At 73.5% G+C, this 57,671-nt stretch carries 46 protein-coding genes and 1 pseudogene (2 of these 47 running past the window's edge); 30 read left to right on the forward strand and 17 right to left on the reverse strand.

The annotated features are described in order from the left end of the window. Positions 1 to 459, reverse strand: the 5' portion of a protein-coding gene (locus tag M8316_RS03155) for a phospholipase D-like domain-containing protein (protein ID WP_272494643.1). The gene continues 768 nt to the left of window position 1, outside the view; 459 of the gene's 1,227 nt are visible here — the first part of the coding sequence; its start codon is at positions 457 to 459; its stop codon lies off the left edge, out of view. Between the two features lie 162 nt (positions 460 to 621). Between M8316_RS03155 and uvrB the strand changes: the two genes are divergently transcribed. Beyond that, positions 622 to 2,778: an excinuclease ABC subunit UvrB gene (gene uvrB / locus M8316_RS03160; protein ID WP_250051944.1), complete on the forward strand. Its 2,157-nt coding sequence runs from the start codon at positions 622 to 624 to the stop codon at positions 2,776 to 2,778. 163 nt (positions 2,779 to 2,941) lie between these two features. Here uvrB and opgC read toward each other — a convergent pair whose 3' ends face one another. The 5 genes from opgC to M8316_RS03185 are packed head-to-tail and all read right to left on the reverse strand — an operon-like array spanning position 2,942 to position 9,812. After that, positions 2,942 to 5,584 carry an OpgC domain-containing protein gene (gene opgC / locus M8316_RS20950; RefSeq protein WP_250051946.1) on the reverse strand — a complete coding sequence of 881 codons (2,643 nt, stop codon included), beginning with the start codon at positions 5,582 to 5,584 and terminating at the stop codon, positions 2,942 to 2,944. After that, positions 5,566 to 6,000, reverse strand: coding sequence for an ATP-binding protein (locus M8316_RS03170; protein WP_250051948.1), 435 nt, complete (start codon positions 5,998 to 6,000; stop codon positions 5,566 to 5,568). The genes opgC and M8316_RS03170 overlap by 19 nt, the downstream gene beginning before the upstream one ends. Further along, on the reverse strand, positions 5,993 to 6,328 hold the full coding sequence (locus tag M8316_RS03175) for an STAS domain-containing protein (protein WP_250051950.1): 336 nt from the start codon (positions 6,326 to 6,328) through the stop codon (positions 5,993 to 5,995). Before M8316_RS03175 ends, M8316_RS03170 begins: the two co-directional genes overlap by 8 nt. Beyond that, positions 6,325 to 8,559 (reverse strand): glycosyltransferase family 2 protein, encoded by a 2,235-nt coding sequence (locus M8316_RS03180; RefSeq protein ID WP_250051952.1) that lies wholly within the window; start codon positions 8,557 to 8,559, stop codon positions 6,325 to 6,327. The genes M8316_RS03175 and M8316_RS03180 overlap by 4 nt, the downstream gene beginning before the upstream one ends. After that, entirely contained in the window at positions 8,556 to 9,812 is a 1,257-nt protein-coding gene (locus tag M8316_RS03185) for a PP2C family protein-serine/threonine phosphatase (RefSeq protein ID WP_250051954.1), read from the reverse strand. Before M8316_RS03185 ends, M8316_RS03180 begins: the two co-directional genes overlap by 4 nt. A 303-nt stretch (positions 9,813 to 10,115) precedes the next feature. Here M8316_RS03185 and M8316_RS03190 point away from each other — a divergent pair, with 303 nt between their 5' ends. Then, complete coding sequence (locus tag M8316_RS03190) at positions 10,116 to 10,874, forward strand: response regulator transcription factor (RefSeq protein WP_250051956.1); 759 nt, start codon at positions 10,116 to 10,118, stop codon at positions 10,872 to 10,874. An 81-nt stretch (positions 10,875 to 10,955) separates the two neighbouring features. Next, the gene (locus tag M8316_RS03195; protein ID WP_250051958.1) at positions 10,956 to 12,305 is read left to right on the forward strand and encodes an MFS transporter; all 1,350 of its coding nucleotides are present in this window, start codon (positions 10,956 to 10,958) and stop codon (positions 12,303 to 12,305) included. On the opposite strand, the gene M8316_RS03200 is transcribed toward M8316_RS03195, so the two are convergent. Beyond that, a complete protein-coding gene (locus M8316_RS03200) occupies positions 12,302 to 13,003 on the reverse strand; it encodes a DUF1707 SHOCT-like domain-containing protein (RefSeq protein WP_250051960.1) in 702 nt (233 codons plus the stop codon). The genes M8316_RS03195 and M8316_RS03200 overlap by 4 nt on opposite strands. 133 nt (positions 13,004 to 13,136) lie before the next feature. Between M8316_RS03200 and M8316_RS03205 the strand changes: the two genes are divergently transcribed. The 4 genes from M8316_RS03205 (at position 13,137) to M8316_RS03220 (ending at position 17,540) form a co-directional block, all read left to right on the forward strand. Then, positions 13,137 to 14,189, forward strand: coding sequence for a PAS domain-containing sensor histidine kinase (locus tag M8316_RS03205; protein WP_250051962.1), 1,053 nt, complete (start codon positions 13,137 to 13,139; stop codon positions 14,187 to 14,189). Between the two features lie 108 nt (positions 14,190 to 14,297). Then, positions 14,298 to 15,746: a glycosyltransferase family 4 protein gene (locus M8316_RS03210; protein WP_250051964.1), complete on the forward strand. Its 1,449-nt coding sequence runs from the start codon at positions 14,298 to 14,300 to the stop codon at positions 15,744 to 15,746. Next, positions 15,733 to 16,452: a class I SAM-dependent methyltransferase gene (locus M8316_RS03215; RefSeq protein WP_250051966.1), complete on the forward strand. Its 720-nt coding sequence runs from the start codon at positions 15,733 to 15,735 to the stop codon at positions 16,450 to 16,452. The genes M8316_RS03210 and M8316_RS03215 overlap by 14 nt, the downstream gene beginning before the upstream one ends. After that, positions 16,449 to 17,540 (forward strand): prenyltransferase/squalene oxidase repeat-containing protein, encoded by a 1,092-nt coding sequence (locus M8316_RS03220; protein ID WP_250051968.1) that lies wholly within the window; start codon positions 16,449 to 16,451, stop codon positions 17,538 to 17,540. Before M8316_RS03215 ends, M8316_RS03220 begins: the two co-directional genes overlap by 4 nt. Positions 17,541 to 17,543: 3 nt before the next feature. Here M8316_RS03220 and M8316_RS03225 read toward each other — a convergent pair whose 3' ends face one another. After that, positions 17,544 to 18,314, reverse strand: a complete 771-nt coding sequence (locus tag M8316_RS03225) for a class I SAM-dependent methyltransferase (RefSeq protein ID WP_250051970.1) — start codon at positions 18,312 to 18,314, stop codon at positions 17,544 to 17,546. A 78-nt stretch (positions 18,315 to 18,392) separates the two neighbouring features. On the opposite strand from M8316_RS03225, the gene M8316_RS03230 reads away from it, so the two are divergent. After that, positions 18,393 to 18,758, forward strand: a complete 366-nt coding sequence (locus M8316_RS03230) for a response regulator transcription factor (protein ID WP_250051972.1) — start codon at positions 18,393 to 18,395, stop codon at positions 18,756 to 18,758. A gap of 82 nt (positions 18,759 to 18,840) precedes the next feature. On the opposite strand, the gene M8316_RS03235 is transcribed toward M8316_RS03230, so the two are convergent. Both M8316_RS03235 and M8316_RS20955 read right to left on the reverse strand, forming a co-directional pair. Continuing rightward, entirely contained in the window at positions 18,841 to 21,273 is a 2,433-nt protein-coding gene (locus tag M8316_RS03235; protein ID WP_250051974.1) for an ATP-binding protein, read from the reverse strand. Positions 21,274 to 21,349: 76 nt separating this feature from the next. Then, positions 21,350 to 21,784 carry a response regulator transcription factor gene (locus M8316_RS20955; protein ID WP_250051975.1) on the reverse strand — a complete coding sequence of 145 codons (435 nt, stop codon included), beginning with the start codon at positions 21,782 to 21,784 and terminating at the stop codon, positions 21,350 to 21,352. A 286-nt stretch (positions 21,785 to 22,070) separates the two neighbouring features. Between M8316_RS20955 and M8316_RS03245 the strand changes: the two genes are divergently transcribed. Then, a complete protein-coding gene (locus tag M8316_RS03245; RefSeq protein ID WP_250051977.1) occupies positions 22,071 to 23,162 on the forward strand; it encodes a response regulator transcription factor in 1,092 nt (363 codons plus the stop codon). Between the two features lie 6 nt (positions 23,163 to 23,168). Here the strand turns inward: M8316_RS03245 and M8316_RS03250 are convergent, their stop codons facing one another. Further along, positions 23,169 to 23,936 carry a dienelactone hydrolase family protein gene (locus tag M8316_RS03250; protein ID WP_250051979.1) on the reverse strand — a complete coding sequence of 256 codons (768 nt, stop codon included), beginning with the start codon at positions 23,934 to 23,936 and terminating at the stop codon, positions 23,169 to 23,171. Positions 23,937 to 24,001: 65 nt separating this feature from the next. Between M8316_RS03250 and M8316_RS03255 the strand changes: the two genes are divergently transcribed. The 3 genes from M8316_RS03255 to M8316_RS03265 all read left to right on the forward strand — a co-directional run bounded on the left by M8316_RS03255 (position 24,002) and on the right by M8316_RS03265 (position 27,441). Beyond that, a complete protein-coding gene (locus M8316_RS03255) occupies positions 24,002 to 25,537 on the forward strand; it encodes a cryptochrome/photolyase family protein (protein WP_250051981.1) in 1,536 nt (511 codons plus the stop codon). Between the two features lie 42 nt (positions 25,538 to 25,579). Continuing rightward, the gene (locus M8316_RS03260; RefSeq protein ID WP_250051983.1) at positions 25,580 to 26,116 is read left to right on the forward strand and encodes a 2'-5' RNA ligase family protein; all 537 of its coding nucleotides are present in this window, start codon (positions 25,580 to 25,582) and stop codon (positions 26,114 to 26,116) included. An 89-nt stretch (positions 26,117 to 26,205) separates the two neighbouring features. Beyond that, positions 26,206 to 27,441, forward strand: a complete 1,236-nt coding sequence (locus tag M8316_RS03265) for a DUF480 domain-containing protein (protein ID WP_250051985.1) — start codon at positions 26,206 to 26,208, stop codon at positions 27,439 to 27,441. Positions 27,442 to 27,755: 314 nt separating this feature from the next. Here the strand turns inward: M8316_RS03265 and map are convergent, their stop codons facing one another. Next, on the reverse strand, positions 27,756 to 28,523 hold the full coding sequence (gene map / locus M8316_RS03270; RefSeq protein WP_250051986.1) for a type I methionyl aminopeptidase: 768 nt from the start codon (positions 28,521 to 28,523) through the stop codon (positions 27,756 to 27,758). A 171-nt stretch (positions 28,524 to 28,694) separates the two neighbouring features. Between map and M8316_RS03275 the strand changes: the two genes are divergently transcribed. Continuing rightward, positions 28,695 to 29,108 carry a hypothetical protein gene (locus tag M8316_RS03275; RefSeq protein ID WP_250051988.1) on the forward strand — a complete coding sequence of 138 codons (414 nt, stop codon included), beginning with the start codon at positions 28,695 to 28,697 and terminating at the stop codon, positions 29,106 to 29,108. A 325-nt stretch (positions 29,109 to 29,433) separates the two neighbouring features. Next, positions 29,434 to 30,078 (forward strand): hypothetical protein, encoded by a 645-nt coding sequence (locus M8316_RS03280; RefSeq protein WP_250051990.1) that lies wholly within the window; start codon positions 29,434 to 29,436, stop codon positions 30,076 to 30,078. A 10-nt stretch (positions 30,079 to 30,088) separates the two neighbouring features. On the opposite strand, the gene M8316_RS03285 is transcribed toward M8316_RS03280, so the two are convergent. Further along, positions 30,089 to 30,763 (reverse strand): MBL fold metallo-hydrolase, encoded by a 675-nt coding sequence (locus tag M8316_RS03285; RefSeq protein WP_250051991.1) that lies wholly within the window; start codon positions 30,761 to 30,763, stop codon positions 30,089 to 30,091. Between the two features lie 224 nt (positions 30,764 to 30,987). Between M8316_RS03285 and uvrA the strand changes: the two genes are divergently transcribed. The 11 genes and pseudogenes from uvrA to M8316_RS03340 all read left to right on the forward strand — a co-directional run bounded on the left by uvrA (position 30,988) and on the right by M8316_RS03340 (position 43,700). Continuing rightward, on the forward strand, positions 30,988 to 33,999 hold the full coding sequence (gene uvrA, locus M8316_RS03290; protein WP_250051993.1) for an excinuclease ABC subunit UvrA: 3,012 nt from the start codon (positions 30,988 to 30,990) through the stop codon (positions 33,997 to 33,999). A gap of 119 nt (positions 34,000 to 34,118) precedes the next feature. Next, a complete protein-coding gene (locus tag M8316_RS03295) occupies positions 34,119 to 34,604 on the forward strand; it encodes a Rieske (2Fe-2S) protein (RefSeq protein ID WP_250051995.1) in 486 nt (161 codons plus the stop codon). 57 nt (positions 34,605 to 34,661) lie between these two features. Next, positions 34,662 to 36,734 carry an excinuclease ABC subunit UvrC gene (uvrC, locus tag M8316_RS03300; RefSeq protein ID WP_250051997.1) on the forward strand — a complete coding sequence of 691 codons (2,073 nt, stop codon included), beginning with the start codon at positions 34,662 to 34,664 and terminating at the stop codon, positions 36,732 to 36,734. Further along, a complete protein-coding gene (rapZ, locus tag M8316_RS03305) occupies positions 36,731 to 37,666 on the forward strand; it encodes an RNase adapter RapZ (protein ID WP_272494596.1) in 936 nt (311 codons plus the stop codon). Before uvrC ends, rapZ begins: the two co-directional genes overlap by 4 nt. Further along, positions 37,663 to 38,616, forward strand: a pseudogene (locus M8316_RS03310) (gluconeogenesis factor YvcK family protein); the annotation flags it as partial. The gene rapZ and the pseudogene M8316_RS03310, both read left to right, overlap by 4 nt. A gap of 104 nt (positions 38,617 to 38,720) precedes the next feature. After that, positions 38,721 to 39,707 carry a DNA-binding protein WhiA gene (gene whiA, locus M8316_RS03315; protein ID WP_250051999.1) on the forward strand — a complete coding sequence of 329 codons (987 nt, stop codon included), beginning with the start codon at positions 38,721 to 38,723 and terminating at the stop codon, positions 39,705 to 39,707. A gap of 262 nt (positions 39,708 to 39,969) precedes the next feature. Then, a complete protein-coding gene (gene gap / locus M8316_RS03320; protein ID WP_250052000.1) occupies positions 39,970 to 40,965 on the forward strand; it encodes a type I glyceraldehyde-3-phosphate dehydrogenase in 996 nt (331 codons plus the stop codon). Position 40,966: 1 nt separating this feature from the next. Beyond that, the gene (locus tag M8316_RS03325; RefSeq protein WP_250052001.1) at positions 40,967 to 42,166 is read left to right on the forward strand and encodes a phosphoglycerate kinase; all 1,200 of its coding nucleotides are present in this window, start codon (positions 40,967 to 40,969) and stop codon (positions 42,164 to 42,166) included. Positions 42,167 to 42,169: 3 nt separating this feature from the next. Further along, positions 42,170 to 42,958 (forward strand): triose-phosphate isomerase, encoded by a 789-nt coding sequence (gene tpiA / locus M8316_RS03330; RefSeq protein WP_250052002.1) that lies wholly within the window; start codon positions 42,170 to 42,172, stop codon positions 42,956 to 42,958. Between the two features lie 110 nt (positions 42,959 to 43,068). After that, positions 43,069 to 43,299 (forward strand): preprotein translocase subunit SecG, encoded by a 231-nt coding sequence (secG, locus tag M8316_RS03335; protein WP_250052003.1) that lies wholly within the window; start codon positions 43,069 to 43,071, stop codon positions 43,297 to 43,299. A gap of 41 nt (positions 43,300 to 43,340) precedes the next feature. Then, the gene (locus M8316_RS03340; RefSeq protein WP_250052004.1) at positions 43,341 to 43,700 is read left to right on the forward strand and encodes an RNA polymerase-binding protein RbpA; all 360 of its coding nucleotides are present in this window, start codon (positions 43,341 to 43,343) and stop codon (positions 43,698 to 43,700) included. 91 nt (positions 43,701 to 43,791) lie between these two features. Here the strand turns inward: M8316_RS03340 and pgl are convergent, their stop codons facing one another. The 4 genes from pgl to tkt all read right to left on the reverse strand — a co-directional run bounded on the left by pgl (position 43,792) and on the right by tkt (position 49,532). Continuing rightward, on the reverse strand, positions 43,792 to 44,538 hold the full coding sequence (pgl, locus tag M8316_RS03345; protein WP_250052006.1) for a 6-phosphogluconolactonase: 747 nt from the start codon (positions 44,536 to 44,538) through the stop codon (positions 43,792 to 43,794). Between the two features lie 94 nt (positions 44,539 to 44,632). Then, on the reverse strand, positions 44,633 to 46,288 hold the full coding sequence (pgi, locus tag M8316_RS03350; protein WP_250052008.1) for a glucose-6-phosphate isomerase: 1,656 nt from the start codon (positions 46,286 to 46,288) through the stop codon (positions 44,633 to 44,635). Continuing rightward, complete coding sequence (tal, locus tag M8316_RS03355) at positions 46,285 to 47,391, reverse strand: transaldolase (RefSeq protein ID WP_250052010.1); 1,107 nt, start codon at positions 47,389 to 47,391, stop codon at positions 46,285 to 46,287. Before tal ends, pgi begins: the two co-directional genes overlap by 4 nt. A gap of 41 nt (positions 47,392 to 47,432) precedes the next feature. Then, entirely contained in the window at positions 47,433 to 49,532 is a 2,100-nt protein-coding gene (tkt, locus tag M8316_RS03360) for a transketolase (RefSeq protein ID WP_308195950.1), read from the reverse strand. A 288-nt stretch (positions 49,533 to 49,820) separates the two neighbouring features. Here tkt and M8316_RS03365 point away from each other — a divergent pair, with 288 nt between their 5' ends. The 5 genes from M8316_RS03365 to M8316_RS03385 all read left to right on the forward strand — a co-directional run. Further along, positions 49,821 to 50,765, forward strand: a complete 945-nt coding sequence (locus M8316_RS03365) for a heme o synthase (RefSeq protein WP_250052360.1) — start codon at positions 49,821 to 49,823, stop codon at positions 50,763 to 50,765. Positions 50,766 to 51,016: 251 nt separating this feature from the next. Further along, positions 51,017 to 51,844: a glycosyltransferase family 2 protein gene (locus M8316_RS03370; protein ID WP_250052012.1), complete on the forward strand. Its 828-nt coding sequence runs from the start codon at positions 51,017 to 51,019 to the stop codon at positions 51,842 to 51,844. After that, positions 51,841 to 53,115 (forward strand): glycosyltransferase family 4 protein, encoded by a 1,275-nt coding sequence (locus M8316_RS03375; protein ID WP_250052014.1) that lies wholly within the window; start codon positions 51,841 to 51,843, stop codon positions 53,113 to 53,115. Before M8316_RS03370 ends, M8316_RS03375 begins: the two co-directional genes overlap by 4 nt. A gap of 17 nt (positions 53,116 to 53,132) precedes the next feature. Further along, positions 53,133 to 55,652 (forward strand): hypothetical protein, encoded by a 2,520-nt coding sequence (locus M8316_RS03380; protein WP_250052016.1) that lies wholly within the window; start codon positions 53,133 to 53,135, stop codon positions 55,650 to 55,652. Then, positions 55,649 to 57,671 carry the 5' portion of a hypothetical protein gene (locus tag M8316_RS03385; protein ID WP_250052017.1) on the forward strand. It continues 563 nt past the right edge of the window, so 2,023 of the gene's 2,586 nt are visible here — the first part of the coding sequence; the start codon lies at positions 55,649 to 55,651; its stop codon lies beyond the right edge, outside the window. The genes M8316_RS03380 and M8316_RS03385 overlap by 4 nt, the downstream gene beginning before the upstream one ends.

Below are 57,671 nucleotides of genomic sequence, written 5' to 3' on the forward strand. Positions count from 1 at the left end.
GTCGCGTCCGTAGCGGCGCAGGTCGAGGAAGCGCAGGCCGGCCGGGTACACGGGGTAGGGCAGCACGTGCACGTTGCTCGGGAAGCGCTTGAACCGGGGGTCGGAGACCAGGTTGGCGAAGCTGTCGTAGATGCAGTAGACCTCGACGCCGCGGTCGGCGGCCGCCACGAGGGCCTCCTTGATCCGCTCGCCCGTGCGATCGGACTTCCAGATGTAGGTCTCGAACAGGATCTGCCGCGTCGCCAACTGGATCGCCTCGACCATCGCGTCGAACACGTCGGCGCCGTAGGTGTAGGTCGTCACGCGGCTCTCCCCGACCTCCACCGACCTCGGGTCGGTCACCGGGAACGGTCGGGAGCGCTTGCCGCGGCGGCGGTAGGCGTCGACCAGCGACAGGGCGGCGGCCAGCGCGAGCTGGAAGCCGACGACGGCCAGCAGGGCGCGGCGCGCCGAGCGCAGGAGCCGCTCGAGGCGGGTGAGAGGGGAGCCCACGACACTCAACGTAGACGACCCGGCCGGGTGGTCACAGCGGTGGTGCGGACGACGGCGCGCCCGGCGTGTCCCTCGTCGCGCCCACCCGGGCGGGGGCGGGCTGTCGGACCTCCACCGTAGGCTCGCCGCATGCGTCCCACCACCGACCTCGAGCGCCGCGTCGCGCCGTTCCACGTCGAGTCCGACTACCAGCCGTCGGGCGACCAGCCGGCGGCCATCGCCGAGATCAGCAAGCGCATCGGCGGCGGCGAGCAGGACGTGGTGCTGCTGGGCGCGACCGGCACGGGCAAGACCGCGACGGTGGCCTGGGTGGCCGAGAAGCTCCAGCGCCCGCTGCTGGTGCTCCAGCCGAACAAGACGCTCGCCGCGCAGTTCGCCAACGAGCTGCGCCAGCTCTACCCGGAGAACGCGGTCGAGTACTTCGTCTCCTACTACGACTACTACCAGCCCGAGGCCTACGTGCCGCAGACGGACACCTACATCGAGAAGGACTCCTCGATCAACGAGGAGGTCGAGCGGCTGCGTCACTCGGCCACCAACTCGCTGCTGACCCGTCGCGACGTGATCGTGGTCAGCACGGTCTCGTGCATCTACGGCCTGGGCACGCCGCAGGAGTACGTCGACCGGATGCTCCGGCTGCGCGTGGGGGAGGAGCACGACCGGGACGCGATCCTGCGGCGCCTGGTGGAGATCCAGTACACCCGCAACGACCTGTCCTTCACCCGCGGCACCTTCCGGGTGCGCGGTGACACCCTCGAGATCTTCCCGGTCTACGAGGAGCACGCGGTGCGGATCGAGTTCTTCGGTGACGAGATCGAGCGGCTGATGACGCTGCACGCGGTCACCGGCGAGGTGATCACCGAGGACTCCGAGCTCTACGTCTTCCCCGCCACCCACTACGTCGCCGGCCCGGAGCGGATGGAGCGGGCGATCGGCGGGATCGAGGCCGAGCTGGCCGACCAGCTGGCCAAGTTCGAGCGCGAGGGCAAGCTGCTCGAGGCCCAGCGGCTGCGCATGCGCACCACCTACGACATCGAGATGATGCGTCAGGTCGGGTCCTGCTCGGGCATCGAGAACTACTCGATGCACATCGACGGCCGCGGACGCGGCTCCGCCCCCAACTGCCTCCTGGACTACTTCCCGGAGGACTTCGTGCTGGTCGTGGACGAGTCCCACGTGACCGTGCCGCAGATCGGCGGCATGTACGAGGGCGACATGTCCCGCAAGCGCAACCTCGTGGACCACGGGTTCCGGTTGCCGTCCGCGATGGACAACCGGCCCCTGCGCTGGGAGGAGTTCCTCGAGCGCATCGGCCAGACGATCTACCTCTCCGCCACCCCGGGCGACTACGAGCTCGACAAGGTCGGTGGCGACAAGCCCCCGCACGTGGTCGAGCAGATCATCCGCCCCACCGGCCTCATCGACCCCGAGGTCGTGGTCAAGCCGACCAAGGGCCAGATCGACGACCTGATCCACGAGATCAAGGTGCGCGCGGAGAAGGACGAACGGGTGCTGGTCACCACGCTGACCAAGAAGATGTCCGAGGACCTGACCGACTACCTGCTGGACGCCGGCATCCGCACCCGGTACCTGCACTCGGAGGTCGACACGCTCAAGCGGATCGAGCTGCTGCGGGACCTGCGGATGGGTGCCTACGACGTGCTCGTCGGCATCAACCTGCTGCGTGAGGGCCTCGACCTGCCCGAGGTGTCACTGGTGAGCATCCTGGACGCCGACAAGGAGGGCTTCCTCCGCTCGGACAAGTCGTTGATTCAGACGATCGGCCGCGCGGCCCGCAACGTCTCGGGCCAGGTGCACATGTACGCGGACAAGATCACCCCCTCGATGGAGCTGGCCATCGAGGAGACCAACCGGCGGCGCACGAAGCAGGTCGCCTACAACACGGAGCACGGGATCGACCCGCAGCCGTTGCGCAAGCGGATCGCCGACATCACCGACATGCTGGCCCGCGAGGACGAGAACACCCAGGCGCTGCTGGAGACCTGGGCGGGCACCGAGGCCAAGGGGCGCGCCGGCAAGGCCGGCCAGAAGGCGGGCGAGGGCAGGACGAAGCAGCCCGTGCCGGCGCTCGGCGAGGCCTCCGGCCAGCACGCCAAGGACCTCGCCGGCATGCCGAGCGCCGAGCTCGCGCAGCTCATCCAGGACCTCACGGACCAGATGAAGACCGCGGCGACCGAGCTGCAGTTCGAGGTCGCCGCCCGCCTGCGCGACGAGATCGGCGACCTCAAGAAGGAGCTCCGCCAGATGATGGAAGCGACGAAGTGAGGAGGAACGCCGACCGAGGAACGAGGTCGAGCGATCCCGACGAGCGAGGAGCATCGCGAGCGCAGCGAGCGTCGGCGACGTGAGCCCAGCCGCTGCAGGACGCGCCCGATCCGCGGCGTGACACGCGCCGCCGGCCGAGGAGGAGCCCCGGCCGGCGGCACGCTCAGTGCGCGGTGGCCCCGGCGGGCGTTCGCCGCCGCGCCAGCACCCAGACGAGGGCCAGCACGACGACGTGCACGAGCAGGCCCTGCCACCAGCTGTCCCGGTCGAGGCCGGGCACGTTGTCGACGGCGATCGCCAGGAACGCCTGCGCCACGACCACGGTGAGCGCGGCGCGCCCCAGCGGCAGGAGCACGGGGCCGAGGACACGCGCGACCGGCGTCCAGCAGGCGGTGAGCACGAGCAGCGCCGCGACCCCGACCAGGGCGAGGTCCACGAGCCGCCCCGGCTGCAGCAGCACGGGGTCGTAGAGGTGGTCGGCCACCCAGGCGTAGGTGCCGTCGGGGAAGGGCCCGGCCACACCGTGACGCTCCTGCAGCCACAGCCAACCGAGGCCGGCGCCGTACACGAGCGCGAGCGCCGCGGCGACGACGCGGATCGGCGCGCCGGCCAGACCGCGTGCCACGTCCTCGCGGTGGTGGGCCAGCACGAGGCCGTGGACGAACGGCAGCTGCCACACGAGCAGCGGGTAGGCGTCGGCGAACTGCGACCCGACCAGGGTGGCGCCGGAGAGGACCCCCAGCACGTAGGCGGTCCACGAGAGTCCGAGCAGCGCCCACCACAGGCGGCGGTGCAGCAGCCACACCAGCACCGGCGTCACGAGGCCGAGGACCACGAACAGGCCCAGCATGGAGACGACCCACGGGCCGAGCTGGAGCAGCAGCAGTCGGCGCACCTCGTCCCCGGGCGGGGGATAGGCGAGCAGGTCGGCTCCGCCGGTGTAGAGGTCGTGGACACGTCCGCCGTCGTCGGTCACGGTCGTGACCGCGTCCGTCCGGACGAACGGGATGCGGGCCAGCAGGTAGACGACGACGGTGGTCCCGAGCGCGGCCGCGTAGATGCGCGCCGCACGACGCCACGTGGTCACGGCGGCGGCCCACTCCCCGAGCCGGGCGATCGTCGGCGCGGTGACGAGGCCGAGCGCGAGGCCGGAGACGAGGACGAACAGCTCCGGGCCGCTGATGGCGAGCAGCGCGGTGTCGGTGACGGCGGTGAACGGGCCCGCCACCTCGACCTGCACGACGACCAGCGCCACGAGGAGGAGCCCGCGCAGCAGGTCCAGCCGGGCGTCGCGGACGATCCCGGCGGTCTTGGTGACGGGGCCGCCGGGGGATACCGGCTCGTCCTCTGCGCCGTCGACCCCGGTGGGCAGCCGGTAGGCCCACCCCGGCCGCACCCGCGCCACCCACGAGGCCACCAGGAGCAGCAGCGCGAGGACGAGGGCGCACAGCGCGATCCAGCCCAGCTCGTCGTCGGTGGTCTCCGGCTCGGGCAGGCGGGTGGTGGCCGCGGCCTCGTTGGCCCCGGCCTGGTCGAGCACCGTGGTGACGGGGCCGATGTCCGCACCGGAGCGGCGCAGCGACACGCGCAGGTCGTCGGCCAGCGCGGGGCGACGGGTGGCGCGCCAGTCGACGACGGCGTCGGCGACCTCGGCCTCGGTCCGGCGCTGCTCCAGCCAGCTGATCGCCTTGATCCGCGGGTGGTCGGTCAACGAGCCCAGCACCTGGTCCCACCAGGTGCTCTTGATGTCGTACTCGTTGTCGCCCTCGGCGTCGGGCTCCCAGAGAGCTCCGGTCTCCACGATCATCGGGAGCCGGCGGTCCACGGCGTAGCGCTGGTAGAAGGTCTGGCGGGTGCCGGCGTCGGCCGCGTAGCCGTACCGGTCGTCGAGACGCTGCTCGAACGCCTTGCGGGCGGGCTGCACGTTGGGCTCGAAGCCCTCGCCGAGCCCGGCCTGGGTGCCACCGGTGGCAGGGTCGAGGTCGTTGTCGACGCGCTGCTGGTCGACGCCGAAGTGGTAGAGGGTCAGCCCGACCCAGTCGACGTACTGCTCGCCGGGCCAGTAGGGGCCGTAGGGGTCGTCCGCGGCGTCCACCACGCCGTCGCCGGTCGTGTCCAGGCCGGTGGCGGTCGCGTCCCGGCTGGGGGCGACGTCGCCGTAGGCCGCGCCGTAGGGGTAGCCGGCGCCGTAGACGGGGGACCAGACCATGGACACGACCGGGAGGGTGCCGCGGGCGGTCTCGCGGTCGTCCCCGACGGCCGTGGCCAGCGAGCGGAACGCCTGCACGTACCCGCCGGGCTGCTGGCCCCACAGCGTCCAGGAGCCGTTCATCTCGGGGCCGAAGCGCACGAGCCAGCGGGTGCCGCGGGTGCGGTGCAGCTCGTGCAGCTCGTCGGCGAGGAGCTGGGCGTCGTCCTCGGTGAGGTCGCGCAGGGCCACGGTCGGCTCCACGTCGAGGACGGCGACGGCCCCCTGGCCGGAGGCCTGCTCGGCGAACTGGCCGAGGTAGGTGACGTCGTCGTCGGTGAGCGGGTAGTCGACCCGCTGCGCGTACAGCGACGGGGTCGCCCCCAGCCGCTCGGCGTAGTCGGCGGCGGAGTCGCTGCCCCACTCCAGGCCGGGCCCGAACCAGGCGTGGCCGGAGGCCGGCATCGCCGGCGGGTCCGTGGGCACGGAGGCCTCACGGTCCGACGCCGAGGTGATCCGGAGGGCGACGTAGGCGACGACCAGGGCGAGCACGAGGACGACGACGAGAATGCCGGCCGCCCGGCCGAGCCGACGCCGCGTCAGGAGGTGATGCGGCACGTGAGCGTCCAGGTGTTGCGCGTCTCGGTGCGCGCGTAGGAGAGCTCGTCCACGGAGGCCAGGGCGATCGGCAGGCCACGGCCGGACTCGGCTTCGGCGTCCGGCATGCTGAGGTCGCTGAGGTCCACGGCGGCCGCCTGGCCGTCGTCCTCGACCACCGCGCGCAGGCGCTCGTGGTCGACGTCCAGCGCGAGGGTCAGCGAGTGGTCCGGGGCGGAGCCCTCCTCGGAGACGTGGGCATAGGCGTGCTCGACGACGTTGCCGACGACCTCGGTGACGGCCAGCTCGAGGCGGAAGCGGTCGCCCGCCGGCGTCCAGGGAGCCTCGTCCCAGACCTCGGCCAGGAGGGCCCCGACCTCGTCGACGGTCTCGGGCACGGCGGGCAGGCGCACGGAGCGGGTGACGGCGTCAGTCACGGAAGGCCTCCTCCACGCTGGGGCGGGCGCGCAGCACCCGGTCCATGTTGGTGAGCTGCAGGACGGCCATCACCGGCTCGGTCACGGCGGCCAGCCGCAGGTCGCCACCGGCCTGGCGGGCGGTCTTGAGGCCCGCGATGATGGCGCCGAGGCCTGAGGAGTCCATGAACTCGGTGGCCGAGAGGTCCACGACCACCCGGGTGCTGCCGGCGGCGACCAGGTCGGCGAGGAGCTCGCGCATCCGGCGCGCGGCCACCATGGTCAGCCGCCCGTGCGGCCGGACCACGCCGACGCCGTCGGCGAGGGTCTCCACGTCGATGTCGATCATCGTCTGTCTCCTGTGTCGTGCTCGTGGACCTGCTCAGCGGTCCCGGTCGGGGGGTGGCTCCGGTCGAGGCCGGTGCCGGTGGGAGTGGTCGCGGGGGTGGTGGGCGACGGGGCGGGGGTCTCCCGCGGTCGTACCGAGAGCGCGATGCGCGTCTCGACGTCCAGCGGCGCCCCCGCACCGACGGGCACGGGGACGGGGCGGGGCGGCGCGGCCGCCGGCTCCTCGGTCTCGGGGCGGTAGCGCACGGCCTGGAGGATCACGGAGAAGATCAGCAGGTCGAACAGGACCCAGCCGATGTTCACGAGCGCACCGAGCGCGGTGGCCTGGCCGACGGCCAGCCGGACCAGGCCGATGACGGCCGCCGAGACGAGCAGCCCCATCGCCCACAGCTGGGGGCGCACGAGGTCCCAGCGGTTGCCCTGGTCCTCGCGCCGGGTCTTGGGCGTGACCGCGAAGTCGAGGCTGCGCCCCAGGAACACGTTGCCGAACGCCGAGGTGAACGACTTGATCCAGACCGGGAACAGCGCCAGCGAGTACTGCTGGCCGCGCCAGGTGGGTCTGCCGTTGGCCACCACCGCGAACAACAGCTGGTTGAGGACGAGGAACGGCACCAGCCGCAGGAAGAAGTCCACGCTGAACGCCTGGACTGGCAGCACCCCGAAGACCAGGTAGACGATCGGGGCCGCGATGTAGACGAGCGCGGCGAAGCCGGACAGGTAGCTCCACATCGTCGCGAAGTACATGAGCCGCTGCGTCCAGGTGAGCCGCGGCTGGGTCAGCGGGTTCTCGCGGAACATCACCTGCACGGTGCCCTGGGCCCAGCGCAGCCGCTGCGTGAGCATGGTCGGCAGGTCCTCGGGCGCGAGGCCGTGCGCCAGCACCTCGTCGTGGTAGGCGCTGCGCCACCCCATGCCGTGCAGCCGCATGCAGGTGGCCATGTCCTCGGTGACCGAGATCGTCGCCAGGGGCATGATCGGCTGGGCCTCGCCCGAGCGGCCGACGTCGACGGCGGCGACGAGCGCCTCCACGCCCTGGACGGCCCCGAGCGGCGACCAGTCACGCGCCGCGAGGGCGTCCAGCGCGTCCGGCATCGCGTACGGGTCCTCGGGCAGCACGGTGAGGCCGGCCGCCTCCTGCGCCCCGTCCTGCGCCCCGTCCTGCACCAGCGCGTCGAGAGCGGGCGCGCTCGCGTCGTCCAGTCCGGCCTCCAGCTCCGCGATGATGGCGAGGTCGGCCTGGAGCGCCTCGAGGTCGGCGGCGACCAGGGAGCGGCGCACGGCGGCGACGCGCTGCTGGAAGCGGTAGGTGACGTCGAACAGCGCCTCGCCGCGGTCCAGGGCGCGCTGGGCGCGGCCGACGTCGTGGAGCACCTCGGCCAGGGCACCGCGGACCTGGTGGTCGTCGGGGCCGGTGGACTCCATCGCGTGCCGCAGCACCGTGCGCGCGGTGCGCAGGGCGCGGTGCACGCCCTCCTCCACCTCGGCCGCGTAGCGGGCGATGCCCAGCTGCATGAGCGCCTCGCGCCGGATGACGGCGTTGGAGCCGCAGAAGAACGCGGCGTTCCAGCCGTCCTTGCCCTGCTGGATGGGGCCGTAGAACAGCGGGGCCTGGCTGCCGAGCGGGTCGCGGGCCGGCACGTTCTTGAACCACTGGGGCGTCTGCACGAGCGCCATCTGCTCGTCGTTGAAGTACCCGAGCGTGCGGTCCAGGATCTCCGGGAGCGGGACCTGGTCGGCGTCGAGGATGAGCAGGAACTCGCCCTCGGTGCTCAGCAGCGCGTTGTTGAGGTTGCCGGCCTTGGCGTGCCGGGGCATGCCGATCCAGTCCGAGGAGCGAGTGATCCAGCCGATGCCCGCCGCCTCGGCGGCGGCGCGCATCTCCGGGCGGTTGCCGTCGTCGAGGATCCAGGTGCTGTGCGGGTAGGTGATGTCGCGGGCCGCCAGCGCGGTCTCCATCACCATCTCGACGGGCTCGTTGTAGGTGGTGATGAAGACGTCGACGGTGCGGCCCGGCGGGGGCGGAACGGGCTCGCCGCGTTCACGCAACCGCCACATCGTCAGCCCGAAGAGCAGCGAGTCGATCAGGCTGTAGGTCTCCGCCAGCACCAGGGGCACGGCGATCCACCACGCGTCCCAGGCGACGGAGAAGAGCCACCGCCAGACGACGTAGTTGATCCCGAGGAGCGCCACCAGCACCACGATGACGCGGATGGCGAGCAGCCTGCGGGTCATGCGGCCCCGTCGCGGAACGCCACGAGCACCGTGACGTCGTCGAGCGGCGTGAGGCGGCGGGTGAGCTCCTCGACGGCGGCCAGGAACCCGGCGGCGTCGGGGGCGTCCAGCACCAGCTGCCCGATCTCGTCGCTCCAGCGCACCGGGTCCTGGAGGAGGTCCAGGAGGCCGTCGCTGAACAGGAGCAGGCGGTCACCCGGCTCGATGGTCTCGGTGTGCTCGGTCCAGCTGTCCTCGCCCAGTGCCCCGACCGGGCGGTCGTGGCTGCCGAGCCGCTGCACCGTGCCGTCGGCGCGCACCAGCAGGGACAGCCCGCTGCCGGCGTCCACGTAGCGCAGGTAGCCGTCCTCGAGGTCCAGCGCGCACTCGAGGAGGGTGACGAAGGACGCGCTGCGGTCGAGGTCGGCCTGCACGGTGCGGGCCACGCGGGTGGTGGTCACGCCGAGGTCGACGCCGGCGGTGACGGCGTCGTGGGTCGAGCGGACCGCGGCGCGGACGGTCGCGCTGAGCAGGGCGGCCCCCGTGCCCTTGCCCATCACGTCGGCCAGCGTGAGGTGGACGGTGCCCCGCGTCTCCTCGTGGTCGAAGAAGTCCCCACCGACCGCCAGCGACGGCAGGCAGGAACCCCGGACGTCCCAGCCCCGGGCCACGAGGGGCCCGCGGGGGAGCAGCGAGGTCTGCACGAAGCGCGCCTGGCGGGACTCCCCCGAGGAGACGAGCTCCTGCTCCGCCCACGCGGCGAGGTCCTCGAGCGCGTCGACGGCCTCGCCCTCCAACGTCCGCGGCGTGGAGTCGTACAGGGCGAACATCCCCACCACGTTGCCCTGGGGGTCGCGCAGCGGCCGGCCCGCGTAGAAGCGGATGCCGAACTGCTGGAACGCCGGGTGCTCACGCAGCTCGCGGTCGGCCGCGAGGTCCTCGACCACCAGCGTGCGGCCCATCGCGTGCGCCTGCGTGCACAGCGCCTGCTCGCGCGGGACCTCCCGGAAGTCGAAGCCGTAGGCCCCCGGGAACGTGGCCCGGTCGCCGTCCAGCACGGTCAGCGACACCTGGGGCACGCCCAGCGCGAGGTGCGCGAGGCGGGCGATGCGGTCGAAGCGTTCGACGCCGCCGTCCAGACGCAGGCCCAGGCTCTGGACCGCGCGCTGGCGCCGGTCCTCGCGCGCCTCCTCCGGGGAGGCCGACGACGACACGGGCGTCGTCGCCGGCGGGGCGGGGGTCGCGGGCGCGCGACGGGTCTGGGTGTCTGTCATCCGGGGGGTCACCAGTTCGTTCTCGGGGGCGGGATGTCGCTGCGTGGGGCGCTGGATGGTGCTGGGGGCTGGGTGCTGGGGGCTGGGTGCTGGGGGCTGGGGGTGGCGCGGCCACTGGTGTGGACCACTGGGTCAAGCCAACCACGTCTCGCCTCCTCGTGGGGGCGACACAGCAGAACTCAGCGGTCCGATGCACCTGGGGTACGTTGCTCAACGGTCCGATGCGCCTGGGGGTACGGTGTCAGGGCGCGTTGACCGCTTCACGAGCCCCTCCGGGTCCGGGCGCGCGACGAGGAGATGGACGTGTCGAGTACCCGGGTGGTCGTCGTGGAGGACGAGCCGGACACCCAGTCGTTGATCGCGCTGGTCCTGGAGGGCCAGGGGCACGAGGTCCTGGTGGCCGACACCGGCACCGAGGGCCTGCGGTTGATCGAGGAGCACGCTCCCGACCTCGTCACGCTGGACCTGAACCTGCCCGACATGGACGGCACCGAGGTGTGCCGCCAGGTCCGCGCGGGGCACCGGGCGATGGTGCTCATGATCACGGCCCGCCAGGACGACGTGGCCGACCTGGTCGACGAGGACGGCGGCGCCCACGACTACCTGTCCAAGCCCGTCCAGGTGAAGGAGCTGCGCGCCCGGGCGGCCGCCCTCGTGGCGAGGCTCACCTCGGACGAGGCGGCGGACCAGCCCGGGGACGGGGCCGCGGACGGGACCCCTGCCGAGCCCGGCACGGGCAGCCGCGTGGTGGAGCTGGGCGGCGACCTGGTCGTCGACCCCGTCGAGGGACGCGCCCGCCTGGGCGGTGCCAGCCTCCCGCTCACGCCGGTCGAGGTCAGCGTCCTGGGCGCGCTCGCCCAGCGACCGGACGAGACGTGGAGCCGGCAGGAGCTGGCCGCGGCCGTGTGGTCGGGGGAGTTCGTGGAGTCGGACTACCTGGTCGACGTCGCGGTGGGCGGCATCCGCACGAAGCTGCGCCGGGCCGGTTCCCGGGCGCGCTGGATCGACGCCGTCGACGGCTCGTCCTACGTGCTGCGCCGCCAGCCCGCCGCCGGCGCCTGAGGGAGACCCGCGCCACCCCGGTGCCGGTCGGCCCCCGGCCCGCCTCGCGGGACGCCGCGTGCGGGGGAGCAGGATGATCCGGTGAGCTCCGCCGCCGTCGTCCCGCCCGCCGACCCGGCCCCGCTGCGTCGTGCCCTGCTCGTGTGGGGCATCGGGCTCGCGGTCTACCTGCTGGCGATCTTCCACCGCACGTCCCTGGCCGTGGCCGGCCTGGAGGCGACCGACCGGTTCGGCATCACCGCCAGCCAGCTGGCGACGTTCACCATGCTCCAGCTGCTGGTCTACGCGGGCATGCAGGTGCCGGTGGGCCTGCTGGTGGACCGGTTCGGCCCCCGGGCCGTGATGCTCACGGGCGTCGTGGTCCTCTCCGCAGCGCAGGTGGGCTTCGCGCTCGCCGAGTCCTACGGGGTGGCGCTGGTGGCACGCACCTTCGTCGGCATGGGTGACGCCATGACGTGGATCTGCCTCCTGCGGCTGGTCAACCGCTGGTTCGGGCCACGCCGGGTGCCCGTGGCCACGCAGCTGTCCGGCGTGATCGGCCAGCTGGGTGCCATCGCGGCTGCGGCCCCGATGACCTGGGCCCTCGGGACGGTCGGCTGGACGACGGCCTACCTGGTGACCGCCTCGCTCGGCCTGCTGGTCGGGCTCGGGGTGCTCCTCGGCGTCCGCGACTCACCGGCCGCGCGGACGGTGCGGGGCGACGCCCTCTCGCTGGGGCGCGTCCGCTCCCTGCTGGCCTCCGCGTGGTCCCACCCCGGCACCCGGCTGGGCTTCTGGTCGCACTTCGTCACCCAGTTCTCGGCCACCACGATGGCGCTGCTGTGGGGGTACCCGTTCTTCGTCCAGGGCGAGCACCGGACCCCGGCACAGGCGAACCTGCTGCTCACGCTGATCGTGGTGGCCTTCATGTACTCGGGGCCGGTCCTGGGCCGCCTCGTCGCCCGGCACCCGTGGCACCGCTCCTCGATGGTCCTGGTCATCGTCTCGGCCATCGTCACCGTCTGGACCGCCGTCCTGCTGTGGCCGGGCGACGCCCCGCTGTGGCTGCTGGTGCTGCTCACGCAGGTCGTCGGCGTGGGCGGGCCCGCGTCCCTCATCGGCTTCGACCTGGCCCGCACCTCCAACCCGGGGGAGCGGCAGGGCTCCGCGTCCGGCCTGGTCAACCAGGGCGGGTTCGTGGCGAGCCTGGTGCTGGTGTCGGCGATCGGTCTCATCCTCGACTGGCGGACCCCCGCCGGCTCCACCGACTACGACGCCTCGGCGTTCCGCTGGGCCATGAGCTTCCAGTACGTGCTGTGGGGCCTGGGCCTCACGCAGGTCTACCGGCTGCGGCGGAGGACACGCCGCTACCTCACCGACCTCGCGCTGCGCGGCGGTGTGGAGGGGAACGCCGTGCCGGGGGCCCAGGAACGGGCCCAGGACCGGGGCTAGCGCCGCCCGTCGGGGCCGCGGCCCTGCTGTCGTCGCCCGTCGAGGCGCTCGTTCACGCGGCGCAGCACGTCCGCCTCGAGCGCGCGGGCGGCCTCGCCCGCCTTCCGCTTGGCGGCGTCCCGCGCCGCGCGCAGAGTCTCCTCGCCACTCGGCGCCCGGGTCCGGCTGCGGGCCAGCTCCTTGGCCCGGCGGCGCTCCAGCTTCTCCCGCTCGGAGGCCACGATCTCGTCGCGCGTGAGGAGCACGCGGAGCAGGTTGGCGAGGGTCGCGGCCATGACGATCAGCGGCCACGGGAAGGAGGCGTGCCCGTCGCTGGCCAGGTAGACCGCGCCCCAGATGGCCCAGGTGATCAAGGAGGGCGCCAGGACGCCCACCAGCGCCGAGGACCGCTGCCGCCGCCACGCGCGCTCGGCCTCCGCCTGGATCTCGGAGCGGGTGCCGGGGGCCAGCGTCGGCACCGGCACGGCGCGGGCGTCGGGCACGAGGTCGAGCAGGAGCGAGGCCAGGTCGCCCAGGGTGCGGGCCGTCTGGGCCACCTCGACCCGCTCGGCGCGCTCGACGGTGTCCAGGCGCCCCTCCGCGTAGGCCTCGTCCAGGAGGCTGCACGTCACCGCGCGGTCGTGGTCCGCGGCGCGCAGGTGCGCGTGCGCGGGGTCGCGCGGGTCCAGCGCGAAGGAGGACCAGACGAAGGCGTCCACGCGACCAGCGTAACGGCCTGACGGGCAGCTCCCGGGGCGCCGGTCGAGACCGCACGTGACGTGTGCCGCGCCCGGCAGGGTGGCCCGGGCGGTTCTGCCGCGCGGGCGGGGTGGGCGGGCCTATGGTTCGGGGGTGCACGACGAGACGGCCCTGCCCTCGCTGGAGCGCCTCGACTGGGCCGCCCAGATCAAGGACTACGCGATCATCACCCTGGACCCCCGCGGGCTGGTGACGTCGTGGAACGAGGGCGCCGTGCTGGTGAAGGGGTGGAGCGCGCCGGAGATCATCGGCCGGTCCTTCGAGACCTTCTACCCGCCGGAGGACGTGGCCGCCGGGCTGCCGCACCAGCTGCTGGCCCTGGCTCTGGCCGAGGGCCGCACGGAGCACCTGGGGTGGCGCGTGCGGCGCGACGGCACCCGGTTCTGGGGCGACGTGGTGATCACCGCCGTCCATGACGACAACGGGCAGCACACCGGCTTCGTCAAGGTGACCCGTGACCTCACCGAGCAGCGGGCGGTCGAGCGTGCGCGCGAGACCTTCATCGCCGGCCTGGGTCACGACTTCCGCAGCCCCCTGACCAGCATCGAGGGCTACGCCCAGCTGCTCGCCTCCGACCTCGACGACCCGGTGCTCGTCGACTTCGCCCAGCGCATCCGCTCCAACGCGAAGCGGGTGATGGGGATGGTCGAGCAGCTGGTCGAGCAGGCCAAGCTCCGGACCGGAACGGTCGAGATCGAACCGGAGCCCGTCGACCTCGGCGCCTTCCTCCCGGCGCTGGTGGGAGACCTCGGGGGCGTGCTGCGCACGCACGAGGTCGTGGTGGAGCCGTGCGAGGGCGTCTACGTGCTCGCCGACCCCGACGCGCTGCGCCGGGTCCTCACCAACGTCCTGACCAACGCCGCGAAGTACAGCCCCCGCGGCTCGCGGGTCGACGTCGTCGTGACGCCCGCGGCCGAGGCGATGGTGGACGTGGTCGTCGCCGACCGGGGCCGCGGGATCGCGGAGGGCGACCGGGAGGCCGTGTTCGGCGAGTTCGAGCGCGGCACCCGCGCGGAGCGCGACGGCGGCTTCGGTCTGGGCCTCGCCGTCGTGCGTCAGCTGTGCGAGCTGATGGGCGGTACGGCTCGTGCGGACGCCGGCCGACACGGCGGCACCGACCTGATCGTCACCCTCTCCGCGGTGTGAGGAGACCCACCGCCTCCCACCAGCTGTCCTACCAGTGAGTAGGGTCCGGGGGACGAGGCCGTCGTCCCGGACGGCGGTGAACGGCCGTGGGCCGAGGAGGAGGTGAGCGTGCGCGTCGCGCTGCTGTCGTACCGCTCCCTCCCGCACGGAGGCGGCCAGGGCGTCTACGTACGACACCTCAGCCGCGCGCTCGCCCGTGCCGGGCACACCGTGGAGGTCTTCTCCGGGCAGCCCTACCCCGTGCTGGACGACCTGCCCGGCGGCGAGGCCCCGGACGCACGAGCGCTGCCGGAGGGGTCCGGGAGCATCACGCTGACCCCGGTCCCGAGCCTCGACCTCTACCGCGAGCCGGACCCGTTCCGCACACCGCGGCGCGGTGAGCTGCGCGACCTCGTGGACGTCGAGGAGGTGCTCACCATGCGGGCCGGCGGCTTCCCCGAGCCCCGCACCTTCTCCCTGCGGGTGGCGCGGATGCTGGCCGAGCGTGCCGACGAGTTCGACGTCGTCCACGACAACCAGACGCTGGGCGCGGGGCTGCTCGACGTCGAGCGCGTGCTCCCGGTCGTGACCACGGTGCACCACCCGATCACCGTGGATCGCCGCGTCGAGATCGCCGCGGCGCCTCGGCTGCGCGAGGGCAGCCTGCGCCGCCTGAGCCTGCGCCGCTGGTACGGCTTCCTCGGCATGCAGGCCCGGGTGGCCCGCGCCTCCCGCGTGCTCGTGTGCCCCTCCGAGGCCGCGGCCGCCGACGTCGTCCGCGAGTTCGGCGTCGACCCCGCCCGGGTGCGGGTGGTGCCGCTGGGGGTGGAGGAGCACTTCGTGCCGCCGGCGCAGCCGCGGGTCCCCGGCCGCATCGTGGCCCTGGCCAGCGCGGACGCCCCCATGAAGGGGGTGGCGACCCTGCTGCGCGCCGTGGCCGGCCTGCGCGAGTCCGGGCGCGAGGTCGAGCTGGTGCTGGTCTGCCGTCCCCGCCCGGGCGGTCCCACCGAGCGGCTCGTCGCCGAGCTCGACCTGGGTGACAGCGTCCGGTTCGTCCACGGTCTGGACGTCGAGGACCTGGTGGCCCTGATGGGGTCGGCCGAGGTCGGCTGCGTGCCCTCGCTCTACGAGGGCTTCTCCCTGCCCACGGCCGAGCTGATGGCGTGCGCGACCCCGCTGGTCGTCTCCGCCGCCGGTGCCATCCCCGAGGTGGTCGGCCCCGACGGCCTCTGCGCCGACCAGGTGCCGCCCGGCGACGAGGCCGCCCTGGAGAAGGCGCTCGCCCGCCTGCTGGACGACCCGGACCGGCGCGCGCGCTACGGCACCGCCGCCCGCGAGCGGGCCCGGTCCCTGTTCACGTGGGAGGCCGTGGCGGAGCGGACGGCGGCGGTGCACGCCGAGACGGTCGCCGCCTGGCACGCCGCCCCGCCGCGTCCTGGCCGACGCTCGCGCGCCCTGGTGCCCACCCGCCTCACCGCGGCCCCCGCCGCACCCCCGCTCGGGCCGCCCGGCACCGGCGGCGTCCCGTCCGACCCCCTGCCCGCACCGCTCCAGGAGGACCTCCGTGCTGACCGTTGACTTCGACCGCCTCGGCCTGGTGCCCGGCGACCGGCTGCTCGACATGGGCGCCGGGGCCGGCCGGCACGCCTTCGAGGCCTACCGACGCGGCGCCGACGTCGTCGCCCTGGACCGCGACGCCGCCGAGCTGCGTGGCGTCGAGGAGCTGTTCGGTGCCATGCGGTTGGAGGGGCAGGTGCCCGAGGATGCGGCGGCCCGTGTCGTCGAGGGCGACGCCCTGGCCCTGCCCTTCGCCGACGGCGAGTTCGACCGGGTCGTCGCCGCCGAGGTGCTCGAGCACCTGCCGGCCGACATCGCCGCCATCGACGAGCTCGTCCGCGTGCTGCGTCCCGGCGGCACCATGGCCGTCTCGGTGCCCCGTTGGTTCCCGGAGATCGTGAGCTGGCGGCTCTCGGAGGAGTACCACACGGTCGAGGGCGGACACATCCGGATCTACACCGACGCCGAGCTGGTCGCGAAGCTCACCGGCGCCGGCCTCGTGGTCGAGGGCACGGGGTACGCCCACGGCCTGCACAGCCCCTACTGGTGGCTCAAGTGCGCGGTCGGCGTGGACAACGACACGCACCCGCTGGTGCGCGCCTACCACCGGCTCCTGGTCTGGGAGATCACCGACGCCCCGCGCGTGCTGCGGTGGGCCGGCCGCGTGCTGGACCCGCTGATCGGCAAGAGCCTGGTGGTCTACCTGCGCAAGCCCGAGGTGCCGTGAGGGTCCCGAGCCTGCCGGGCGTCCTGACGGCCGCGGAGGTCGAGCGGACGGCGGCGTCGCTGGCGTCCATGCAGGAGCCGGACGGCGCGGTGCCGTTCACCACCGGCCAGCACGCCGACGCCTGGAACCACGTCGAGGCGGCGATGGCGCTGCTCGTCGGCGGCCGGGTCGCCGAGGCGGAGGCCGCCTACGACTGGGTGCTGCGGCTCCAGCGGCCGGACGGCTCCCTGCCCATGCGCGTCGAGCGCGGCGAGGTCACCGACGCGCGCGGCGAGGTGAACATCTCCGCCTACCTCGCCGTCGGGGTGCTGCACCACTGGCAGGTGCGCGGCGACTCCTCCCTCGTGGAGCGCTGCTGGCCCACCGTGGCCCGTGCCCTGGACTGGGTCGTGGCCCAGCAGGCCGACTGGGGCGGCCTGACCTGGACGCCCACCGAGGAGGGTGCACTGCTCGCGGGCTCCTCCAGCGTCTACCAGTCGCTGCGCGCCGGCCTGGCCCTGCTGGACCTCGTCCAGGACTCCACTCCCGGTCGACGCGAGCGCTGGGAGGCCGCGACCGGACGTCTCGGGCACGCGGTGCGACACCACCGCGACCGATTCCTGGACAAGTCCACCTACTCGATGGACTGGTACTACCCGGTGCTCGGCGGTGCGGTGCGCGGCGCCGAGGCACAGGCGCTCCTGGCGACCCGCTGGGACGACTTCGTGCGGCCCGGCCTCGGCATCCGCTGTGTCGACACCAACCCCTGGGTCACCGGCGCCGAGACCGCCGAGCTCGTCATGGCGCTGGACGCCGTGGGCGCCCACGAGGACGCGCACCGCCTGCTGGCCGACGTCCAGCACCTGCGCGCGGAGGACGGCGGGTACTGGACCGGCTGGGTCTACGGCGACGACGTCGTCTGGCCGCAGGAGCGCACCACCTACACCGCCGCCGCCGTCGTCCTCGCGGTCGACGCCCTCGCCGCCCGGCACGGCACCGGCACGGGCGGGTCGGGGATCATGCGCGGCGAGGGCCTCGCCCCGCACCCGCCCGAGACCGGGCTGCGGTGCGGCTGCCCGGACGCCCTCCCGATCTCCCCGGAGGCGTAGGGCTCAGCCCTCGAGCGGCTCGCCCGCCTCGCCGCGGGTGCGGACGAGCACCCGCAGCGAGCCCACGTGGTCGACCTCGACGAAGCAGCCGGTCGCCAGTGCACGCTGGTGCACGTGCCAGGGGGCCTGACCGCCGTCAGCGGGGTCGGGGAAGACGTCGTGCACGGCCAGCAGGCCGCCGCGGACCAGGTGGTGCGCCCAGCCCTCGAAGTCGCCCTGGGCGTGCTCCTCGGCGTGGCCGCCGTCCACGAAGACCAGCGACAGCGGCGTGGTCCAGAACGAGGCCACCGTGCGCGAGCGGCCCACCACGGGCACCACCACGTCCTCCAGGCCGGTGGCGGCCAGCGTCGTGCGGAAGCGGGGGAGCGTGTCCATCAGACCCAGGCCGGGCACCACCAGGGACGGGTCGTGGTGCTCCCACCCGGCCTGGTTCTCCTCCGAGCCGCGGTGGTGGTCGAGGGTCAGGACGACCGGTGGGGCGCCCGCCCGGCCGATCGCCGAGCGGGCCGCGGCACCGAGCAGGATCGCGGACTTGCCGCAGTAGGTGCCGATCTCCAGCAGGGGGGCCGGCGCCTGGTCGAGGGCCACCCGTGCCCACCGGTGCAGGGCGGCGCCCTCGTCGACCGGCATGAAGCCGTCCGCCTCGTCGGAGAGCCGTTGCAGCCGCGACTCGACGGGCGGCACGGCGGCCGCCCGCGCTCGGAGGGCAGCGGGGTCGACGCGGTCCGGGTCGGCGGGGTCCGGGTCGGCGGGGTCGGCGGGCGCGGGGTGCACGCCCGTCAGCCTAGGAGGCCCGGACGTGTCAGGGCGGGTCGCACTCGCGGGTGACCGGCACGCACTAGGGTGTGCGGCATGGCAGTGATCGTGGCGGTCGAGGACGACCCGGACGTGCACCAGCTGCTGCGCCTCCTCCTGGAGGACGCCGGGCACGAGGTGCACATGGCCACCGAGGCCCTGGTGGGTCTCGACCTGGTCGCCGAGCACGGGCCGGGCCTGGTGATCCTCGACGTCTCGCTGCCCGGCGGCGTCGACGGTGTGGAGGCGTGCACCCGCCTGCGCGCGGACGGTGCGCACGCCGACCTGCCCGTGCTGATGCTGACGGCTCGCGCCCGCGAGGAGGACCAGCGCCGCGGCATGGCCGCGGGCGCCTCGGACTACCTGGTCAAGCCCTTCGACATCGTCGAGCTGCTGGGGCGGGTCGAGAAGCTCCTCGGCTGACGGGGCCGCGCCGGCGGTCACGCGGATCAGCGCCGACGGATCAGCGCCGACGGATCAGCGCCGACGGATCAGCGCCGACGGATCAGCGCGGGAGCACGATCTCGAACGTCGACCCGACTCCGGGCTCGGAGGTCACCTCCACGGCGCCGCCGTGGGCCTGCACGATCGTCTCCACGATGGACAGCCCCAGCCCCGTGCCCTGCACGGTGGCCTCCACGGCGTGGTCGCCGCGGAAGAACCGCTCGAACAGCCGGGCGCGGTCCTCGGGCGGGATGCCCAGGCCGGTGTCGGTGACCCGGACGCGGTCGTGGGCCTCGTCCCGGACGACCTCGACCGTGATCGAGCCGCCGTCGGGGGTGAACTTGACCGCGTTCGTGACCAGGTTGGTCACCGCGCGCTCCATCTGCTCGGCGTCGAGCCAGGAGGGCACCGGGCTGCCCGGCAGGGCCAGGTCCAGGGTGAGGTCACGGGTGCGACGCATCTCGGACGTCTCCTCCACCGCCGCGCTCACGCAGTCGCGCAGGTCGGCGGTGGTCAGGTCGAGGTCGTCGCGGCGCGACTCCAGACGGGAGAGCGTGAGGATGTTCTCGATCAGCCCCAGCAGCCGGCGGCCGCTGCGGTCGATCCGGGCCAAGGACTCCTTCTGCCGCTCCGTCAGCGGGCCGAGGTGCCCCGAGCTCAGCAGCTGGGTGAAGCCCAGCACGCTGGTCATCGGGGTGCGCAGCTCGTGGCTGACCGAGGAGACGAACTCGTTCTTGGTGCGGTCCAGGTCCTCCAGCCGCTCCACCGCCGCCTGCTCGTGGGCCAGCGCGGCCCGCATCGACGCCTCCCGCTTGCGCCGGTCCGTGACGTCGTCGGCCACCACGAGGAAGCCCAGCTCGCGGCCGTCGGCGGCCTGGAGCGGACGGGTGCGCAGCGTGACGGTGAGGTGGCTGCCGTCGGCCCGCACCCAGGTCCAGTCGCGCCGGTCCGGGCCGTGCGAGCGGGCCGCCCGCAGGAGCACCACGTCCGGCTCGTCGGCGCCGGGGTCGAGGTCGGCCAGCGCGTGCGCGATCTCGGCCGGCGGGTGCAGGTCCCGCAGCGGACGTCCGACGAGCACGGCGGCGCTGACGCCCAGCATCCGCTCGGTGCCGGTGTTGACGTAGGTGAGCCGGCCCTCGCGGTCCGTGCCGACGATGCCGATCTCGGTGGTGCCCCGCAGCAGGGCCGTGGTGAACTCCCGCTCGTCACCGAGGTCCTGGAGCGCCTGGCGCTCGTCGGTGAGGTCGACGAGCTGGGCCACCACCAGGTCGCCGCCGGCGGTGCGGCGATCCGCGTCGGCGCCGCGCAGGTAGGACAGGGCCAGGCGGACGGTGCGGACCGGCTCGGTGTCGAGCACCACCTCGTCCTCCCACAGGGGGCTGCCTCCGGCGGCCATCGTCTCGACGACGGCGGACACCTGAGCCCGGTGCGGGCCCAGCCCGGCCTCCCAGGGTCGGCCGAGCAGGACGCCCTGGGGCGGGCCGAGCAGCCGAGCGGCGCGCTCGTTGGCCTCGAGCACCACCAGGCCCTGGTCGGTGGGGCGCAGGATCAGCATGCCGATGAGGGACTCCGAGATCCCCCGGCGGTAGGTCTCGCGGCTGCTCACGGCGTCCTCGATCGCCAGGCGACGCTGCGCCATCGCCATGGCCAGGGGGAGGGCTGCCAGCACGAGGACGACGAGGAACAGCTGCACCATCGCGTCCCGGATCTCGGGGTCGCCGACGGGAGACTGCGAGAACGGCCCGCCGCCGGCGCCGGTGAGCAGTGTCACCAGCACGCTCATCACGATGACCTCGGCCACCAGCCACCGCACCGGCAGCACCATGGCGCCCCACACCACGAACGGCACGGGCAGGAACGCCAGCGGCAGGACCTGACCGGGCAGGAACACCAGCGTCGAGCCCAGCGCGGCCAGGACCTGGACGGGTCGCCACCACGCGCTGAGGTTGCCGGGCGCCCGGGAGGGCAGCCGCAGGAACAGGGGCGCCACGACGAGCAGTGCGGCCGCGTGCGTGGCGGTGACGGTGCGGAACGTGCTGAACGGCGAGCCGTCCGTGAGCGCGGCGACCGCGGTGGCGCCGAGGGCGGCGGTGAGCAGCGAGGCGGCCAGGGAGGCCACGAGGAGGCGCACCAGGTCCTCGAGGGAGGCGAGCGCCGGCAGCCGCCGACGGCCACCGAGCAGGACCGCGAACACCAGGGCCTCGACGGCCTGGATGGGGCCGTAGACCAGGGCGAGGTCCCACGGCCGTCCGCCGAGGAGGTTGGAGAGGAGGCTGACCAGGGCGATCAGCACCGCCACCAGTGGCCAGCGGCGCGCGGGCGAGAGCAGTAGCGCGGCGGCGGCCATGCCACTGGCCGGCCACCAGGGCGCGACGCGGGCGCCGGCGGCGGAGAGCTCCACCGCGGCGAGCCCGAGCACGAGCTGCCCGAGGAGCAGGCCCAGCAGGGACCACGTGCCGAGCGAGCGCGGTCCGGGGGCGGGTGAAGCAGGCACGGGGACATCATGCGGCTCGGACGCCCCGCGGGACGCGGTGAAACGCCCGGGAGCGGGCACGGGGTTCAGCACGGGTTCAGGACACCCCGGGGTCGGGGTCCGGCTCGCCCTCGTCCGGCGAGCCGGCGCCGGTCATCAGCGCCTCCAGCCGGGCCACGAGGGCGTCCACGTCGAACGGCTTGCGCAGCACCGGGACCCCGGCCGCCGCGGCGGCGTCGCGCACCGGCGTGCTGCGGTCGGCGGTGAGGAGCACGGTGCAGCGGGGGCGGCCACCGGGTGCCGCGTCCAGGGCGCGGACGACCGCGAGGCCGTCGGGCCCCGGCATCGCGAGGTCGAGGACGGCGGCGTCGAAGGAACCCTCGTGGACCGCAGGGGACGCGGACGGGAGCAGCAGCCCGAGCGCCTCCTCGCCGCTGCCGACGGTCTCGACGCGGTGTCCGCGGTCACCGAGGACCATCGCCACCAGGGCGCGGAGGTCCTCGTCGTCGTCGGCGACGAGGATGCGTGCCACGCGTGTGCTCCGTCCTGGGGGTCCGTGCTGCCCCGCTCGCTGTCGCGGGCACCCGCGCGTGGGCGGGGCGCGGGGCCCGGGCGCCGACCCTGCGGACGGCGACCCGGCCCCCTCCGGTCGCCCACCGGGGGGACGTGGAGGGCCGGTGGCACCACGGTCGCTCCCGGGCCGTGAAGGACGCCTGAGAAGTCGACCCGTCGCCCGTGAAGATGACGTGAAGGATCGCGGGGACGGATGTCGGGAGTCGTCGGACGCCGGGCACGGTCGTGCGCCTAGAGTGGCGGCCATGACACGCGTGCTGGTGATCGACGACGAGCCCCAGGTGCGGCTGGCGCTGCGCAGCGCCCTGGCCCGCGCGGGGTTCGAGGTCCTGCTCGCGGCGGACGGTCGCGAGGGGTTCGAGACGCTCGCGACGGCCGCGCCCGACGTCGTCGTCCTCGACCTGTGGCTGCCCGACACCGACGGGCTCACCCTCGTGCGCACGCTGCGGACCTGGAGCAGCGTCCCGGTGCTCATCCTCTCCGGGGTCAGCGACCAGGCCCGGCGCGTGGCCGTGCTGGAGGCCGGCGCGGACGACTTCCTCCAGAAGCCGTTCGGCCTGGACGAGCTGGTCGCCCGCCTCCGGGCCCTCATGCGCCGCACGCAGCCCGCCGGCGACGACGACCTCCAGCGCTCGCGTCGCTTCGGCGGCCTGGAGGTCGACCTCTCCAGCCGGGCGGTCACCCGTGACGGTGGCTCCCTGCACCTCACCCCGACCGAGTGGCGGCTCCTCGAGGCGCTGGTCACCAACCCCGGCAAGCTGCTGACCCACCGCTGGCTGCTGCACACGGTCTGGGACGCCGGCCACGGCGACGAGACGCGGGCCGCGCTGCGTGCCCACCTCCGGTCGCTGCGGGCCAAGATCGGGGACGACGCCGGCTCCCCGATCTACGTGGCCACCGAGTCGGGGGCGGGCTACCGCTGGATCGCTGTCGAGGGCGGCCCGGCGCCGGCGGAGACGCCCGCCGAGGCGTCCGACGGCCTGGGGGCGGTGGGGCACACGCCCGTGCCCGTGCGCGCGGACTACCCCGACGTGCGACCCGCGGACGAGGTCACCCACGAGCTCAACAACGCCCTCACCGCGCTGCGCCTGGCCGTGCACGTGGTGCGGTCGCGTGCCGAACGGGCCGGTGACGAGGCCTCGCGCGAGCTCGCGCCGCCGCTGGAGCGGTTCGACGCGGCCCTGGGCCGGGTGAGCGGCCTCGTGGTCGAGCTGGAGAAGCACCTCGGGACGCAGCCCGAGTCCGATGCCGAGTCCGATGCCGAGACCGGTGCCGAGACCGGTGCCGAGACCGGTGCCGAGACCGGTGCCGACCCGGAGGGTCCGTCTGCCGGCTGAGGATACTCAGGCGGTCGAGGGGAGGACCAGGCGCGACCGCAGGAACCCCAGCACCTCGTCGACGGCGTGCTGGTCGCGCTGCTCGGTGACGGTGGAGTGCCCCGCCCCGTCCAGCTCGACGGCGAGGAACCCCTCGCCGAGCTCGCGCCGCAGGGTGTCGAACCGCGTCCCGACCAGCGGGTCCTCGGCGTAGCGGACCCCCAGCACGGGGCAGCCCGCACTCACGCGCGCCTTCACGGTCTCCAGGTCACCGGGGGAGAGGTTCAGGTCCGCGCTGCGCCGTCGGCCGATCGCGAAGGGCGCTGACGGCTGGCACAGGACCGGCGCGGCGACGGCCTCGTCCACCATCGTGGCGAGGGCGAAGCCACCGGTGAAGCACATGCCCACGACGCCCACGCCGGGTGCGGCGGCCGGGCCGCCGACGCGCTCGTGCAGGTCGCGCGCGAGCGAGCGGAGCCAGCCGGCCACGGGGGTCGTCACCCCGGTGCCGAGCGCGGTGAGCTCCCGGCTCACGCACACCCGGGCCACGGTGCGGGCGAGGTACCCGCCGCTGGGCGGGCGGCCGAGGTCGCCGAACAGGTGCGGCAGCGCCACGGTGAAGCCGGCGTCGACGACCTCCTCGGCGAAGGCCACGACGCTCGGCGTGGGCCCCGGGACCTCGTGGACGACCAACACGCCCGGGCCCTCGCCCCGCTGGTGCACGGGGTGGGTGGTCCCGTCGTGGGTGTGCAACCGGCGGTCCCAGCCCGGGAGGGTCGCGTCGTCGTGGCGCATGGCGGCACGCTACGCCCCCGCCGGGGTGAGCGGCCGCGGGTCCGGGCCTGCCTAGCGTCGGGCCCATGCCGGACCGCCCCGACGAGCGCCACCTGCGGCTCGTGCTGCCCCACCAGCTCTTCGTCGAGCACCTCGACGTCCCGGCCGGCACCGTCGTGGTGCTCCTCGAGCACGACCTGCTGTTCCGGCAGTACCGCTTCCACGTGCAGAAGCTGGTGCTGCACCGGGCCTCGATGCGGCGCTTCGCGCAGCGGCTGCGCGAGGCAGGTCTCGCGGTGGAGCACGTCGAGACGGACGGCCGCACCACCAGCCGGCGGGCCCTGGCCCGGGTCGTGGAGCGGGTACGGCCCACGTCGGTGAGCGTCTTCGACGTCGTGGACGACTGGCTCGCCCAGGACCTCACCGCCGCCCTCGCCGACGGCGGCTACGAGCTGCGGCCCGGCGACGTCCTGGAGACCCCCGGCTTCCTCACCACCCGCGCCGACCTGGTCGCGCAGATGGACGGCGCGAGCGGCCCCCGTGGCAAGGCCGCCCGGATGCAGCACTTCTACACCTGGCAGCGGCGCCGCCTCGGCGTCCTCCTCACCGGTGACGGCGACCCCGTGGGCGGGCGCTGGTCCTTCGACGAGGACAACCGCAAGAAGCTGCCGCGCGGCCACCCCGTGCCCCGCGTCGCGGTGCCGCCGGCCCACGACGAGGTCGCCGCGGCCATGGACTGGGTCCGCCGCGCGTTCCCCGACAACCCCGGCCGGCTGCCCGCGCCCGACGCGTTCCGGTGGCCGACCTCCCACGCCGACGCGGAGGCGGGGGTCGAGGACTTCCTGGAGCACCGGTTCGCCCAGTTCGGCCCCTACGAGGACGCGATCAGCGCCGAGCACGCCCACGTCTTCCACGCGTTGCTGACCCCGGGGCTGAACGTCGGCCTCGTGGACCCCCGACACGTCCTCGACAGGGCCCTCGCGGTCGCCGAGGAGCGCGAGGGTGGCCCGGACGAGGTGCCGCTGGCGAGCCTGGAGGGGTTCGTGCGCCAGCTGATCGGCTGGCGCGAGTACATGCGCGCGACCTACACGCTCTGGGGCCGGCGCCTGCGCAGCCGCAACCGCCTCGAGCACGGTCGTTCGCTGGCGCCCGGGTGGTGGACCGCGCAGACCGGGCTGGCACCCGTCGACACGGTCGTGGAGCGGGTGCTGGACTCCGGCTACGCCCACCACATCGAGCGGCTCATGGTGCTCGGCAACGCCATGTGCCTGCTGCGCACCGACCCCGAGGCGGTGCACGAGTGGTTCATGGAGCTCTTCGTCGACGCCTACGACTGGGTGATGGTGCCCAACGTGCACGCCATGAGCCAGTTCGCCGCGGGCGAGGCCGTCACCACCAAGCCCTACGTCTCCGGGTCCGCCTACCTGCGCCGGATGTCGGACCTGCCGCCGGGGGAGTGGACCGACGACTGGGACGCCCTGTACTGGACGTTCGTGCGCGACCACCTGGACGTCTTCTCCGCCAACCCCCGCAGCAGCATGATCGCCCGCGGCTACGAGCGGCTGGACCCGGCGAAGAAGGCCGCCCACACCCGCCGGGCCCAGCCGTGGCTGAGCTCGTGACCTCCCGGCGAGCCTCGTCCGCACGCGTGGCAGGCTGAGCGGGTGCGTCGACCCCACAGCCTCGAGCTCGTCCTCGACGACGCCGGCGACGCGCTCGTCCGGGCGCAGTGGGAGGCCCTGCGCGCCGCCGGCCTGCCCTCCCAGGCCGACCACCCCTCGCCGACCAACGCCCCGCACGTGACGCTGGTGGAGGCCCCGGCCATCCCGGAGGCGGCCCTCGACGTCGCGCACGTGTGCCTGCGCGGCGTGCTGCCCGCCACCGCCCGCGTCGGCGGTGTGCTGCTGCTCGGCCGGCGACGGCTGACGCTCGCCCGCCCCGTCCAGGTGGACGACGACGTGGCGCGCCGGGCCCTGGCGGTGCGGGCACAGGTGCCGGACCGGCTGCACGCCGGCTGGCTGCCGCACCTCACGCTGGCCCGTGGGCTGGAGCCGGGGCAGGTGCCTGCCGCGCTGGCGGCACTCACCGAGGGCGCCGGCACCGTGGACGCGGACAGCGCGAACGGGGCCGCCACGTCGGAGGTCCGGCTGGTCGAGGTGCGCCGCTGGAACCCCGACACCGGGCACACCACGACCGTCTGAGCGCGGTTCCTCCGAGCCCGGGACCTCCGAGTCCCGACCGACCGGGCGAGGGACCTCGCGCCGCTGGCGGGCCTCACTAGGGTGGGGCCATGTCGACGACGCACCCGGCCGACGCGGCCGACCTGGACGAGGTGTCCCAGCGCGTGCTGGGCGCGCTGATGGAGAAGCAGGTCACCGTGCCGGGGTCGTACCCGATGACGCTCAACGCACTACGCACGGCGTGCAACCAGTCCAGCTCGCGCGAGCCGGTCATGGACCTGGACGAGCAGACGGTGGAGGCCACGGTCCGCGCGCTGAAGGAGCAGGGGCTGCTGCGCATCGTGTGGGCCGACAGCGGTCGGCGCACCCTGAAGTACCACCAGGCGCTGGACGAGGTGCTCGGTCTCGCCGAGGACGAGAAGGCGCTGCTCACGGTGCTCCTGCTGCGCGGTCCGCAGTCGCCCGGCGAGCTGCGCTCGCGCACCGAGCGGCTGCACGCCTTCGCCGACCGCGAGGACGTCGAGCGGACGCTGGAGGAGCTGGCCGCCCGCGAGCAGCCGCTCGTGCGCCGCCTCGACCGTCGCTCCGGCGACCGGGACCACCGCTGGGCCCACCTGCTCGGGCCGGAGCCGGGGGCCGCGGCCGCCGCCGCGCCCGCCCTGCCCGACGACGCCGGAGCCGAGGACGGCCCGGAGGCCAGGGACGCCGTGGTCCTGGGGATGTACGACGGCCTGGCCGACGCCTACGCCGAGCGCTATGCCACGGAGCTCGACGGCTGGGGGCTTCCGCTGGAGCGCTGGCTGCTCTGGCGGGTGGCGGAGCACGCTGCCGAGACGGGACTCCCGCTGGTCGAGGCCGGTGCCGGCCCGGGACACGTCACGGCCTACCTGGCCGCCCAGGGCGCCGACGCCCGGGGCCTCGACGTCAGCCCCGCCATGGCCGCGCTCGCCCGCGCTCGGCACCCCGAGCTGCGCTTCGACGTGGGAGACCTGCGCCGGCTGATGCGGCCCGAGGCCGCCGAGGGCTGGGGCGCGGTCGTCTCCTGGTTCTCCACCCACCACTTCAGCCCCGGCGAGCTGCCGGACGTGGTCGCGGCCCTGGCCCGTCCGCTGGCGCCCGGCGGGCAGCTCCTGCTCGCGACGTTCACCGGCACCGAGGTGCATCGGGTCGGGGAGTGGCTGGGCTACGACGTCACCGGCCTGGCCGTGGTGCCCACCGATCCGACGCGGCTCGTCGAGGCCGTGCGGGCCGCGGGGCTGGAGGACGTGGAGTGGTACGTCCGGGGCGCCCGCCCCGAGGACGGCGAGGACTCCGACCGCGTGTTCGTGCTCGCGAGGCGGCCCTGAGCGACGCCGGCTCCTCGACTCCCAGGCGCCTGGGAAGCACTCCGGAAGCACTCCGGCCCGGCCACCCGCGGGTGGCCGGGCCGGAGAACACGTCGAAAGGGTGCTCCGACGTGGGTCAGAGCTTCGTGCGGCGCGGATTGGCCACCATGCCGGTCACGGCGGGGGCGGCAACCTTCTGGTCCTGCTGGGTCTGCGTCTCGGTCGTCTCCATGGGGAGAGGGTAGGCCCCATGGACGCGGAGCGGGAGCGCGGCGGGGTGGGGTGTGCGCCACGTCACCCGATCGGGGTCGCAGGGCCCGGGCCCTGGTCCGGGATCAGTCCCGGGCGGTGAGGACGAGCGGCCCCTCCGCGGTGATCGCCACGGTGTGCTCCATGTGGGCGCCACGGGAGCCGTCGGCGGACCGGAGCGTCCACCCGTCCGCGTCGGTGTAGATCTCGTCGGTGGTGTGCAGGAACCACGGCTCGATGGCGATCACGAGGCCCTCGGCGAGCTTGAGGCCGCGTCCGGCTCGCCCGTCGTTGGGGACGTGGGGGTCGCCGTGCATGGTGCGTCCGACGCCGTGACCACCGAACTGGGTGTTGATCGCGAGGCCCTCGGCCCGGGCCACGCCGGCGATGGCCGCGGAGATGTCGCCGAGGCGGTTGCCCACCGTGGCGGCCCCGATCGCGGCGTCCAGGGCCCGCGTGGTGGTCTCGATGAGGCGCAGGTCCTCCTCGCGCGGCGTGCCCACCACGACGCTGAGGGCGGAGTCCGCCACCCAGCCGTCCACGGAGGCCGCGAAGTCGACCGAGAGCAGGTCGCCGTCGCGCAGCACGTAGTCGTGCGGCAGTCCGTGCAGGACCGCGTCGTTGACGGAGGTGCACAGGACCTTGCCGAACGGCGAGGCGCCGAAGCTCGGGTGGTAGTCGATGTAGCAGGACTCCGCCCCGCGCTCCCGGATCATGGCGTGCGCGAGCGCGTCCAGCTCGAGCAGGTTGACGCCCACGTCGGCGGCGCCCTGGAGGGCGGTGAGGACGTCGGCCACGAAGCGTCCCGCGGGACGCATCTGCTGGATCTGGGTCGGGGTGCGCAGCTCGATCACGCGCCCGAGCCTACGCACCGGCGCGCGTGTCTCTGCGCGGGGGAGCGGCAGGCGCAGGCCCGGCCGCGCACCTGGCCGTGACGCCCTGGGCTACGGCTCGTTGTGCCGTGCGTCCCGGTCTCTCCCCCCCAGGCGCGCCGCCCGCACGTCGGAGACCGTGAGGAGCCCCCCGTGACCGTGCACTCCGCCCTGCCCGTCGTCCACACGCTCGACGCCGCCGTCGGCGCTGCCCTCGACACCGTGCCCGCGCCGGGCCTCGCCCTCCTCCTGGGCCTCGCCCTGGCCGCGTCGCCGGTCCTGCTGCTCGTCCCGCTCCTCTCCATGGCACGGCCGGCCCTGTCGCCGGCCGTCCCGCAGCCCCCTGTCGTCGAGAGGCCTGTCGTGGAGAGGCGTGTCGCCGAGCCGGCGGTCGCCGAAGGACCCGGCGTGCCGGAGGACGAGGCGAGCCAGCGGGCTGCCGACCGGTGGGCCGAGGAGGTCGCGATCGAGATCGCGGTGGCCCGGCTCGTGGCCGAGGCGGAGATGATCCTGCGGGGTGCCGCCGTCCCCGACGAGCGCCGCGATGACGGCGGTCACTTCGCCTGACGGCGAGCTGAGCGCACACCTGTAACGGGCCACTGTGCCCTGGATGATGCAGGTCAAACGCCCAGTGGGGCATTTTTGTCCGCCCCAGGGTGAAGATGGCCCGAACGGGCCGTACCAGTAGTCGCAACGGACCAGGGCAGGACTGTCATTACGACCCTCCCGACAGGTGTCCTGGTGCCCCACCATGGAGCCTGTCGACCTGGGAAGCGCGGGCGACCGGTCCACCCCCAGGTCCGGCCACCGCGGCGTCGACGCACCGGACGTCGTCGGCCCCCATCGATCCAGCAAGGTTCGAGTCCTCGGCCTCCGGGAAGGGGAAGAACTGATGATGCTGCTGCTGATCGCGATGACCGGCCTGCTCGGGACGATCGTCTGGTACGTCGTGGCGGCCGGCCGCGCGCCCGCGCCGGCCGGCGCGAGCTCCGGCGTGTCCGCCCGGACCGAGCTGGGTCGTCTGCTGCGCACCGAGGGCCTCCACCACGCCGACGCGGCCTACGTCATGGCCGCCACCACCCGTGTCGACGTGGCGGTGCTGAGCGCCTGGGCGCACCGCCACGACCCCCACGTCCTGGCGGCCGTCGTCCGCGCCGGCACCGACGAGGACGAGATGCGCCGCCACCTGGCCGACGACACGCTGCCGGACCTCGCTGCGCTGCGACGCTACGCGGCCGACCAGGAGGTGCGGGTCGTGGCGCGCGCCGCCCGACCGGTCGTCCGTGCCGAGGGCGGCTCGGCGCTGCCCGAGGTCACCGCCCCAGGCATGCCCGCCGCGGACGCCCCCGTGGTGTCGATGCCGGAGCCCACGACCGCCTCGGGCATCCCGCTGCGCGAGATGCTGGGGGACGAGGAGGAGCTGCTGGCTCCGGGCGGCACCGAGACCGTGGCGGGGCTGACCATCACCCACCCGGGCAGCTGGCCCTACGGCGGCCTCGAGGAGACCGGGCGCGCCGGCCGCCGTCACGTGGCCTGAGGCTCGCGCCTCACCAGCCCCGGGCTCGCCACTCGGCGAGGCGGGGACGCTCCGTGCCGAGGGTGGAGTCGTCCCCGTGCCCGGGGTAGAACCACGTGTCGTCGCCGAAGCGGGCGAAGACCTTCGTCTCCAGGTCGTCCATGATCGAGGCGAACGCCTCGGGGTCCGGCGTCTTGCCCGGGCCACCGGGGAACAGCGAGTCGCCGGTGAACAGGTGGGCGCGGCCGCTGGGCTCGGTGAACGCCAGCACGATCGCCCCGGGGGTGTGCCCGGTGACCCGCACGACCTCCACGGCACAGGACCCCACGGCCACGGTGTCCCCGTCGGAGACCTCCCGCGTGACCGTCACCCCCGTCTGCTCGGACACCGCCGCGGCGTCCGGGGCGCCCACGACCACCCCGGCACCGGTCGCGGCCACGACGTCGGCCAGCGCCCGGTGGTGGTCCCAGTGCTGGTGCGTGGTGACCACCGCACGGAGCCGCTTCTGGTCGAGGACGGTCAGCAGCGTGGCAGCGTCGTCCGCCGCGTCCACCAGCACCTGGTCGCCGGTGGAGAGGCACGTGAGCAGGTAGGCGTTGTTGGCCATGCGCGGGTCGACCGCGACCTTGGTCACGCGCAGGTCGCCGATCTCGCGGACGGCGGGCGGACCGCCGACGGTGACCTGGCCGGTGTAGCTCTCGCTCATGGGTGCTCCTCGTCCGCCCGCGTGGGGCCCGGTCGTGCGGTGGGCGCTCACCCACCCGGGATGTCGGTGGCGCGTGAGAGGCTGGGACCTCCCTGGCGAACACCGTAGGCTGGGGAACGCACGTTCGAACGTCTGCCGTCCCCGACACTCCGTGGCCCTGCCACGCCCGTGGGGCGGCACCCTGCCTGGAGAGGACCCCTGTGGCCGAGTCGGAGGCTCCTGTCGTGGACGACGCCCGCACCCCCGCGCTGAACCAGCTGGTGGTGCGTGGTGCCCGCGAGCACAACCTGAAGGACGTGTCGGTCGACCTGCCGCGCGACTCGCTGATCGTCTTCAGCGGCCTGTCGGGCTCGGGCAAGTCCTCGCTGGCCTTCGACACGATCTTCGCCGAGGGCCAGCGCCGCTACGTGGAGTCGCTGTCGGCCTACGCCCGGCAGTTCCTCGGTCAGATGGACAAGCCCGACGTCGACTTCATCGAGGGCCTCTCCCCGGCGGTCTCGATCGACCAGAAGTCCACCTCGCGCAACCCGCGCTCGACGGTGGGCACCATCACCGAGGTCTACGACTACCTGCGCCTGCTCTACGCGCGAGCCGGCCGGCCGCACTGCCCCACCTGCGGCTCCCTGATCGAGCGGCAGACGCCGCAGCAGATCGTGGACCGCGTGCTGACGCTGGAGGAGGGCCGCCGCTTCCAGGTCCTCGCGCCGGTGGTCCGCGGCCGCAAGGGCGAGTACGTCGAGCTGTTCTCCCAGCTCCAGACGCAGGGCTACTCCCGCGTCCGGGTCGACGGTGCCACGCACACGCTCGACTCCCCGCCCACGCTCGACAAGAAGCTCAAGCACACCATCGAGGTCGTGATCGACCGGCTCGCGGTCAAGGAGAGCGCGAAGCGCCGCCTCACCGACTCCGTCGAGACCGCCCTGCGCCTGGCCGACGGGCTGGTCGTGCTCGACTTCGTCGACCTCGAGGAGGGCGACCCGGGCCGCGAGATGCGGTTCAGCGAGAAGATGGCCTGCCCCAACGAGCACGCCATCGACGTGGAGGAGCTCGAGCCGCGCTCGTTCTCGTTCAACGCGCCCTTCGGTGCCTGCCCGGCGTGCTCCGGCATCGGCACGCGGATGGAGGTCGACCCCGAGCTGGTCGTCCCCAACCCGTCCGCGACCCTGGGCGAGGGCGCGATCGTGCCGTGGGCCCACGCCCACGTGAGCGACTACTTCCTGCGGCTGCTCGGCGCGCTGGGCGACGAGCTCGGGTTCGACCTGAACACGCCCTGGGAGGAGATGCCCGCCAAGGCGCGGCGCTCGATCATCGAGGGCCACTCGACCAAGGTGCACGTGGTCACCCGCAACCGCTACGGCCGCCAGCGCGCCTACGACGCCCAGTTCGAGGGTGTCCGCTCCTACATCGAGCGCCGGCACCGCGAGGCGGAGTCGGACACGAGCCGCGAGCGGTTCGAGGGCTTCATGCGTGAGGTGCCCTGCCCCACGTGCGAGGGCACGCGCCTGCGCGAGACCGTCCGTGCGGTGACGGTGACCTCCCGCGACGGTCGCGAGCTCGGCATCGCGCAGGTCTGCGCCCTCTCGATCAGCGAGGCGGCCGAGTTCCTGGCCGACCTGGACATGACCGCACGCGAGCGGCAGATCGGCGAGCGGGTCCTCAAGGAGATCAACGAGCGGCTCCAGTTCCTCCTCGACGTCGGCCTGGAGTACCTCTCGCTGGCACGCCCCTCGGGCTCGCTCTCGGGTGGTGAGGCCCAGCGCATCCGCCTGGCGACGCAGATCGGTGCCGGCCTCGTCGGCGTCCTGTACGTGCTGGACGAGCCGTCCATCGGCCTGCACCAGCGCGACAACGCGCGCCTGATCGAGACGCTGGTGCGCCTGCGCGACCTCGGCAACACGCTGATCGTCGTGGAGCACGACGAGGACACGATGAAGGTGGCCGACTGGGTCGTCGACATCGGTCCGGGTGCCGGCGAGCACGGCGGCCAGGTGGTCCACTCCGGCACCGTCGAGGACCTCTACGCCCACCCCGACTCGCTCACCGGCATGTACCTCTCCGGCCGCCGGGAGATCCCCGTCCCCGGCGTGCGGCGCCCCCGCACCAAGGGTCGTGAGCTCGCCGTCCTCGGCGCGCGGGAGAACAACCTGCGCAACGTGGACGTCTCGTTCCCGCTGGGGCTGCTCGTGGCGGTCACCGGCGTCTCGGGCTCCGGCAAGTCCACCCTGGTCAACGACATCCTCTACACCTCGCTGGCCAAGGAGCTCTACAACGCCCGCACGCTGCCCGGGCGGCACCGTGCCATCACCGGCATGGAGCACGTGGACAAGGTGATCCACGTCGACCAGTCGCCGATCGGCCGCACCCCGCGGTCGAACCCGGCCACCTACACGGGCGTCTTCGACCACGTGCGCAAGCTGTTCGCGGCCACCCAGGAGGCGAAGGTCCGCGGCTACCTGCAGGGCCGCTTCTCGTTCAACGTCAAGGGCGGACGCTGCGAGGCCTGCTCCGGCGACGGCACCATCAAGATCGAGATGAACTTCCTGCCGGACGTCTACGTGCCGTGCGAGGTCTGCCACGGCGCCCGGTACAACCGCGAGACGCTCGAGGTGCACTACAAGGGCAAGACCATCGCCGAGGTCCTCGACATGCCGATCGAGGAGGCCGTCGACTTCTTCGAGGCCGTCCCCGCGATCAACCGGCACCTCAAGACCCTGGTCGAGGTCGGCCTGGGGTACGTGCGTCTCGGTCAGCCGGCGACCACGCTCTCGGGCGGCGAGGCGCAGCGCGTCAAGCTGGCCGCGGAGCTGCAGAAGCGCTCGACCGGCCGCACGGTCTACGTCCTGGACGAGCCCACGACCGGCCTGCACTTCGAGGACATCCGCAAGCTCCTCCTCGTCCTGCACAAGCTCGTCGACAACGGCAACACCGTGCTCGTGATCGAGCACAACCTCGACGTCATCAAGTCGGCCGACTGGCTGGTCGACATGGGCCCCGAGGGCGGCTCCGGTGGCGGCACCGTCGTCGTCGAGGGGACGCCGGAGAAGGTGGCCGGCACCCCGGAGAGCCACACCGGACGCTTCCTCCAGCCCCTCCTGGAGGGCAAGGAGGCCGAGCAGCCGAAGCGCATGCTGCCGGCCAGCGAGGCGCCGGCGCCCACGCGCGGGACCCGCCGCCAGGCGGCCAGCCGGGCGGCGAACGAGCGGGCGGCCTCCCGGACGAGGAAGAAGAAGGCCTGACCCCGCGACGCGCTGGTCGCCGCGACGAGCCGCTCGTGCTGGGCGGGCCCCGGTAGGTTCGGCACACCGACGGGGCGCGTGCGCGCCTCGGGACCCGCACCGGACCGTAGGAGAACGCCGTGACCGACGCCCAGCAGACCGACTCCTCCACCACGGACCAGCACTCGGGCTCCACCGGGTGCTGCTGCGGCGCCGGGCACGGCCTGAGCCGCCGCCGCGCCCTCGGGCTGGGCGCAGCCGGCCTCACGGCGCCGGTGCTGGCTGCCTGCGGCTCCTCCGAGGAGGCCGCGACCGACACCGAGCCGACCGCGACGTCCGGCGAGGCCCTCGGGGCCGCGGCCGACGTGCCCGTGGGCAGTGGCGTGATCTACACCGACGCCGAGGTCGTCGTCACCCAGCCCACCGAGGGCGAGTACAAGGGCTTCTCGGCCGTCTGCACGCACCAGGGCTGCATCGTCAGCCAGATCAGTGCCGACGGGATCGTCTGCACCTGCCACAACTCGGTCTTCGACGTAGCGACCGGCGAGGTCGTCTCCGGCCCCGCCCCGTCCCCGCTGGGCAGCGTCGAGGTGACCGTCGACGCCGACGAGGTCACGGTCGCCTGAGACCAGGGCCGCGTCGCGGGTGACGCACCTGTCGGACCCGGCTCGTAGGCTGACGCGGTGGCTGCACGACGCGTGACGAGGACCTCCGACCCCCTGTCCTACCGACCCGAGCCGGGCACCATCCCCACGCAGCCAGGGGTCTACAAGTTCCGGGACGGCCACGGCCGCGTCATCTACGTGGGCAAGGCCAACAGCCTGCGGGCGAGGCTCTCGAACTACTTCCAGCCGATCCACAACCTGCACCCGCGCACGGCGACCATGGTCACGACCGCGCGCAGCGTGGAGTGGACGGTGGTCAACACCGAGGTCGAGGCGCTCCAGCTGGAGTACTCCTGGATCAAGGAGTTCGACCCCCGGTTCAACGTCAAGTACCGCGACGACAAGTCCTACCCGTGGCTCGCTGTGACGATGTCGGAGGAGTTTCCCCGGGTGATGGTCGGCCGGGGCGCCAAGCGACGCGGCACCCGCTACTTCGGGCCCTACAGCCACGCCTGGGCCATCCGCGAGACCGTCGACGTGCTCCTGCGCGTCTTCCCGATGCGCTCGTGCAGCAACGGCGTGTTCAAGCGTTCCGCCCAGATCGGCCGGCCGTGCCTGCTGGGCTACATCGACAAGTGCTCCGCGCCCTGCGTCGGCAAGGTCTCCCCGGAGGAGCACCGCGCGATCGTGGACGACTTCTGCGACTTCATGGGCGGGCGCACCCAGGCGTTCGTCCGACGCGTGGAGAAGGAGATGTACGCGGCCAGCGAGGACCTCGACTTCGAGCGCGCGGCCCGGCTGCGCGACGACCTCGGGGCCATGAACCGCGCCCTGGAGAAGCAGGCCGTCGTCCTCGGCGACAGGGCGGACGCCGACGTCGTCGCCCTGGCGGAGGACCCGCTCGAGGTGGCCGTGCAGGTGTTCTACGTCCGCGGCGGCCGCATCCGCGGGCAGCGTGGCTGGGTGGCGGACCGGATGGACTCCGGCGACACCGCCGACCTCGTCGAGACCTTCCTGCTCCAGCTCTACGCCGGGGAGTCGGGGGAGGCGGTGCCCAAGGAGATCCTGGTGCCGCAGATGCCCACCGACACCGAGACCCTCGAGGAGCTGCTGGGGGAGCGGCGCGGCTCCCGCGTCCAGGTCCGGGTCCCGCAGCGCGGGGACAAGCGCACGTTGCTGGAGACGGTGGAGAAGAACGCGAAGCAGTCCCTGGCGCTGCACAAGACCAAGCGCGCCAGCGACCTCACCACCCGCAACCGGGCCCTGGAGGAGATCCAGGAGGCGCTCGCGCTCGACGACGTGCCGCTGCGCATCGAGTGCTACGACATCTCCAACCTGCAGGGCACCGAGGTCGTCGCGTCCATGGTGGTCTTCGAGGACGGCCTGGCCCGCAAGTCCGAGTACCGGCGCTTCGTCATCAAGGGCGTCGACGGGCAGAACGACGTCGCGTCCATGCACGAGGTCATCACCCGCAGGTTCAGGCGGCTGCTCGACGAGCAGGCGCGGAGCGAGTACCGCCCCGGGGACGGCGACAGTGGTCCGATGCTGGTCGACCCGGAGACGGGCCGCCCGCGCAAGTTCGCCTACCAGCCGGGACTCGTGGTCGTGGACGGCGGCCCGCCGCAGGTCGCGGCCGCCAAGGCGGCCCTCGACGAGCTGGGCATCGACGACGTGCCGGTGTGCGGGCTGGCCAAGCGGCTGGAGGAGGTCTGGATCCCGGACGACGAGGACCCGGTGATCCTCCCGCGCACCTCCGAGGGGCTCTACCTGCTCCAGCGCCTGCGCGACGAGGCCCACCGCTTCGCCATCACCCACCACCGCAGCCGCCGCTCGAAGTCCATGGTCGAGTCGGTCCTCGACGACGTGCCGGGCCTCGGTGAGGTGCGGCGCAAGACCCTCATGACCCACTTCGGGTCCCTGAAGAAGCTCCGTGCGGCCACCGTCGAGGAGATCGCCGCCGTGCCCGGCATCGGCCCGCGCACGGCCACGGCGATCAAGACGGCGGTCGACCCCGGTGGGTCGCAGCCTGCCGCAGGCGCCGCGAGCGGCGAGGATGGGAACGGCACCGACGCGTCCACGACCCCCTCGACCTCCACGGGCGAGCGCGGGTGGGTCGTCAACACCGCCACCGGCGAGATCGAGGAAGCATGAGCACCAGCAGCGAACCCGTGAGCCACACCGGCAGCGACGCCGGCAGCGATGCGCCGGCGTCGCCGGGGCAGGCCGAGGCAGGACCCCTCGTGGTCGTCACCGGGATGACCGGTGCCGGGCGCAGCACCGCCGCCAAGGAGCTGGAGGACCTCGGGTACTACGTCGTGGACAACCTCCCGCCGAGCCTGCTGGTGGACGTGGTCCGGCTGGTCGACGACAGTCGCGGCGTGGCCCAGCCGGTCGCGGTGGTGGTCGACGTGCGGTCGGGGTCGTTCTTCGACTCTCTCCAGCAGCACCTGGCCGAGGGGGCGCACGGACGACGGTCCACGCTGCTCTTCCTCGAGGCCGGTGACGAGGTCCTGGTGCGGCGCCAGGAGGCGGCCCGCCGCCCGCACCCGCTCCAGGGCAGCGGTCGGCTCCTCGACGGCCTGCAGCGCGAGCGCGAGGTGCTCGCCGCCCTGCGTGGCGACGCCGACCTGCTGATCGACACCACGTCGCTGAACGTCCACCAGCTGACCAAGCGCATCCGCGAGTCCTTCGGCGACCCGGAGTCCACGCGCCTGCGCATCCGTGTCGTCAGCTTCGGCTTCAAGTACGGCATCCCGGTCGACGCCGACTACGTCGCGGACATGCGGTTCCTGCCGAACCCGCACTGGATCCCCGAGCTGCGCGCCTCCACGGGCCGCGACGCGGAGGTCTCCGACTACGTGCTCTCCCAGCCGGGCGCGGCCGAGTTCCTCGACGGCTACCTGCCGGTGCTCACGGGCGTCGCCGAGGGCTACGTGCGCGAGGGCAAGCGGTTCATGCGGATCGCCATCGGCTGCACCGGGGGCAAGCATCGCAGCGTCGCCATGACCGAGGAGGTGGCCCGACGTCTCGTCGAGCAGGGCCTCCAGGCGACGACCACCCACCGCGACCTGGGGCGGGAGTGAGCACCCGACGCGTCGTCGCGCTCGGCGGCGGGCACGGGCTGCACGCCACGCTGCGCGCGCTGCGCGAGCTCAGCTACGACGGCGTCGTGGACGAGGTGACCGCCGTGGTCACCGTCGCGGACAACGGCGGTTCCTCGGGCCGGCTGCGGGGGGAGTTCGGGGTGCTGCCGCCGGGGGACCTGCGGATGGCCCTGGCGGCACTCTGCGGCTCCGACGACTGGGGCGGCACGTGGGAGCGGGTGCTCCAGCACCGCTTCGCCGGCGACGGCGAGATGCGGGGCCACAACGTCGGCAACCTGCTGATCGTGGCGCTCTGGGAGCAGCTGGGTGACCACGTCGCCGCCCTCGACCTCGTGGGGAGGCTGCTCGGGGCGCAGGGCCGGGTGCTGCCCATGGCGCTCTCGCCGATGGACATCCGGGCGCAGGTGCGCGGCGCCGACCCCGGGGCCCCGGACGCGGTCTCGACCGTGCGCGGCCAGGTGGAGGTGGCCACCACCCCGGGTCGGATCGAGTCCGTGGCGCTCGAGCCGCACGACCCCGTCCCGTGCGACGAGGCGCTCGCCGCGGTCAGCGCGGCCGACTGGGTGCTGCTGGGGCCGGGCTCGTGGTTCACCTCCGTGCTCCCGCACCTGATGGTGCCCGGCCTGCGGGAGGCGCTGGTGAGCACGCGCGCCCGGGTGGCCGTCGTCCTGAACCTCGCCGAGCAGCCGGGGGAGACCGGTGGCTTCGCGCCCGCCGACCACCTGCGCGTCCTGCGCGAGCACGCCCCCGACCTGCGCGTCGACGCCGTGGTGGTCGACCCCCGCATGCTCGACGACCGGACCCTCCCAGCCCTCGAGCGAGAGGCCGTCGGCTGCGGCGCGCGCCTCGTCGTCACGCCGGTGGCCATGGCCGACGGCACCCCGCGGCACGACGTCCACCTGCTCGCGGGCGCGCTGGAGGGGCTCGTCACCGATTCCGGGGATGACACGGGCCGCGGCACGCGTCACCACGCCGGGCGCGACACCGTCCCCGGAACGGGTGCGCAGGGAGTCCGCGTGGCAGGATCGTCCGCATGGCGATGACGGCACAGGTCAAGGCGGAGCTCGCGAACACGCAGGTCACCCGCACGTGCTGCCGCAAGGCCGAGGTGGCGACCATGCTGCGGTTCGCGGGTGGCCTCCACCTGGTGAGCGGCAAGGTCGTCATCGAGGCCGAGCTCGACACGGGTGCGGCCGCACGGCGGCTCCGCAAGGACATCGCCGAGGTCTTCAACGCCTCATCCGAGATCGTGATGGTGCAGGGCAACGGCCTGCGCAAGGGCAGCCGCTACCTCGTCCGGGTCCACCGGGACGGGGACGCGCTGGCCCGCCAGACCGGGCTCCTGGACCAGCGAGGGCGACCCGTGCGGGGCCTCCCGCCCGCTGTCGTCTCCGGCGGCACCTGTGACGCGGTCGCCGCCTGGCGCGGTGCCTTCCTCGCGCACGGCTCGCTGACCGAGCCGGGCCGCTCGAGCTCCATGGAGATCACCTGCCCGGGCTCCGAGGCCGCCCTCGCGCTCGTCGGCGTCGCACGTCGCCTCGGCATCTCGGCCAAGGCACGCGAGGTGCGCGGCGTCGACCGCGTGGTCGTCCGCGACGGCGACGCCATCGGGCAGCTGCTGACCCGACTGGGGGCGCACGAGTCGCTGCTGGCGTGGGAGGAGCGTCGGATGCGCCGCGAGGTGCGTGCCACGGCCAACCGGCTCGCCAACTTCGACGACGCCAACCTCCGCCGCTCGGCCCGGGCCGCCGTCGCGGCCGGTGCCCGGGTGGAGCGCGCGCTGGAGATCCTCGGCGACGAGGTGCCCGACCACCTCAAGCTCGCCGGCGCGTTGCGGATCGAGCACAAGCAGGCGTCCCTGGAGGAGCTGGGCCAGCTGCACGACCCCGTGCTCACGAAGGACGCGATCGCCGGACGCATCCGCCGGCTCCTGGCGATGGCCGACAAGCGTGCCGAGGACCTGGGCATCCCCGACACCGAGTCGTCGCTGACCGCCGAGATGCTCGCCGACGAGGCCTGAACCGGGCGACGCGCCCGGCGGGGATTTTTCGATCGTTCCAATTGCTCGTCGGGCGTGGCTTGGCAGACGCACGGTGGCCAGCACGTGACACGGCGGCGAGAGGAGTCCGACATCACCTCGTTACCTGCTCGTAGCACGGACGCCGCCATCCCGCTGGGGGCCTCGGCCCGCTAGGGTCGAGGGGTCTGGACCGAACCAGGCCTCGCAGCGGCGGGACCGAACTCGCCGCGACCCTCACCTGACTATCTGAGCAGGAGCAGCAGTGACCGTTCGTGTAGGTATCAACGGATTCGGCCGCATCGGCCGCAACTTCTTCCGGGCCGTGGCGGCCTCGGGTGCTGACGTCGAGATCGTCGGCATCAACGACCTGACCGCCAACTCCGTGCTGGCCCACCTGCTGAAGTACGACTCGATCCTCGGTGTGCTGCCCGAGGACGTCGAGGCGACCGACGACGCGATCATCGTGGGCGGCAAGACCATCAAGGTCACCTCCGAGCGCGAGCCCGCCAACCTCGCCTGGGGCGAGCTGGACGTGGACGTCGTCGTCGAGTCCACCGGCTTCTTCACCGACGCCACCAAGGCCAAGGCACACGTCGACGCCGGCGCCAAGAAGGTCATCATCTCCGCGCCTGCCTCCAACGAGGACATCACCATCGTGATGGGTGTGAACCACGACCTGTACGACCCGGCCGCGCACACCGTGATCTCCAACGCCTCGTGCACGACCAACTGCCTGGCGCCGATGGCGAAGGCGCTCAACGACGGCCTCGGCATCACCAAGGGCCTCATGACCACGGTGCACGCCTACACCGCGGACCAGAACCTGCAGGACAACATCCACAAGGACCTGCGCCGCGCCCGCGCCGCCGCCCTCAACATCGTCCCCACCTCCACCGGTGCGGCGAAGGCGATCGGCCTCGTGCTCCCCGAGCTCAAGGGCAAGCTGGACGGCTACGCCCTCCGCGTGCCCACCCCGACCGGCTCGCTCACCGACCTCACCTTCGAGGCCTCGCGCGAGACCTCCGTCGAGGAGGTCAACGAGATCGTCAAGGCCGCGTCCGACGGCAAGTTCCTCAAGTACTCGACCGCGCCGATCGTCTCCTCCGACATCGTCACCGACCCGGCCTCGTGCGTGTTCGACGCACCGCTGACCAAGGTCATCGGCAACACCGTCAAGGTGGCCGGCTGGTACGACAACGAGTGGGGCTACTCCAACCGCCTCGTCGACCTGATCGCGCACGTCGGGGAGACCCTCTGACATGAGCGACTTCCCCGGTCTCGGGGACGTCGCCGGCAAGCGGGTCCTGGTCCGCTCCGACCTGAACGTCCCCCTCGACGGCAGCAACATCACTGACGACGGACGGATCCGCGCCAGCGTGCCGACCATCCGAGCCCTGGCCGAGGCCGGGGCCCGGGTGGTCGTCACCGCGCACCTCGGCCGTCCGAAGGGCGCCCCGGAGGCGAAGTACTCCCTGGCCCCCGTCGCCGGCCGTCTCGGCGAGCTCCTCGGCGCGCCGGTGGCCTTCGCCACCGACACCGTCGGCGAGTCCGCCACCACCACGGTCGCCGGCCTCGCCGACGGCCAGGTGGCCCTGCTGGAGAACGTCCGCTTCAACGCGGGCGAGACCAGCAAGGACGAGGCCGAGCGCCTCGCGTTCGCCCAGCAGCTCGCCGCGCTCGCCGACGCCTTCGTCTCCGACGGCTTCGGCGTGGTGCACCGCAAGCAGGCGTCCGTCTACGACGTGGCCACGCTGCTGCCGCACGCCATGGGTGGCCTGGTCTCCACCGAGGTCGAGGTGCTCGAGCGGCTGACCGAGTCCCCCGTGCGTCCGTACGCGGTCGTCCTGGGCGGCTCCAAGGTCTCCGACAAGCTCGGGGTCATCGACAACCTGCTGGGCAAGGCCGACAGCCTGCTCATCGGCGGTGGCATGGTCTTCACCTTCCTCGCGGCCCAGGGCCACGAGGTCGGCAAGTCCCTGCTCGAGGCCGACCAGCTGGAGACCTGCCGCGGCTACCTGGCGCGCGCCGAGGAGCTGGGCGTGAAGATCGTCCTGCCCACCGACGTCGTCGTGGACACCACCTTCCCGTCCGGGGACGTGGAGCCGCACCCGCAGGTCGTCGCCGCGGACGCGATCCCGGCGGACAGCCTCGGCCTGGACATCGGCCCGGAGTCGGGCAAGGCCTTCGCGGCCGTGCTCGCCGAGGCGCACACCGTGTTCTGGAACGGCCCCATGGGCGTGTTCGAGGTCGCGGCGTTCGCGGAGGGCACCCGGGCCGTGGCCCAGGCGCTGACCGGCGTCGACGGGCTCTCGGTCGTCGGTGGTGGCGACTCCGCCGCCGCCGTCCGTGCCCTGGGCTTCGCCGACTCCGACTTCGGACACATCTCGACGGGCGGCGGAGCCAGCCTGGAGTACCTCGAGGGCAAGACCCTCCCCGGCCTGCAGATCCTGGAGGACTGACACGTGGCACGCACCCCGCTGATGGCGGGCAACTGGAAGATGAACCTCACGCACGTCGAGGCCGTCGCCCTGGTCCAGAAGCTCGCCTGGACGCTGGACGACAAGAAGCACGACTACGCGGGCGTCGAGGTCGTCGTGGTCCCCCCGTTCACCGACCTGCGGTCGGTGCAGACGCTGGTGGACGGCGACAAGCTGAAGATCGCCTACGGCGCGCAGGACGTCTCCGCGCACGACGCGGGCGCCTACACCGGTGAGGTGTCGGCCGCGATGCTGGCGAAGCTCGGCTGCGGCTACGTCGTCACCGGCCACTCGGAGCGTCGTGAGTACCACGCCGAGTCCGACGCGCTGGTCAACACCAAGTCGCGCAAGGCGCTGGACGCCGGCATGACGCCGATCGTGTGCGTCGGCGAGCCGCTCGAGGTCCGCAAAGCGGGGGAGCAGGTCTCCTACACCCTCGAGCAGGTCGCGGGCAGCCTGGCGGGCTTCTCCGCCGAGGAGGTCGCCGGCCTGGTCGTCGCCTACGAGCCCGTGTGGGCCATCGGCACCGGCGAGGTCGCGACCCCCGAGGACGCGCAGGAGGTGTGCTCGGCCATCCGCGGCTGGGTGGCCGAGAACCTCGGTGCCGAGGCCGCGGACGCCGTCCGCGTGCTCTACGGCGGCTCGGTGAAGGCGGCCAACGCCGCGGCCATCATGGCCAAGGACGACGTGGACGGCTGCCTCGTGGGCGGCGCGAGCCTCGTCGCGGACGAGTTCGCGGGCATCTGCCGCTTCGCGGAGCTGCCGGCCGTCTGAGCAGCACCCGACCCGCCGTGAACGGGTCGTCGCAGGAACGTCGGGCACCGGCGGCGGGTCGCAAGGCCCCGCTGCCGGTGCCCTTCACCTTCGTCGCCTAGGATGACGCCGTGGCTACCGTCTTCACCGTCCTGCTCGTGATCACCAGCGTGCTGATGATCATGCTCGTCCTCCTGCACAAGGGCCGCGGTGGCGGCCTGTCCGACATGTTCGGTGGTGGCATGTCGAGCTCGCTGGGCGGCTCGTCGGTGGCGGAGAAGAACCTGGACCGCCTGACGATCGGCACCGGCGTGCTGTGGTTCGCCGTGACCATCGCCCTCGGGCTGATCCTGGCGTACTGACCGACCTGGCCTACTGACGCGACGGGGACGAGGAGAGCACGATGGCTGGTGGGGGAAACGCGATCCGGGGCAGCCGGGTCGGTGCGGGTCCGATGGGCGAGGCCGAGCGCGGCGAGGCGGCTCCCCGCCAGGCCGTCTCGTACTTCTGCTCGCGTGAGCACCGCGTGGTCGTGGCGTTCTCGGTCGAGGCCACCGTGCCCGACACGTGGGACTGCCCGAAGTGCGGCCTGCCGGCCAGCGTCGACTCCGACAACCCGCCCCCGGCGCCCAAGATCGAGCCGTACAAGACGCACCTGGCCTACGTGAAGGAGCGCCGCTCCGACAAGGAGGCCGAGGACATCCTGGACGAGGCCCTCAGCCTGCTGCGCAGCCGCCGCAAGTCCGGCGACCTGATCTTCTGATCCGCGGCCGGTCCGCGCGAGCGGCCGGCCCCGGGACGACGAGAGCCCCTGACCCGTGCGGGTCAGGGGCTCTCGTGCGTCCGGCCGTGCCTCAGAGCCGGGAGGCGGCGTCGCGGTCCAGGAACCAGCGGGTGTCCTCGGTGCCGGTGAGCCCGACGGCGGGGATCTGCTCCTTGGTGGTGCCCGGGGCGTGCGCGGTGGCGACGGCCTCGGCCTTGCCCTCGCCGGAGACGAGGAACCACACGGCCCGCGCCCGACGCAGCGCCGGGTAGGTGAGGGTGACGCGCTCGGGCGGCGGCTTGGGGGCGTCCCGGACGCCCAGGACCGTCGCGGTCTCCTCGGCGAGCTGGGGGAAGCCCGGGAAGAGGGAGGCGATGTGGCCGTCGGGGCCGACGCCGAACATCACGACGTCGAACTCCTCGGGTCCGTGCTCGGCCAGCTCCTGCGCGTAGGACGCGGCGGCGGCGTCGACGTCCGAGGCGTCCTCGGTGGCGGGCATGGCGTGCACCCGACGCGCCGGCACGCCGGCCGGGTCGAGGAAAGCGCGCCTGACCTGACCGACGTTGCGGTCGGCGTCCTCGCCGCCGACGAAGCGCTCGTCGCCGAACCAGAGCTCGACCTCGCCGAGGTCGACCCCCGAGGCGGGGGCGAGCCGGGTCAGCTCGTGGTGCATGGCGTCCGCGATGGTGCCGCCGGTCAGCACGACGTGCGGGGTGCGGCCGGCCGCCTGCGCGTCGGAGAGGCGGTGCAGCAGCTCTCCGGCGATGGCGGTGGCCAGGGCGTGGGCGTCGGGGTGGACCTCGACGCGGGGCGCGGCGCGCTCGGGAAGGGGGGACACGGGGGACCTCCGTGGTCGTGCGGCACGTGGTCGGGCCCGGCCCGCGCCCGCGGGGCGTGGACCGGGCCCGGTGTGCCTGTCCGGGTGGTACGGGTCAGGAACGGTGCTGCCGGTAGTAGGCGACGAGGGCCTGCGTGGAGGCGTCCTGGGACGCCGCCACCTCCTCGTCGCCGCCGACGGCGGGGGTGAGCGCCTGGGCGAGCTGCTTGCCCAGCTCCACGCCCCACTGGTCGAAGCTGTCGATGCCCCACACGACACCCTGGGTGAAGGTGATGTGCTCGTACAGGGCGATCAGCTGGCCGAGCACCGACGGGGTCAGCGCGGGGGCCATGATCGAGGTGGTCGGCCGGTTGCCCGAGAAGACCCGGGCGGGGACGACGGCCTCGTCCGTGCCCTCGGCACGGACCTCGTCGGCGGTCTTGCCGAACGCCAGCGCCTGCGTCTGGGCGAAGAAGTTCGCCAGGAACAGCTCGTGGACGTCGGTCTCGCCGTCCTTGAGCGGGTAGGCGGGCTCGGCGAACGCGATGAAGTCCGCCGGCACGAGCCGGGTGCCCTGGTGGATGAGCTGGTAGAACGCGTGCTGCCCGTTGGTGCCGGGCTCGCCCCAGAAGACCTCGCCCGTGGCCGTGGACACGGCGTCACCGGCCCACGTCACGCTCTTGCCGTTGGACTCCATGGTCAGCTGCTGCAGGTACGCCGGGAAGCGGTGCAGCAGCTGGCTGTAGGGCAGCACGGCGTGCGTGTGGGCGTCCAGGAAGTTCGTGTACCAGACGTTGAGCAGGCCCATGAGCGCCGGGACGTTCTCGGCCAGGGGAGCGGTGCGGAAGTGCTCGTCCATGGCGTACATGCCCTCGAGCAGGTCCGCGAAGGCGTCCGGGCCGATGGCGACGGCCAGGGAGGTGCCGATGGCGGAGTCCATCGAGTAGCGGCCGCCGACCCAGTCCCAGAACCCGAAGGCGTTGGCGGGGTCGATGCCGAACTCCGCGACCTTCTCCAGGTTCGTGGAGACGGCGACGAAGTGCTTGGCCACGGCGGTGCCGGTCTCGGCCCCCGCCTCCTCGAGGCCGTCCAGGAGCCACGCCCGGCACAGGCGGGCGTTGGTGAGCGTCTCCAGCGTCCCGAAGGTCTTGGAGGAGACGATGAAGAGCGTGGTCTCCGGGTCGAGACCTGCCAGCGTGGTGGCCGCGTCGGTCGGGTCGATGTTGGAGATGAAGCGGCACTCCAGGCCCTCGCGGACGTAGGGCTGCAGGGCCTCGTACGCCATGACCGGGCCGAGGTCCGAGCCACCGATGCCGATGTTGACCACGGTCGCGACCGGCTTGCCGGTCACACCGGTCCACTCGCCCGAGCGGACCTGGTCGGCGAACTCGTAGACCCGGCCGAGGACCTCGTGGACGTCGGAGACGACGTCCTGGCCGTCCACCTCGAGCGAGGCGTCGGACGGCAGGCGCAGCGCGGTGTGCAGCACCGCGCGGTCCTCGGTGACGTTGATGTGCTCACCGGTCAGCATGGCGTCGCGGCGCGCCGCGAGCCCGACCTCGTCGGCCAGCGCCACGAGGTCGGAGACCAGCGCGTCGTCCGCCAGGTTCTTCGACAGGTCGACGTGGAGGTCGGCGGCCGTGTGGGTCAGCTTCTCCACCCGGGCGGGGTCGGCGTCGAACCAACCCCGCAGGTCGGGCGTGAAGTCCGCTGCCCGAGCGGCCAACCGACCCCACGCCTGGGTGGACGTGGGGTCGATCGGCGTGCTCACTGGGCGGCCTTCTCCATCTGGGCCTGGACGCTGGCGACGAGGTCGGTCCAGGAGTCCTTGAACTTCGAGACGCCCTCGTCCTCGAGCAGGGTCATGACCTCGGCCCAGTCGACGCCGGCGGCGACGACGGCGTCCAGGACACCCTGGGCCTCGGCGGAGGTGCCCGAGACCTGGTCGCCCTTGACCTCGCCGTGGTCGGCGACGGCCATCATGGTCTTCTCCGGCATGGTGTTCACGGTGTCCGGCACGACCAGGTCGATGACGTACATCGTGTCGGAGTAGTCCGGGTTCTTGACGCCGGTGGAGGCCCACAGCGCGCGCTGCGGGTTGGCGCCGGCCGAGGCCAGCTGCTTCCAGCGGTCGGTGGAGAACGTCTCCTCGAACGCGCCGTAGGCGACGCGGGCGTTGGCCACGGCGGCCTTGCCGCGCAGCGCCAGCGCCTCGTCGGTACCGATCTTCTCGAGGCGCTTGTCGACCTCGGAGTCCACGCGGGACACGAAGAAGGACGCCACCGAGTTGATGGTCGACAGGTCGAGGCCGGCCTCCCGGGCCTGCTCCAGGCCGGTGAGGTAGGCGTCCATCACGGCCTGGTAGCGCTCGAGGCTGAAGATCAGCGTGACGTTGACGCTGATGCCCTCGGCGATCGCGGCGGTGATGGCCGGGAGGCCCTCGACGGTCGCCGGGATCTTGATCAGGGCGTTGGCCCGGTCGACCTCGGCCCACAGGGCGCGAGCCGAGGCGATGGTGCCCTCGGTGTCGTTGGCCAGACCGGGCTCCACCTCGATGGAGACGCGGCCGTCGTACTTGGTGGCGGCCGCGACGGGCTCGAGGATGTCGCAGGCGTTGCGGACGTCCTCCGTGGTCAGCGCGAAGATGACCTCGTCGACGCTCTTGCCGGCGGCGACGAGCTCGCGCACCTGGGCGTCGTAGCGCTCGCCGTTGGAGATGGCGCCCTGGAAGATGGTCGGGTTGGTGGTGACACCGACGACCGACTTCTCCTTGACCAGGTCGGCCAGGTTGCCGGTCTCGATGCGCTCGCGGGACAGGTCGTCGAGCCAGATGGACACACCGGCGTCGGCGAGGGCCTTCAGACGATCACTCATGGTTGCTCCTTCGGATCAGTGCTGTGCGGTGGACCGGGCGCTCAGCCCAGCGAGGCGATCGAGTCGCGTGCGGCGTCGGCGACGGCCTGGGCCGTGATGCCGAACTCGGAGAACAGGCGGGCCTGGTCGGCCGAGGCGCCGTAGTGGTCGAGGGAGACGATGCGGCCGTGGTCGCCGACGTACTCGCGCCAGCCCATCTTGATGCCGGCCTCGACCGAGACGCGCGCCTTGACCGAGGGCGGGAGGACGGTGTCGCGGTAGGCGACGTCCTGCTCCTCGAACCACTCCAGGCAGGGCAGGGAGACCACGCGGGCCTTGATCCCGTCCGCCGCGAGCAGGTCGCGGGCCTCCACGGCCAGCTGGACCTCCGACCCCGTGCCCATGAGCACCACGTCCGGCTCGCCGTCGCTGTCGACCAGGACGTAGCCACCCTTGGCGACGCCCTCGGTGGTGCCCCAGCCGTCGGTGCCGCGGGGGAACGTGGGGACGTTCTGGCGCGTGAGCGCCAGCGCGGCCGGTCGGTCGGTGTTCGCCAGGAGGGCGGCCCAGGCCGCGGCGGTCTCGTTGGCGTCCGCCGGGCGGATGAAGTCGAGACCGGGGATCGCGCGCAGGGCGGCGAAGTGCTCGATCGGCTGGTGCGTGGGGCCGTCCTCGCCCAGGCCGATGGAGTCGTGCGTCCACACGTAGGTGACGGGCAGCTTGGAGAGAGCCGCCACGCGGACGGCACCGCGCATGTAGTCGGAGAACGTGAGGAACGTGCCGCCGAAGACGCGGGTCAGCGTGTCCGCCGCGATGCCGTTCATGATCGCGCCCATGCCGTGCTCGCGGATGCCGAAGTGCAGCACGCGGCCCTGGAACGGGTCGACGTCGTACTCCTCGACCTTGCTGGTGGCCGGCAGGAACGACGGGGCGCCCTTGATCGTGGTGTTGTTCGAGCCCGCGAGGTCGGCCGAGCCGCCCCACAGCTCGGGCATGACCCCGGCGATGGCGTTGATGACCTCGCCGGAGGCCTTGCGGGTGGCGACGCCCTTCGGGTCGGCCTCGAAGACCGGCAGCGCGGCGTCGAAGCCCTCGGGCAGGGCCCGGGCCTTGAGCCGGTGCAGCAGCTCCGCCTTGTCGGGGTTGGCCTCGGACCAGGCCTGGTACGCCTGGTCCCACTCGGCACCCCAGGCCGCGCCACGCTCGCCGAGCGAGCGGGTGTGCGCCAGGACGTCCTCGGGCACCTCGAAGGTCTGCTCCGGGTCCCAGCCGAGGATCTTCTTGGTCGCCGCGACCTCGTCGGCGCCCAGGGCCGAGCCGTGGGCGGCCTCGGTGCCCTGCGCGTTCGGCGCGGGCCAGGCGATGACGGTGTCCAGCACGATCAGCGAGGGCTTGTCGGTGACGGCCTCGGCGGCGCGGACCGCGGCGTGCAGGGCGTGCACGTCCTCGGTGTACTCGGTGCCGCCGTTGGTCCAGTCGACGTTCTGGACGTGCCAGCCGTAGGCCTCGTACCGCTGGGCGACGTCCTCGGTGAACGCCACGTCGGTGTCGCCCTCGATGGAGATCTTGTTGCGGTCGTAGATCATCGTCAGGTTGCCCAGCTCCTGGGTGCCGGCGATCGAGGAGGCCTCGCCGCTGACGCCCTCCTCCAGGTCGCCGTCGGAGCACAGCGCGTACACGTGGTGGTCGAACAGGCTCTCGCCCGCAGCCGCCTCGGGGTCCAGGAGGCCGTGGACGCGGCGGGCCGACATGGCCATGCCGACGGCGTTCGCGACGCCCTGGCCCAGGGGACCGGTGGTCACCTCGACGCCGGCGGTGTGGCCGAGCTCGGGGTGGCCCGGGGTCTTGGAGCCCCAGGTGCGCAGCGCCTTCAGGTCGTCGAGCTCGAGGCCGAAGCCACCGAGGAAGAGCTGGGTGTACAGGGTGATGCTGGAGTGTCCGCACGACAGCACGAAGCGGTCACGCGAGATCCAGGTCGGGTCCGCCGGGTCGTGCTTCATGACCTTCTGGAAGAGCAGGTAGGCCGCGGGCGCCAGGCTCATGGCGGTACCGGGGTGGCCGTTGCCGACCTTCTGCACCGCGTCCATCGCCAGGACGCGGGCCGTGTCGACGGCCTTGGCGTCGAGGTCGGTCCACTCGAGCTGCTCGCTTGTGGTTGCCACAAAGTTCCTCTCGTCGCTGCTCGCCGGCAGCGTCCTCGTCCGTGTCTGCGTCACCCTGGAGGGGCGGGTTGCGACCCTCCACGGCAACGGGCTGGAGTCCCGGCCTGTTCCCAGGCGATTCCGAGCCTACTCACGTCGGGCAGTAGACTTCTCGCCGCACCTCCCCGCATCACCCGTCCGCACGATCGAAGGTCATCTGTGACGTACGTCGGTTCCTCGTCCGCCTCCCCGCGTGACGACCAGCACGCCGACCAGCAGGCCTCGGGCACCAGCGGTCCGGCGGACGGCGTGCAGGCAGCGGACGCGGCCGGCGGCCGGGCGGGGGAGCAGCACGAGGCGGCCACCTGGCGAGACGTGGTGGCGGCGTACGTGGGACTCACCAAGCCCCGCGTCATCGAGCTGCTCCTGCTGACCACCGTGCCGGTGATGTTCTTCGCGGCGCGCGGCGTCCCGGACCTGCTGACGGTCGTGGCCACGGTCGTGGGCGGAACGTTCTCCGCAGGTTCCGCGTCGGTCTTCAACTGCGTCTACGACCGGGACATCGACGAGCAGATGCGCCGCACGCGTCGGCGTGCCCTGCCGCGCCACATCGTCAGCCCGCGGGCGGCCCTGGTCTTCGGCGCGGTGCTGGCCGTGGCCTCGACCGCCGTGCTCTGGGGGTTCGTCAACGGGCTCTCGGCCGCACTGTCGCTGGGCGCGAACGCGTTCTACGTCTTCGTGTACACGATGGTGCTCAAGCGTCGGACGACGCAGAACATCGTGTGGGGCGGCCTCGCGGGCTGCTTCCCGGCCCTCATCGGCTGGACGGCGGTCACCGGGTCCCTGGCGTGGACGCCGGTGGTCCTCTTCCTGGTCGTCTTCTTCTGGACCCCGCCGCACACCTGGGCGCTCGCGCTCCGCTACCGCGAGGACTACGCCGGCGTCGACGTCCCCATGCTGCCGGTGGTGGCCGCGGCCGCCGAGGTCGGCCGCCAGGTCGTGCTCTACACGTGGGCGACCGTCGCCACGTCGCTGCTCCTGTGGCCCGTCGCCGGCACCGGGCTGCTCTACCCCGTGGTCGCCGTCGTCCTCGGCGCGGTGTTCCTGGTCGAGGCGCACAAGATGTGGGGCCGGGCGCGTCGCAGCGACGAGCTGTCCGAGATCCAGCCGATGCGGCTCTTCCACCTCTCGAACCTCTACCTCAGCCTCCTCTTCGTGGCCGTGGCGGTGGACCCGCTCCTCTTCATCGGCTGAGTCACCGACTGTTTCCTCGTCCCCCGAGGCCGAGCACGGCCCGCCCTCAGGCGAGCCCCAGGTGAGACTCAGCACCGTGCCGCCTGATGGGTGGTCGGCGTTGCCCAACGCCGACGCGGCCGCGAGGTCACGGGTGGACGCGTGTGATCTGTGAGTAGTCCCCCAGGTGGTGTAGACCGCGCCGCAGTGGGCAGGGTCGATAGCAGCGGACACAGATGTGCACCGCAGTGACACCATGGGGGGTTTCACGCATGACCATGCACGCCCAGATCGAGGCGCCGACGACCAGGTCGGCCACCCCGACGGTGAGCGTCGTCGTCCCGGCACTCAACGAGGCCCGCAACCTGGAGGTCGTGCTTCCGACGCTCCGGGCCGCGGACCACCGGATCACCGAGGTGCTGCTCGTCGACGGCGGCTCCGTCGACGACACCGTCGCGACCGCACGTCGGGTCCTGCCCGACGTCCGCGTGCTCACGCAGGGACGCAAGGGCAAGGGCAACGCCCTGGCCACCGGCTTCGCCGCCGCCACCGGCGACGTGATCGTGATGTTCGACGCCGACGGCTCCGCCGACCCGGCCGAGATCCCGGCGTTCGTCGACGCGCTCGTGGAGGGCGCCGACTTCGCCAAGGGCAGCCGGTTCACCCTCGGTGGCGGCAGCGCGGACATCACGCCCGTGCGCCGGGCCGGGAACTACGGGCTCAACGTCGCCATGAACCGCACGTTCGGCACGCACTTCACCGACCTCTGCTACGGCTACAACGCCTTCTGGACCGACGTGCTCCCGGTCCTCGACCTCGCCGATCCCCAGGCCCCGTCCCGCGACGGGGAGATGCTGTGGGGGGACGGGTTCGAGATCGAGACCGTCATCAACTGCCGCTTCGCCGCCGGGGGTGCACGCATCGCCGAGGTGCCCAGCGTCGAGCGCGAGCGGATCTTCGGCCACAGCAACCTCAACGCCGTGAAGGACGGACTGCGGGTGCTGCGCACGATCGCCACGGAGCGGGTCCGTGCCCGCCGCGGGGTCCCGGCACGCCCGGGCCCCCGCCAGACCGCCGGCGTGACCCGGATAGCGTCGTGAGCGCCCGCGCACGCCGGCGTGGCACGACCCGGACGCTGGGCCTGGCGGTCGCCGGCCTGGCCGGGGTGCTGGCACCCCTGCTCACCAGGCTCAGGGAGCGTCGGCACGGTCTCGTGGCGGTCCCGTCTGCCGGGCCCCGGCCGCGGCTGACGATGGTCACCACGCAGGCCCACCCCGACCTCGGGGGCATCGAGTCCCACGTGGCCGAGGTGGCCGGGCGGCTGGCCGCCCGCGGATGGGACCTGGAGGTCCTCACCACCGACCGCACCGGACGACTCCCGCGCGCGGAGCGCCACGACGGGTACCTGGTGCGCCGCTACGCCGCCTACCCGCGGAACCGGGACTGGTTCGCCAGCCCGGGGCTCCTGCTCGCGCTCCTGCACCGCCGCCACGAGCTGGTCCACGTGCAGGGCGTGCACACGCTCGTCCCGCCCGTGGCCATGCTCGGTGCGCTGCTGCGCCGCAGCCCGTACCTGCTGACGTTCCACTCCGGCGGGGCCACCTCGGACCTCCGGGCCCGCGCGCGTTCGACCCAGTGGCGACTGCTGGGCCCGCTCCTGCGGCGCGCCCGCGTGCTGATCGGGGTCTCCGACTACGAGGTCTCCCGCTTCGAGGAGGCGACGGGCGCTCCCGTGCGGCTCGTCCGCAACGGTGGTTCCCTGCCCGAGCCGGAGCCCCGCCCGCAGGTCGAGCCGGGGCTCGTGGTGAGCGTCGGTCGGCTCGAGCGGTACAAGGGCCACCACCGGGCGATCGCGGCCCTCCCGGCCCTGGTGCGCCGCCGCCCGGACGCCCGCCTGGAGATCCTCGGCGCCGGGCCCTACGAGGCCGAGCTGCGCAGCCTGGCCGCCGACCTCGGCGTGGCCGACCGGGTGAGCATCCGCTTCGTGCAGCCCGCCGACCGCGTCGGCATGGCCCGCGCCGTGGCCGCCGCCGGCTGCGTGGTGCTCCTCAGCGACTACGAGGCCCACCCGGTCGCGGTCATGGAGGGACTCGCGCTGTCCCGTCCGGTCGTGGTCGCGCGCACCTCCGGCCTGACCGAGCTGGGGGAGCGCGGCTGGGCACGCACGGTCGAGGCAGACGCGCCCGCCGCCGACGTGGCCGAGGTGATCGCGGCCCAGCTCGAGGACCCGCTGGTGCCCGAGGTCAGCGACCTGCCCACCTGGGAGGGGTGCGTCGACGCCCTGGAGGTCGCCTACGCTGACGCGCTGGGCAGGCCGGTCGAGGCGGTGCCGCCCGTCACGACTGCTCACGCCGCTGCCCACCGCCGGTGAGGAGCCCCGCAGCCCCGATGAGCGACGAGCAGAACCCCGACGGCTCGTCGGCACCCGGTCGCGCCTCCGCGGCGCCCGGTGCCGGTCCGTCGCCCCAGGACCCGGGGACCCCGGCGGGCCGCCCCGGCCGGTGGCGGGCGCTGGTGTCCCGGGCCCCGGTCCGCCTCGCCCTGCTCGTCGCCGCCCTCGGGCTCGCGGTCCAGGCCGGCGGGTACGCGGTGGGCTGGGCCGGTCACCCCGGCCTCGCGCTCGTGCCGTACTACGCGGGCCTGGTGGCGATCATCGTGCCGTTCGGCGCGCTGCTGACCGCACCGGGGCTGCGCGCCCGACAGCGGTTCGCCGGCGCCCAGCTGCTGGGCCTGACCATGTGGCTGAGCTGGTTCCTCTCCAACCCGGTGATGGCCACCCGGTTCGACGAGACCCTGCACGTGCGGACCCTGCTGGACCTGCTCGAGGGCGAGGGCCTGTTCACCGCGAACTCCATGCTGCCGGTCTCCCCGTACTACCCCGGCCTGGAGCTGATGGCCGCGGCCGTGCGCTGGACCACCGGGCTGCCCACCATCGTCAGCATCGGGGTCGTGGACGCCGGGTCGCGCGCCGTCCTCGTCGCCGCGCTGTTCGCGCTCGGCACCCTGGTCGGCCGCCTGGCCCAGCGCTGGGCACCCGCCGACGCCCTGCGACCCGGCTCTGCCTCGCTCGTCGGCGGCCTCGCTGTCCTGCTGTACGCGGCCAGCCCGCAGTTCTACTTCTTCAACGCGCAGTTCGCCTACCAGACCCCGGCGCTGGCGCTCAGCGTGGCCGCCGTCGTGCTGCTGGTCCGGGCGCTGCAGACCTCGGTGCTCACCGGGCCACGCCGACCCCGCCTCGTCCTGCTCGGGACGGCGCTGGTCGCGGTGGCCGCGACCGCCGTGACGCACCACCTCACCTCCTGGCTGCTGCTGGCCACGCTGTGGGCCCTCGCCGCGTTGCTCGGGCTGGAGGCACGACGTGTGCGGGCCGACGAGCAGGTCGCGGAGACGGCGCGGCTGCGCGCCAGGACCGTGCTGGTCGTGGCCGAGCTGGGCACGGTGCTCGCCGCGGCGTGGACGACGGTCGTGGCCCCGCTGCTGCTGACCTACCTGGCCCCCATCTTCGACACCACCGGCTCCGAGCTGGTCAACCTGGTCACGCTCAACTCCACCGGCAGCCGGGAGGTGCTGGCCGACACCTCGGGCAGCCGCAGCCCGCTGTGGGAGATCGCCGTCATGGCGCTCTCGATCCTGCTGTGGCTGGCGCTGCTGGTGCCTGCGCTGTGGTCGGGCTGGCGAGGTCGGCTCCTGGGCCCGTCGCGTGCCCGCCTGCTCCTCCTCGCCATCGCGCTGGTCTACCCCGCGCTCTACGCGGTGCGGTTCTTCCCGACCGCCGCCGAGGTCGCCGACCGGGCGACCACCTTCGTGTGCCTGGGCACCGCCGTCCTGGCTGCCGTCTGGGTCGCGCCCCGCCTCGCGTCGGTGCGCAACCTCGTCGTGCCGGCCGTGCTGGTCATGCTGCTCGGCGGCGTGATGCTCGGCGGAGGACCCGACTGGCAGCGGGTGCCGGGCCCGTACCTCGCAGGCGCCGAGCAGCGCTCGGTGGACGCGGGCACCGTGGCCGTGGCCCGGTGGGCCGGCCGCTACCTGCCCGCCGGCTCGCGCATCGTCTCCGACCTCACCCTCGACCGGGTCATCCCCGACTTCGCTCCCGTGGACGCCGTCACCAAGCAGTCCGGCGGCGACAACATGACCCCGGTCTTCATCGACACCAGCGTCGACGACGAGGTGCTCGACCTGCTCACCGACAACGACGTCGACTTCCTCGTGGTCGACGAGCGCATCATCGGGCAGAAGGTCCTCTCCAACGCCTACTTCGAGGCCGGCGCCAGCTACGGCGACGACGCCCAGCAGCCCAACCGCCAGATGCTGACGAAGTTCCGCGGCGTCGAGGGCTTCGACGTGGTCTACGACGACGGCGACGTGGTCGTCTACGACGTCCGCTCCCTGCGTGGCGAGGACGCGACCTTCGCCGACCGCGCCGACCCCGGCCTGCCCGGCGACGCCGACCTGCTCCAGAGCGGCCTCGTCCTGCTCGGCGCCGCGGTCCTGGCCTGGTGGCGCCGCCGCTACCTGCTCACCGTGCTGCGGCACCCGCGCCGCTCCCACCTGGTGGCTGCGACGCTCGTCCTGCCCGTCGCCGTCGTCGTGGGCCTCCTCGGCTCCGTCGGCGGGTACCCGCCGGTGCAGGGTGCCCTCGTGCTCCTGCTGCTGGCGCTCGCAGCGATCCTGCTGCGTGCCGGTCGCGGCGACCCGCCTGCCGAGCCGGCAGCGCCCTGGCGCGAGCGGCTCCCGGGCCTGGTCGCGGGCGGCCTGGCCGTCGTCCTGCTCGTCGGTGCCGGCACCCTCGCCGCCCTCAGCGCGCGGCACGCCCTCCTGGACGAGGACCTGCAGCCCGCCCCCACGGCCTCGAGCACATCGAGCTCAGCGGGCTCCTCGGGCACCTCGGACGAGGGGGGAGCCTCATGAGCACCACGGACACCCCCCGGCGTGAGCACGGCGTGCTGGCGCCGTTCCGCTCGCTGCTCACCGCGCAGCTGGTCGGCACCGGTCTCGGCCTGCTGTTCTGGGTGGTCGTGGCGCGGGTGGTGCCCGCCGACTCGGTGGGCACCGCCTCGGGTGCGATCAACACCCAGACGCTCCTGGGGTCGCTCGTCTCCCTGGGCCTCGGCACGCTCCTCATCGCCGAGCTGCCCCGCCTCGTCCCCGGGCGCCAGCGCGCCCTGCTGCTGCGCGGGGTCCTGGTCGCCGCGACGGTGGGCGCCGGCCTGGCGCTGGCCGTCGGGCTCGCCGCGCGCGCCGGCCTGCTCGGGCCCACCCTGCGCGCCGCGCTCGAGCCCGTGGCCGGGCTGGTGGTCTTCGTCGTGGGCGTGGCCGCGGCCGCCTGCGGCGTCGTGGTCGACGAGTCCAGCCTCGGGCTGGGGCGCTCGTCGGTGCAGGTCTGGCGCAACCTCCTGGCCGCCGGCTCCCGCTTCCCGGTGGCCGCCGTGCTCGTGCTGGCCGGGGTCCGCGACCAGCTGGTGCTGCAGGTCTGCTGGGTCGCACCCATCGTGCTCTCCGTCGCCGTCGTGCTGTGGCGGGTGCTGCCGCGCGAGCGGGCGGGCTCCGGCCCCGGGCTGCTGGCCGACCTGCGCGGCTACGCGGCCGCCGCCGCGCACCACCAGGTGCTGAGCGTCGCGGTCGCGGCCGCCACGCAGCTCGTGCCCGTGGTCGCGGCCGTCGTGCTGCTCCCGCGCGACAACGCGGCCTTCGCGATCGCCTGGCTGGCAGCCGGCTTCGCCTTCCTGCCGCCGTACCTGCTCGCCGTCGCGCTGTTCGCCCACGGCGCGGACGCCGGGGAGGCGGCGCTGCGCCGCAGCATCGGCACCACCCTGCCCGCCGGGCTGCTGCTCAGCGCCTGCCTCGTCGCCGGCGCCTGGCTCCTGGGGCGTCCGGTGATGTCCTTGTTCGGGCCGACGTACGCCGAGGAGTCGGCCCACCTGCTCGCGCTGCTGGTGCCGGCCGGGCTCTGGATGGTCGTCAAGGACCACCTCGTCGCACTGCTCCGCACCCAGGAGCGCTTCACCCTCGCCTCCCGCCTGGCCGTGGTCGCCCTCGTGCTGGAGCTGACGGGAGCCGTCATCGGTGGCCTGCTGCACGGCGCCGACGGGGTCGCGCTCGGCTGGATCGCCGCCATGGTCCTCGAGGCCGTCCTCGCCGCACCGCTCGTGCGGCGCACGCTGGGCGGCTCCCCGTGGGTCGCTCCCTCGCCTCGGCGCCTGCTGGCGGCCCGCGCCGGTGGTGGCGGGACGTCCGGCGAGGCGCAGGCCGAGCGCGGCGCCGTGAGCCTGCGCACCACCACCATCCTGCTCGGGGTCCTCACGCTCGTCCTGCTCCTCGTGGTCGTCGGCATCGGCGTCCGCAGCGTCCGCGCGCCCTCCGACGACGTCGCGGACGGCGGCACCGGGACCGCCGGCACCACCCTGAGCACCTGCACGCCCACCGCGGCGCAGCCGGGCCCGCTGCTGGACCTGGGGGTGCAGGCCGCCACCGGCGACGCCGCGGACCCCGTGCTCGATCCCGAGCAGGTCGACGCCCTCGTCGCCGCGGCCGCCGACGCCGGCGCCGACGTCGTCTCCACTGCCGTGGCGTGGCAGGCCGTCGAGCCCAGCCGGGGCGTTCGCCGCTGGGCGGCCGTGGACGAGGTGGTCGACAGCGCCCTGGCCGCCGGGCTCGAGGTCCGCGTGGTCCTCACCGGCTCGCCGTCCTGGGCCGTGGGCGACGGCACGCTGAGCGACGCCGAGGCCCGGTGGCGGGCGCCCACCACGCCGGCCGAGCTGCGCCGGTGGCGCTCGTTCGTGGCCGCGGCGGCCGAGCACCTCTCCGGCCGGGCCACCTACGTCGAGGTCTGGTCGGAGCCGGACACGCCGGAGTTCTGGACGACGGGCCCCTCGCCCCGTGCCTACGCGCGCCTCCTGACGCAGACCTCGCAGGTGCTCCGCCGGGTCG

The sequence above is a fragment of the Nocardioides bruguierae genome (assembly GCF_023554635.1).
Lineage (GTDB): Bacteria > Actinomycetota > Actinomycetes > Propionibacteriales > Nocardioidaceae > Nocardioides > Nocardioides bruguierae.

What these genes read in the sequence shown, in the direction of transcription:
- uvrB (WP_250051944.1), top strand. Translation starts at nt 622, where the DNA reads ATGCGTCCCACCACCGACCTCGAGCGCCGCGTCGCGCCGTTCCACGTC.
- M8316_RS03175 (WP_250051950.1), bottom strand. Translation starts at nt 6,328, where the DNA reads ATGATCGACATCGACGTGGAGACCCTCGCCGACGGCGTCGGCGTGGTC.
- M8316_RS03180 (WP_250051952.1), bottom strand. Translation starts at nt 8,559, where the DNA reads ATGACCCGCAGGCTGCTCGCCATCCGCGTCATCGTGGTGCTGGTGGCG.
- M8316_RS03185 (WP_250051954.1), bottom strand. Translation starts at nt 9,812, where the DNA reads ATGACAGACACCCAGACCCGTCGCGCGCCCGCGACCCCCGCCCCGCCG.
- M8316_RS03230 (WP_250051972.1), top strand. Translation starts at nt 18,393, where the DNA reads ATGGCAGTGATCGTGGCGGTCGAGGACGACCCGGACGTGCACCAGCTG.
- M8316_RS03245 (WP_250051977.1), top strand. Translation starts at nt 22,071, where the DNA reads ATGACACGCGTGCTGGTGATCGACGACGAGCCCCAGGTGCGGCTGGCG.
- M8316_RS03250 (WP_250051979.1), bottom strand. Translation starts at nt 23,936, where the DNA reads ATGCGCCACGACGACGCGACCCTCCCGGGCTGGGACCGCCGGTTGCAC.
- M8316_RS03255 (WP_250051981.1), top strand. Translation starts at nt 24,002, where the DNA reads ATGCCGGACCGCCCCGACGAGCGCCACCTGCGGCTCGTGCTGCCCCAC.
- M8316_RS03265 (WP_250051985.1), top strand. Translation starts at nt 26,206, where the DNA reads ATGTCGACGACGCACCCGGCCGACGCGGCCGACCTGGACGAGGTGTCC.
- M8316_RS03280 (WP_250051990.1), top strand. Translation starts at nt 29,434, where the DNA reads ATGATGCTGCTGCTGATCGCGATGACCGGCCTGCTCGGGACGATCGTC.
- M8316_RS03285 (WP_250051991.1), bottom strand. Translation starts at nt 30,763, where the DNA reads ATGAGCGAGAGCTACACCGGCCAGGTCACCGTCGGCGGTCCGCCCGCC.
- rapZ (WP_272494596.1), top strand. Translation starts at nt 36,731, where the DNA reads ATGAGCACCAGCAGCGAACCCGTGAGCCACACCGGCAGCGACGCCGGC.
- whiA (WP_250051999.1), top strand. Translation starts at nt 38,721, where the DNA reads ATGGCGATGACGGCACAGGTCAAGGCGGAGCTCGCGAACACGCAGGTC.
- M8316_RS03325 (WP_250052001.1), top strand. Translation starts at nt 40,967, where the DNA reads ATGAGCGACTTCCCCGGTCTCGGGGACGTCGCCGGCAAGCGGGTCCTG.
- M8316_RS03340 (WP_250052004.1), top strand. Translation starts at nt 43,341, where the DNA reads ATGGCTGGTGGGGGAAACGCGATCCGGGGCAGCCGGGTCGGTGCGGGT.
- tal (WP_250052010.1), bottom strand. Translation starts at nt 47,391, where the DNA reads ATGAGTGATCGTCTGAAGGCCCTCGCCGACGCCGGTGTGTCCATCTGG.
- M8316_RS03370 (WP_250052012.1), top strand. Translation starts at nt 51,017, where the DNA reads ATGACCATGCACGCCCAGATCGAGGCGCCGACGACCAGGTCGGCCACC.
- M8316_RS03380 (WP_250052016.1), top strand. Translation starts at nt 53,133, where the DNA reads ATGAGCGACGAGCAGAACCCCGACGGCTCGTCGGCACCCGGTCGCGCC.